At 28.9% G+C, this 41272-nt stretch carries 33 protein-coding genes and 1 riboswitch; of the genes, 5 read left to right on the top strand and 28 right to left on the bottom strand.

Annotated elements, in window-relative coordinates; all coding sequences use genetic code 11:
- Positions 1-104: 104 nt before the first annotated feature.
- On the bottom strand, positions 105-350 hold the full coding sequence (locus tag Q0649_RS14460) for a hypothetical protein (protein WP_298843474.1): 246 nt from the start codon (positions 348-350) through the stop codon (positions 105-107).
- A gap of 533 nt (positions 351-883) precedes the next feature.
- Here Q0649_RS14460 and Q0649_RS14455 point away from each other — a divergent pair.
- Complete coding sequence (locus tag Q0649_RS14455; protein WP_298843472.1) at positions 884-2917, top strand: right-handed parallel beta-helix repeat-containing protein; 2034 nt, start codon at positions 884-886, stop codon at positions 2915-2917.
- A 385-nt stretch (positions 2918-3302) separates the two neighbouring features.
- On the opposite strand, the gene Q0649_RS14450 is transcribed toward Q0649_RS14455, so the two are convergent.
- The 18 genes from Q0649_RS14450 to rfbD all read right to left on the bottom strand — a co-directional run bounded on the left by Q0649_RS14450 (position 3303) and on the right by rfbD (position 22800).
- Complete coding sequence (locus Q0649_RS14450; RefSeq protein WP_298843469.1) at positions 3303-4007, bottom strand: hypothetical protein; 705 nt, start codon at positions 4005-4007, stop codon at positions 3303-3305.
- Positions 4008-4186: 179 nt separating this feature from the next.
- Positions 4187-5260, bottom strand: a complete 1074-nt coding sequence (locus Q0649_RS14445; RefSeq protein WP_298843464.1) for a glycosyltransferase — start codon at positions 5258-5260, stop codon at positions 4187-4189.
- Positions 5247-6164, bottom strand: a complete 918-nt coding sequence (locus Q0649_RS14440) for an NAD(P)-dependent oxidoreductase (RefSeq protein ID WP_298843461.1) — start codon at positions 6162-6164, stop codon at positions 5247-5249. The genes Q0649_RS14445 and Q0649_RS14440 overlap by 14 nt, the downstream gene beginning before the upstream one ends.
- 4 nt (positions 6165-6168) lie before the next feature.
- Entirely contained in the window at positions 6169-6795 is a 627-nt protein-coding gene (locus Q0649_RS14435; protein WP_298843458.1) for a DapH/DapD/GlmU-related protein, read from the bottom strand.
- A gap of 172 nt (positions 6796-6967) precedes the next feature.
- Complete coding sequence (locus tag Q0649_RS14430; RefSeq protein WP_298843456.1) at positions 6968-7453, bottom strand: DapH/DapD/GlmU-related protein; 486 nt, start codon at positions 7451-7453, stop codon at positions 6968-6970.
- A gap of 143 nt (positions 7454-7596) precedes the next feature.
- Complete coding sequence (locus Q0649_RS14425) at positions 7597-8937, bottom strand: oligosaccharide flippase family protein (RefSeq protein WP_298843454.1); 1341 nt, start codon at positions 8935-8937, stop codon at positions 7597-7599.
- Between the two features lie 237 nt (positions 8938-9174).
- Positions 9175-10356 carry a hypothetical protein gene (locus tag Q0649_RS14420; RefSeq protein WP_298843452.1) on the bottom strand — a complete coding sequence of 394 codons (1182 nt, stop codon included), beginning with the start codon at positions 10354-10356 and terminating at the stop codon, positions 9175-9177.
- Positions 10346-11557: a hypothetical protein gene (locus tag Q0649_RS14415; RefSeq protein ID WP_298843450.1), complete on the bottom strand. Its 1212-nt coding sequence runs from the start codon at positions 11555-11557 to the stop codon at positions 10346-10348. Before Q0649_RS14415 ends, Q0649_RS14420 begins: the two co-directional genes overlap by 11 nt.
- A 30-nt stretch (positions 11558-11587) precedes the next feature.
- Entirely contained in the window at positions 11588-12799 is a 1212-nt protein-coding gene (locus tag Q0649_RS14410; protein WP_298843448.1) for a glycosyltransferase, read from the bottom strand.
- Positions 12800-12870: 71 nt separating this feature from the next.
- Positions 12871-14187: a hypothetical protein gene (locus Q0649_RS14405; protein ID WP_298843445.1), complete on the bottom strand. Its 1317-nt coding sequence runs from the start codon at positions 14185-14187 to the stop codon at positions 12871-12873.
- A 42-nt stretch (positions 14188-14229) separates the two neighbouring features.
- Entirely contained in the window at positions 14230-15537 is a 1308-nt protein-coding gene (locus Q0649_RS14400; protein WP_298843442.1) for a polysaccharide pyruvyl transferase family protein, read from the bottom strand.
- A 9-nt stretch (positions 15538-15546) separates the two neighbouring features.
- Positions 15547-16650 carry a glycosyltransferase gene (locus Q0649_RS14395; RefSeq protein WP_298843438.1) on the bottom strand — a complete coding sequence of 368 codons (1104 nt, stop codon included), beginning with the start codon at positions 16648-16650 and terminating at the stop codon, positions 15547-15549.
- Between the two features lie 134 nt (positions 16651-16784).
- Positions 16785-17714: a GDP-L-fucose synthase gene (locus Q0649_RS14390; RefSeq protein WP_298843434.1), complete on the bottom strand. Its 930-nt coding sequence runs from the start codon at positions 17712-17714 to the stop codon at positions 16785-16787.
- Between the two features lie 35 nt (positions 17715-17749).
- Positions 17750-18832 (bottom strand): GDP-mannose 4,6-dehydratase, encoded by a 1083-nt coding sequence (gene gmd, locus Q0649_RS14385; RefSeq protein WP_298843432.1) that lies wholly within the window; start codon positions 18830-18832, stop codon positions 17750-17752.
- Between the two features lie 19 nt (positions 18833-18851).
- Positions 18852-19901 (bottom strand): mannose-1-phosphate guanylyltransferase, encoded by a 1050-nt coding sequence (locus Q0649_RS14380; RefSeq protein ID WP_298843429.1) that lies wholly within the window; start codon positions 19899-19901, stop codon positions 18852-18854.
- A 36-nt stretch (positions 19902-19937) separates the two neighbouring features.
- The gene (locus tag Q0649_RS14375; protein ID WP_298843426.1) at positions 19938-20606 is read right to left on the bottom strand and encodes a sugar transferase; all 669 of its coding nucleotides are present in this window, start codon (positions 20604-20606) and stop codon (positions 19938-19940) included.
- A 556-nt stretch (positions 20607-21162) separates the two neighbouring features.
- Complete coding sequence (locus Q0649_RS14370) at positions 21163-21936, bottom strand: tyrosine-protein phosphatase (protein WP_298843424.1); 774 nt, start codon at positions 21934-21936, stop codon at positions 21163-21165.
- Positions 21937-21966: 30 nt separating this feature from the next.
- Positions 21967-22800: a dTDP-4-dehydrorhamnose reductase gene (gene rfbD, locus Q0649_RS14365; protein ID WP_298843421.1), complete on the bottom strand. Its 834-nt coding sequence runs from the start codon at positions 22798-22800 to the stop codon at positions 21967-21969.
- A gap of 124 nt (positions 22801-22924) precedes the next feature.
- A riboswitch (cyclic di-GMP riboswitch) is annotated at positions 22925-23005 on the top strand.
- Between the two features lie 61 nt (positions 23006-23066).
- Between rfbD and Q0649_RS14360 the strand changes: the two genes are divergently transcribed.
- From Q0649_RS14360 to Q0649_RS14345, 4 genes are all read left to right on the top strand, one after another.
- A complete protein-coding gene (locus Q0649_RS14360; RefSeq protein WP_298843418.1) occupies positions 23067-24383 on the top strand; it encodes a right-handed parallel beta-helix repeat-containing protein in 1317 nt (438 codons plus the stop codon).
- A gap of 60 nt (positions 24384-24443) precedes the next feature.
- Positions 24444-25793, top strand: coding sequence for a right-handed parallel beta-helix repeat-containing protein (locus Q0649_RS14355; RefSeq protein WP_298843416.1), 1350 nt, complete (start codon positions 24444-24446; stop codon positions 25791-25793).
- 222 nt (positions 25794-26015) lie between these two features.
- Complete coding sequence (locus Q0649_RS14350) at positions 26016-27209, top strand: right-handed parallel beta-helix repeat-containing protein (RefSeq protein ID WP_298843413.1); 1194 nt, start codon at positions 26016-26018, stop codon at positions 27207-27209.
- Positions 27210-27279: 70 nt separating this feature from the next.
- Positions 27280-28641, top strand: coding sequence for a right-handed parallel beta-helix repeat-containing protein (locus tag Q0649_RS14345; RefSeq protein WP_298843410.1), 1362 nt, complete (start codon positions 27280-27282; stop codon positions 28639-28641).
- 345 nt (positions 28642-28986) lie between these two features.
- Here Q0649_RS14345 and Q0649_RS14340 read toward each other — a convergent pair whose 3' ends face one another.
- The 9 genes from Q0649_RS14340 to Q0649_RS14300 form a co-directional block, all read right to left on the bottom strand.
- The gene (locus Q0649_RS14340) at positions 28987-30207 is read right to left on the bottom strand and encodes a hypothetical protein (protein WP_298843407.1); all 1221 of its coding nucleotides are present in this window, start codon (positions 30205-30207) and stop codon (positions 28987-28989) included.
- A gap of 30 nt (positions 30208-30237) precedes the next feature.
- Positions 30238-31611, bottom strand: coding sequence for a glycosyltransferase (locus Q0649_RS14335; protein ID WP_298843405.1), 1374 nt, complete (start codon positions 31609-31611; stop codon positions 30238-30240).
- A gap of 70 nt (positions 31612-31681) precedes the next feature.
- Positions 31682-32833 carry a beta 1-4 rhamnosyltransferase Cps2T gene (gene cps2T, locus Q0649_RS14330; RefSeq protein ID WP_298843402.1) on the bottom strand — a complete coding sequence of 384 codons (1152 nt, stop codon included), beginning with the start codon at positions 32831-32833 and terminating at the stop codon, positions 31682-31684.
- A 27-nt stretch (positions 32834-32860) separates the two neighbouring features.
- Positions 32861-34126 carry a polysaccharide biosynthesis tyrosine autokinase gene (locus tag Q0649_RS14325; protein WP_298843399.1) on the bottom strand — a complete coding sequence of 422 codons (1266 nt, stop codon included), beginning with the start codon at positions 34124-34126 and terminating at the stop codon, positions 32861-32863.
- 82 nt (positions 34127-34208) lie between these two features.
- Positions 34209-35252: a glycosyltransferase family A protein gene (locus tag Q0649_RS14320; RefSeq protein ID WP_298843477.1), complete on the bottom strand. Its 1044-nt coding sequence runs from the start codon at positions 35250-35252 to the stop codon at positions 34209-34211.
- A gap of 19 nt (positions 35253-35271) precedes the next feature.
- On the bottom strand, positions 35272-36294 hold the full coding sequence (locus tag Q0649_RS14315; RefSeq protein ID WP_298843396.1) for a glycosyltransferase: 1023 nt from the start codon (positions 36292-36294) through the stop codon (positions 35272-35274).
- Between the two features lie 13 nt (positions 36295-36307).
- On the bottom strand, positions 36308-37276 hold the full coding sequence (locus Q0649_RS14310) for a glycosyltransferase (protein WP_298843393.1): 969 nt from the start codon (positions 37274-37276) through the stop codon (positions 36308-36310).
- A 28-nt stretch (positions 37277-37304) separates the two neighbouring features.
- Positions 37305-38816 carry an oligosaccharide flippase family protein gene (locus tag Q0649_RS14305; protein ID WP_298843390.1) on the bottom strand — a complete coding sequence of 504 codons (1512 nt, stop codon included), beginning with the start codon at positions 38814-38816 and terminating at the stop codon, positions 37305-37307.
- Positions 38817-38839: 23 nt separating this feature from the next.
- A complete protein-coding gene (locus tag Q0649_RS14300; RefSeq protein ID WP_298843387.1) occupies positions 38840-40927 on the bottom strand; it encodes a glycosyltransferase in 2088 nt (695 codons plus the stop codon).
- Between the last annotated feature and the right edge of the window lie 345 nt (positions 40928-41272).

Here is a 41272-nt window from a genome sequence, read left to right as displayed (position 1 = left end):
TTCAACGATTTAAGTATAAATACAAATTGGTTCAACTTGTTATTGCAATTGGTCAAAATAAATTATTTTCTATGTAACACTAGTATTAAATGACAAATAAAATTTTATTTTCCCAAATTAATGTTTTCTTTTATAATTTTTGCTGGATTTCCCCCAATAATGCAATTATCTTTTCCGTATTTCCCTAATACTGTGCTATTGGCAGCTATAATGGAAACGTTACCTTTTTCAGAACCTTTAAAAACAGAAACACCTAAACAAATCCATATGTGATTACTTATATATACTTCTTTGCTTTTGTTAGTAATTTCTCCTCTGTCATTAAGAATATTATGACCATCTGAATCCATAAAAAAACAACTCCAGCCAATTAACACATTATTACCAAAATGCATTTTTAAATCACAATGTATTGTAATATTTATTCCACTTGCTGAAAAATTAGCACCTACGTATAATTCTCCACCAATTAATAGGTTTATACCATTCGAGAATGAGGCCCTATTCGAATTTGAGCGAACTTTAATGGACTTTTTATTGTGATCTTACTGCTAAATGTTATTGCCTAGTTTTATCACCCAATAATTACATCATCTTTTACTTTCCTCCCGTCTAAAATCTTAAATTACCAATATTTAAAGTTAAAGATATTATTATAATAATAAATAAAAATCTGTAAATTTATTAAATATCATTTTCACCTCATTCCTTATATCATTATAATTATTAAATAATATTTGTTGCTTTTTTGATTTTTCTAAAAGTCTTATTTCAAATACAACTAGTTTGAATTTTTTTCTTGCCAAAAATTCCAAATTAGTCTAATATAATATTGTTATTATATCAGACTAACTTAAAGTCTAAGATAGGAGCATGATTATATATGAAAATTTTCTTAATAAAAAAACCTTTTAACTTTATCATATTTATTTCAATAATTCTACTAATATGTCCTTTAATCTTTATAACTTACAAATCTAATTATGATATCAAATTTTATATATCAACTTATGGTAATGATGATAGTAAAGGTAACAAAACTCATCCTTTTAGGACTTTAGAAGGTGCAAGAAACACTATTAGAAAAATTAATAAAAATAAAAAATATCATAAAAATATAATTGTTTTCCTGCGTGGTGGTAACTATTTTATAAATAAAAGTTTTACTCTAGAAAAAAGTGATACTGCAAATAATTCATTATCCATAACATACAAATCTTACAAAGCAGAAAAAGTATATTTTATTGGAGGATACAATCTACCAAGTACTAGTTTTAAACCAGTTTATGACATGAATGTACTTAATGAATTTGTAAATAAGGTATCATCAAAAAATATTTTAGTAGCCGATTTATCGAAATATCCTATGAATTTTAATAGTACTACTCAAAATATCAGTAAAGCACCGGAGCTATTTTATAATAATAATCCAATGACCTTAGCTCAATTCCCAAATAACTCATACCTCACCATAGGTCAAGTTCTGAATAACAACAATGCTGGGTTATATTCACTTAAATATAATGGCTCACAACCTTCCTTATGGCATAAAAATCAGAACATATGGATGAGTGGCTATTGGTACTATAATTGGAATTATTCTACAGTTAAAGCATCTAACATTGATATTATTAGTCACCTTATTTACTTTACCGATAAAGTACCTTTTGGAATAAAGAAAGGCCAGCGTTTTTATTTGTATAATATATTAGAAGAACTTGATAATCCTCGAGAGTATTATATAGATTATGACAAGAAACTCCTATACTTTCTTCCTAATACCTCTATAAATAATTCAAAAATACAATTATCTCAACTTACTGAGCCTTTTATAAAAATTAAAGATACATCTAATGTATCTATTGAAGGTATTACTTTTGAGAATAGCAGAGCTAATTCTATTGTAATAGAAAATGGAACTAACGATAAAATTAAAAATTGTATAATAAGAAATACTTCACAAAATGGTATTTCTATATATGGTGGAATAAATAATGGAATAGAAAACTGTAAAATCTATAACACTGGGACAGGTGCTTTACTAATTAGCGGTGGAAATAGAAATACTCTTACACATTGCAATAACTATACCACAAACAATGAGATATATAATTATTCAAGAATAAAAAAGACATATAGTGCAGCCATCAATATTTCTGGAGTTGGTATAAGTGTTTCTCACAACAGTATTCACGATGCCTCTCATACTGCAATTTTATTTTCCGGAAATGATCATTTACTGGAATATAATGAAATATATAATGTAGCAACAGAAACAAGCGATGTTGGAGCTATCTATACTGGGAGAGATTGGACCTATAGGGGAAATATAATTAGATATAATTATTTACATAATATTGATAATAATATTGATAATTCTAATGTATCTGGAGTTTACTTAGATGATTGCATGAGTAGTGCAGAAATTTATGGAAATATTTTTTATAAAGTTAAAAATCCAATTTTCATTGGCGGAGGAAGAGATAATATTATTGAAAATAATATTATTGTTAATTGCAAGAATTCCATAAACTTTGATGCTAGAGGATTGATTTGGTCCAACTTAGGACCATTGTACACAAATCTAAAAAAAGTTCCTTATGAAAATATAATTTGGTCTAATAAATATCCTGAACTTAAAAACATATTAAAAAATGGCACTCCAGGTACTCCCAACAATAATGTTATTAAAAATAATGTACTTTATCAAACTAAAACCACATCAATTAACGAATATGTTGTTAAATATGGAACTGTTAAATCTAATATTAGTTTCAAAGTAAATCCTGGATTTATAAATTTGGGCAAAACTAACTTTGGGTTAAACAAAAGCTCTATCATATTCAAACAACTAAAAGGCTTCAAAAATATTGATTTTAATAATATTGGAAGAAAAACTATAGTCTACCCATATTAACTCATGAACAAACAGATTAGGAATTATAATGTTATATGATTAAACAAGAAAAACAATTAACTAATTTTGATTTATTAATCATCTATTAATTGTATTGTGGAACATTTAATAGACGTTAGTGAGAAATATTATTCAAAATCATTTCTGATAGAGCTGAAAATAAGTCATACTAATACTTCTCACAGTTGATAACCATGTATGAAAATGTCATAATAGTATTCATTCGGATATATATACTGACAATTAAATCACTCGTTAAATATGAATTGTAAATCTTATATTTAAAAATGTTTTTATAAGTGCAATTAAACTTTAGTTACTATGAAAATCATTCACGCTTAATATAACAAGCATGAAATATTCACCTACAGACTTGCCCAGATAACTATATTCTTTTTCTGTCCCAATTAATATTCTCTTTAACAATTTTGCCAGGGTTGCCTGCAATAATTACTCCCCTATTTTTAAATGATTTAGTTATTATGGAACCAGTCGCAATTACACAATTATCTGGTACTATATTTCCTTTTAAAATAATGCAGTGAGATGCAACCCATACATGATTACCAATTACAACATTCTTTGCACCATTAATACGTATATTGGTATCTGTGTCAATAATTGAATGAGAATCTCCAGTTCTAACATCAATATCTTGTGCAAACATACAATCATTTCCTATTGTTACACTTGAATTATTTTCTGTTACTGCGATATGAACTCCTTGAAATGTTGAATCATTTCCAATTGTTAACGTTCCATTTTTGTCTTCAAACCACAAACAGCTCTCCCCATTAAATCGTATTCTGTTTCCGATCTTTACAACATGGTTGTCCCCATTTATATTGAACTTAACGTTTTTCAAATAACATTTAGCTCCTATTATAATTGTGTTGTTATTACCATTCGTTTTAAATTCAACATTTGATAGAATAGAAGTCCTATCATATGTAATTTTATTGCCTTTACCATTATTCCGTTTTTTTATATTATTAAGGAGATTTTTTTTATAAATTCGTATTACTAAATTCTCTAAAAAGGGATTTTTTTTAATTTTAGATTTAAAATAGGATTTATTAATTGATATCATATGTAACCCCCAACATTAATAGATAAATAATAAAACTAATTTATCTTAATATATTTATTTGTGTAGGTTTTATATTTAAATTCGATTTTGAACTAAAAAATATTCTTTTCATGATATTATTACTATTAGACTTTTTAGTTGCACTTATACTCCTAAACTGTAGACTATAGGTTGATATTCTACAAATTGTAAATAATTTCCCCAAGTTCTACATAATCCAGTCTCCCAAACAAAACACATTTCTCATTTTTCTGTTCAAAATGAACATTTATATCTGACATTATAATCCTTTTATCAAGTGCTTTTGCATCTTCAACAACTGTTCCCCAACCCTCAAACAATGATGGCTGTATAACAACATTTGATGCTTTCATCAAAGCTAATTGCTCTTTTCTTGATATAAACCCTAATATTTTTATATTATTTTCTATTTTATTAACTTTTATATAATTTAACAAACTGTTAAAATAGTCTTTATTCCTATTGTCCTGTGTATTACCAGTGCATACCAAACAAATGTCTTTTCCTTTTTTATTCACTACGTAATTAATCGCTTTAAATGCTGTTATATGGTTTTTATGTTTCCAAAATTGATTTGGTAGAAATATAAATTCATTAGATAATTCATACTTTTTAATAGTATCTTTTATAAACTTACTATTAATCTTTTTTATATCGTCTTCAATACATGACTTAAATCTTATAATATTAACATTTTCAATATGATTTGGGTATAAAGATTTATAATCATTAAAAGCATCTTCACTACTCACTATAAGATTCTTATGATTTTCTGCTATATATTTAAAATTCTTATTTCTCGAATCAATTTCATTCTTAGAAAACATTTGTGGCAAATGGTTATGTTGAAAATCTGGTATCCAATACACACATTTATTTTCTAAAAATAAATATGGATAGGAAGTTACTGGATAAATAAAATCAATATAATATTTCTGAGTTTTAACACATATTTCTAGATCCAATGATTTATTCAATACATTAGTTGTTAGTTTTTTTAAAACTTTATTGAATTTATTGTCCTTGTAAACTATAATTCTAACACTTTCATATTCTAGAAACAAATTAAACATGTCCATATTTTCAGCTTTAGCCATTATGTAAATTTTTGTTGATTTACCCACTTTGTTATCTTTAAATAATGTATATATTATATTTTTAATATAATATAATCCGCCAATCCATTCTTTACCACCATTTGCTACAAATAATATATTTTTATTTTCTATCAAGTTGTTTCACCCACTCAATATAATTTTTTAACCCTTCATATAAATCTATAGACTGTTTGTATCCTATTTTTTGTAGCTTTGTAATATCAGCTCTCCAATTTAATGGGTCCCCTTTTTTAACTTCACCATTAAATGTTATTTTATTAGAATCTATATTGAGTATTTTTGCATATTGTAATGCTAAAGTTTTAATAGATGTTTCTTCACCATTTGCTATATTATAAATAAAATTAGATTTATTATCTTTAACTATTATATCTATTGCTTGTACTAAATCCTTGATATATATAAAATCTCTTGTCTCATTTCCTGTCCCAAAAAGCTCTATATATCCATTTTCTTTGTATTTACTATACATATCCCATAAAATTTGTTTTTTTAATCCTTCACCATAGGCAGAGAAAATCCTAACTACTGATACATCTTGACCTTTAACAACTCTATAATATTGACATAAATCTTCACACATCTTTTTATGCAGTCCATATGGTGAAATAGGAGCTGTAACAGTTTTCTCACTTATAGGTAGCTCTTTTGGATTTCCATATACTGCTGCGGTAGATAAAAATATAAATCTTGGATTTATATTTGCTCTAACTAATGAAGATAGAGTTTTATATAAAACTCCAACATTACTTTCAAAATCCATTTCTGGATATTCAACAGACATTCCTACACTTGCATTGCCTGCACAATGTATAAAAACATCTGGAGATATTTCCTTATAAATTTTGCTAATATCATCATTTTGTAAATTACACTTTACAAATTTACAGTTAGGTATATTTACATTATTCATATTTCTATCTATTCCATAAACCTCATACCCCTTAGAACTATAGAATTTGACTAGATGACTTCCTATAAATCCATTACATCCAGTAATTAAAACTTTTCTATTCATACTTTTATCTCCCCTCATCAAAAGTTTTCACAACTTGCGCTGGATTCCCAGCAACCACAGTATATGGCAGCACATCCTTGGTAACAACACTTCTAGCACCAATTACAGCGCCCTCACCTATAGTTACACCCTTTAATATAACACAATCAAATCCAATCCATGCTTTATCACATATTTTAATAGGTGCAGATTTCACATTGTCCCAATCTTTATTTTTAATAAAGTTTCCCGTTCGTTTATAATCTTCTAGGCTCTGTAATGTATCATTGCTTCTTTCGCTCCAATAAATAGAGTGAGAATTATGATCATATATAGTGCACCCCCACGCAATTGTTACATCATTACCTATATAAACATTATTTATTGAAATTATTATAGTCCCACCCCCTATATAAGTTCTATCTCCAATTGATATATTTCCTGTTTCTTTTTCAAAGATTAAGTTACAATCCAACAATGAATTAATTCCTACTTGTACACATTTATCGCTATGTCCTTCTGGATTTCTTATATCTATATTAAATGAATTCAATAGAATAGTAGACCTATCCAAAACAATAAACTTATCATATTTTTTTAAAATAGAATTAATCTTTTTTCTCTTATATAAATATTTAAACTTAGAAACCATCTTTATTATTCTCCAGTCTATATTAAATTTAATTATACTATTACTCTTTTACACCTTTTATTATTTCATATAAATCTTTTGTACCAATACTTTCAGAAGTTATTGATTTCATATTAATTATAACTAAAATAATTAATAAAATACTTTCTATAAATTGCATTTAAAAATTAAATTACACACGACTTGTTGTCTTTTCCAAAGTTTTTACAACTCTTGCTGGATTACCCGCAACCACCGTATATGGTGGAACATTCTTTGTCACAACACTACCAGCTGCCACTATTGAACATTTACCAATATTTACTCCCTTTAAAATAATACTGTTTAATCCTATCCAAACCCCATCACCAATTACTATTGGGCATGTCTTTCTTTGGAATATGTTATCCTTAGGCTCACCATGTTCTATCGTATATTGTAGTTCCTGTTTTCTAAATTTATATTCTACTGAATGACTGTTTGTATCTAATATATTAACATTATGAGCTATTAAAACATCATTTCCTATTGTTATACGTTCCATTGAGAATATTCTTGTATGATCTCCTATGTAACAGTTATCTCCAATAGTTATATTTCCTCCAATAGGATAAGCTAACAATGTACCTACAACATAGCACTTAAACCCTATATTAATACTTTTTTTACAATTAGTCATATTACTAATCTGAGTATCTTCAGAAATTATTAAATCATCTTTTATGTAACACTTAGATTTGATCAATTTTAATTTTAATTTTAGTTTACTTTTTAATATTAACAAGTATAGTTTTCTAAAACATTTATAAATTATAATAATAATCACATCCCTAGTTCTTGCTCTTTTTTATTTAGTACTGAATAAGTTTTCAAAGTCATAATTATACTAAATGGAACCATAGTACATATTTGTCCTATCATAACACCTGCAGATCCCATATTCAGATTCTTTGAAAAATAAATACATAAAGGTATATTAATAACAGCAATAACTAAAGAATTATACATTTGTAAATTCACTTCATTAATACCATTTAGTAAATAAACAAACACATTACTCCACACTGTTATAAATGTACTTATTGCCATTGTGATAACTAACAAATTACCAATTTTAACATTACTACTCCCCAACCATATTTTAAATATATTGTTAGAGAATATCGTCATAAAGACAAGCATTAAAGCAATCGGGATCAGTAATATAATCATTTTATTTAATGTACTTCTTATCCACTTTATATCACCTTTTGAATAAGCTTCAGTATATGCTGACCACAATGGCGTAACCAATAATGTAAATCCTATAGTAACTATGCTAAAAAGTTTGAATACAACATTATAACTTGTAACTTCACTAGGTCCACTTACTTGAGCTATAATTACATTATTAGTACTAAAATATATAACGTATGCAATTTGTATTATAAAAAATTTAACTCCTAAACCAATTATATCTTTAAACTTATTTAGCTTTACATATTTAAATGCTGGCTTTAGTTCATTATTAGTCTTAAAGAACAAATAAGTAAGGAAAATACTTGGTATTATCATAGATATTCCATAACTAAACCCTAAATAAATTATGTTTCCATTAGATATTTTTTTTAAAATCAAAACATTTACTATTGATATTATATTTATAACTAACTGCCCAATTCCTGTCATAGATGCTTGCTGTTTTGCATAATAAAGTTGATTGTATAAAGACAAAATAAAATTACCAAGAAAAAACACAAGTATAACAATTACTAAATTAATCAATCTACCATTAGAAATAGACCTTGTATTAAAAATATTTTGCCAATTAAGAAATGGAACTATACCTACTAACACTACTAGTAAAACAAAAACAATAATACTCATTGCAAAGTACGCTGTTGATATATATTCACGCGAATTTTCCAATTCATTTTTTGCTAAAGATTCTGTTAGTTTATTTCTCAATCCATTTCCTAATCCAATATCACTAAATGACACCCATGAAATAATTGAAAGTAACGTCATCCATATACCATATTGTTCATTATTTAAATATCCGATTGTAAGTGGTACAAGAAAAAAGCTTAATCCCAACCCTAAAAATTTAAAAATGAAGCTTATTATTATATTAGACTTAATATTACTATCTCTATTTTTTTTAAACCTGCTTATTTTTTGCATTGAAATCGCTCCTATTTAATTATAATTCTGAATATACCACTTTAAATCTGTTCTACTCTTTTGCTAATCAACCACCTAGCTTTCACTTAAAACACTTAATCAACTTAAATATTTTTAAATATAAAAGTTATGTTAGTTATTTAACTGTACAGAAAACTTTAGCTAATGATTCATTATTCATTTTAACATTATTTAGTATTTTAATAAGTTTATATATTATTATCTCAATATTGATTTTTATTGTACTATAATTCTTCCTAATTTCTGTTTAAACTCGTTATCCAATTGCTCTAACTTAGGAATGCTTTCATACACATCTGTTAGGTCAATACTCATAATGGCTTTCGCTACACTCTCCGGATTATATCCTTCAGCAAATCTAATAAGCTCACTTACTTGAGACTTAACTATACTGATTCCCTTAGTACTTACAACACGTAGATTATGGGATAAATAAGTTATAATCTTTGATGGGAATATATAACTACCATAATCACCATCCTTTTGAGTATTTAGTCCAATATCTGAATTCAAAAGTAATTCTTCATACTTATCATCTGCTAAGCATCCAACATACTTACAAGCTGTTCTCCCCAAAATATCATTTATTACTCTTATAGCAGCAATAATATCCTCTTTATCCTCGACTCCACTTGGTCCAGATATAATCAATGAATAATTATAAGGGAGATACTTCATAGTTTCTACCGCTAAATAGGCACCACCACGAATTTTTTCTATGCCCCCAGTAAACACAAGTTTAATATTACGACGATCAATATTTTTTTTATAATTAGTGCATATAGTATAGCTCCCATATGATACTATACCCTCTGGTTTATTTAACTGTTCTTTTAAAACTTCAGAAACCAACAAGCATTCATCACACTTACTAAAAATTATTTTTTCTGCCTTTCTAAAAATGAAATTGGTCTTCCAAACTTCTTGATAATAATCTTCTATTTCAAGAATTAGGTTATATTTTTTGAATAATCTAGACACCAATATAGGAATTGCTAACCAAGGTTCATGATAAACAATAATATTTTCGTTTTCCCTAACATTAATTAACAACCATTTAGTAAGCCATATTAAACTATAAATAATTCTTAAAAATCTGGTAATTTTGTTTTTTGATCCCCAAGTAGGACATAAAATCAACTCTTTATCTTGAGTAACTTCTACCTTTCTCGTTTTAACATATTTCAACTTGCTAGATTTGGACCAAGCCGGAGATATTATTCGAACTGATAGTCCTAATTCATTTATAGCATCACATACATAATCCATTTTTTTTGTAGCTGCCAAAGAATATTTTCTTTCCTCAGTATTATTTATTAATTGATCATAAAATCCAATATAAGTGATATGTTGCTTCATGATAATTTCACTTTTCCTTTCATTAGTTCTACATTTCAATGTTACAATTGGAATCAGGCCATTTATATAAAAATATACCAAATGCAGGCAACCAATAAAGACCTTCTGACAAAAAAACCACGATAAAAATAGTGTATAAACATAAGCGTTTTATTTTATTATCAAAAGGGAACATGCTATCAAGTCCCTGCTTATATCTATAAATATATACAATAGCAAAGATAATCCCATATGTATACATCATAGATAATAATCCAGCTGAATTATTTAAAATACCAAGATAATTTTCTCTCTCTAGTTTAGCCGTTCCATAACCATAACCCAATATAGGTTTTTCGAAAAGAATCTTCAAACTAGAAGTTACATCATTATTTCTTGTAACCATAGAAACATTATCACTCATAAATTTATTTTTAATTACACCTGAACTCATAATTAAATAAATGCAAAGAATACCACCTATCATAACAATTGGCCACAACACTTTAGGTGCTGATGGTATATCTCCCTTGTCCTTGCCTGATAAAAGCTTTAATACATCACTCCCAAAACCCAAACACATAATTCCTAAAATCATATAGCCAGTAGTAGATTGTGTTGTAAGAAAGGTCACAACTAATATTAAGAATTTTATTTTATACATTTTTATCGTATTCTTGTAAAACAACAACATAAGTAATGCAATAAAAATGAAGCCTTGAAATGCACCAGGTTCCCAAAATGGGCCTGAATTTCTCAGAAAAACAGTAGAATTCCACCCCCATGTATAATAAGGTGAAATTATAAAAATATTTTTGCCAGATAGGACTGTATCAGCGATGCGATAAACAATCTGCGTATAATTAACTGCGATCAATAAGCATACTATACTTATTATTGAAATTACAACCATAATGTTAATATAGTATTTAATATATACCTTTCTATCAATACAAGTAACAACTATAGCCATTTCAAAAAATAATAAACCCAAACCAAATACTTGCTTAATGTAATCTGTATTTATATCAGAAAAGTGTAATGCTGTTACAATCATTAAAACGTAAAATAGGGAAACAAATGAAATCCATGTGTTTCGTTCAATTTTTCTGCCACTCGAAAAAATGAGAATTATACAAAGAATTATTAATGCATATTCTGTACTATTTCTATTTATAACTCCAAAATAAACTGTTTTAGATCCAAGAATCATAAATAGAACTACTAGAAATTCTATAATTTTAGTTATTTTTTTACTCACAATATATCTCCTCATTAATCCATTTAATCCTTACATCAGTAAAGATTTATACAATTGTATGTATTTTTCTGAATTTACCTCTTTTGAAAAATGTATTTTTGCATAGCTTAAACATGAATCAGCATAATTCGCTTTTGATTTATTTTTAATAATATTCACAGCATGAATAATTCCATCAATTCCTAGATGTTCTTCAACCACACAACCACAATTCTCTCCAACCAACTCTGGTGAAGCTGTGTTATTATAAACAATAACTGGTGTTCCGCAACTTAATGCTTCCGCCGTAGTCATACCAAAAGTTTCATATTGGGAAGGATTAATAAACACATCCGCCATTGAATAATAGTTTGCCAATTCCTTAATATCATTTGTATGTTCTATATGTATAATATTTTTAGGTAATTCCATACTTGAAATGAATTTACCCACCAATATAATGGAGTAATTCTCATCTAACATAGCTGCTAAATGTAAAAAATCATTAAGTCCTTTATGTTTACTCCATGAAACACTAACTCCTAAAATAATAAACTTGTTCTCGATTCCTAAATCATACCGTAATTTATCAGTATTACTAGGTTTAAAGTTATTCATATCAATCCAATTATAAATTGGTACTATGTTTTTAGTAGATAAAAAAGATTTTTTAGCTTCATTAGATACCCATTTTGAAACACCAACAACCGTAAGTTTTTTTAAATCATATACCAACTTCTTTTTATCATTAAACATTTTTCTTGTTCTATCAAAAAGGTATGTTTTATTAATATTATCTATATATAGCAATGGGCAAGACCCACATTCCTGCTGCCATTTTTTACAGTTAGCAGGTACATAATAAGTGCATTTTCCAGTAAACATCCAGCAATCATGAAGAGTAATCACTGTCGCTATATCATTCTTCCCTAGATATGTAAACAATATCTTAAGATTAATATAATTTGAATGTAAATTGTGAATATGAACAATATCAGGTTTCACTTCTTTTAAATATGATATAAATTTTTTAGTCGAATGTTTTGAATAGTATCCTTGTTTACCTGTAATCCTAGATAGTAGAGAGTGTACTTTTTTACCAATTGTTCCACCAATCTTATAAGTTTTATTAAAACCTATACTTAAAGTTGAATATGCTATAATTGAATCATAACCTCGTTTAACAAGTTCTTGTGATAATTCTTTTGCTAATCTTCCTATACTACCCGTTCCACAAGTTTCATTAATATGTACAACCCTCATAGATTACCATCCTTCTATTTCTAAATTTATATATAATAACTAATAAATGAAAGTACAATTCAATTCATATATTATTTCTTTCGTAAAATTTCTTCAAAATCGCATTTAATTCTATTCTGGATTTCTTTAATTTGATGATTTTTCTTACCACATTTCCAAGCTTTAATCGCATATTCTTCTAAAATATCCTTAGATGATACTATCTTTTCAAGTTGGCTATAAATTTCTTCTTGATTTGTAGAAACAATTGCCGCATCATTTTTAATAAAATAATCCATAGATGCTACATCTTTAGGTCCTACTGCAAATATGCACCTTGCACTTGCCAAGTAATCAACTATTTTTGTAGAAAAAGAAAGACGCCAATACAATTTATCTTTTAAATTAAATGAATCAACGTGAACTAAAATATCCGCATTTTTTAAAGCTTCCTTTATTTCTTGATTTGATGCAGGGGGAATCAACTTAATAGCATTTTCTATATTTAAAGCTTTTAACATTTTTTTTGTTTTAGGTGTTAATGTATATAAATCTAACACCATTTTTGTTTCTTTTCCATTAATTTGACTAATCGCTTGCCCTATATTCGCTAAGGTTTTCCATCGACCCGAGCTAATATTCCCTGCATAAACTAATTTAAGTGGAATATTATATTCTTTTTTTACATCTATATTTCCTTCAAATTTTCCACCTTTAAAGAGCAATTTGCACTCACGTTTAAATATTTTCTCATATTCTTTTTTTTGAGGATTCGAAATAACATAAAACAAATCTGTTATTTTCATTATTTTCCTCACAGAACTCCTGTAAATAAAGCGATTAATCCAATAGAATGGTGACAAAGAAAATTGCTTCAGAGTATAAGTATCATCACCTGTAAATAACACAACTTTAGCATTTGTTTTACTGTGTATCCATCTAAAAATATCATGCATATAAATACAATCATATAAAGGCATATATATAATATCAGGGTTAAATTCTAATATAAATTTTTCTAACTCTTTTGTTTTCCATCCACCAAGTTTCCATAGGATTTCTCTTGCCCACAAGAATATTATCCATCTATTTTTAACGAAAAAATTATATATTTTCTTCTGACTTATAATATCCTGTGTTTCATTTTTAGAAGAATTCATCTCCTCAAAATCATCAAAAATAATTTTTTTCCCTACTGGTACTTTTTTCAATATTTTTTTCACTAAATCATTCTCTGTAATTCGAAAATATTTTTTGCAAACAGTATTCTCAATCTTTTCCAATCTGCAATACACATTTGCAACGTCATCCTTATTCCAAAAATTAAAAAAATTAGATGTCGTGTTACCAGTGTTACTACTTTCATTCCAAGCATTCCGTGTTACGACTAGCAGTTTCTCATTATGCATAGATATCCTCTCTTCCTAATTTTATATGTACCTGAATAAAAATTATTTAGTACATTCCTGAATTTTTCTAATAAGAGAATCCCTTTCTTTCAAAGCGGCCTTATTATAATCAACTATTTTTATTATGATTTCTTCTTCATTATCTAAAATATATTCAAACTTTTCTTTCAAAATATTACATTTAACATTTTCAATAGATATTGATAGATTATCAAGACCTATATCATGCATAATTCCCTGTCCCTTATTTCCTGCGTAAGTAATAGCTATGCCAGGAACACAATTCGCTAACGAAAAAATAACAGAGTGGAATCTAGTTCCAATAATATAGTTGCAGTAACCATATATGCTTTTAAGTTGATAGCAATTATAATTTTTGTTAGAAATCAATCTATACTCATTTTCATTCAACATTGAAATAACATCCTTAATACATGCTCCATCATTTTCATGGCTATTAACCGCTAAAGTATGTTCAATAACAACCGGCATAAACCCACTATTATAAAGCCATCTCATAAATAGGGCCATCTCCTCTTTAAATACCATATAATCTTCTTTAGGAGTCTTAGATTTTGGAAATCTATGAGGTCTCATTGTTATTGCAACCAATTTTTTATCGAATGGCAAGTTATATTCTTCAAATACTTCTTTTTTATTTAGAACTGCATTTTCTAAGTAAAATGCAAGATCAGGATAATTATCAATCTTTAACCCAAGTTTATTTTCTACCATCATTTGCGAATATGTTTCCCTTGATGAAACAAACGTGCATTTCTTCAAAACTAACCTAACTAAAGACTTAACAAAAGGTCCTTCAAATGGTCCAAATGAATTTGGCATAATGTAAACAGATTTTTTCAAAGAACAAGCCAACATGATATGGTATAATGAAAAATATATAGAGTACGTTGCAGTAAGCCCACCATATGAATGAATCAGACCACCACCCTTAACAAAGAAAGCTTCAGATTCTTCCATTATCTTCAATGCTTTTTTCTTTTCAGCATCACAAAATATTGATGCAATTTTTCTAGTAAATGAATTCAAATAAAAAAAACTACTAATCAGGTCAAAAAAAGCTACTATACCCCATCTAATTTTTAAGCTCATATTATAATTGATATTATTTTTCTTATTATGTGATATTCTAGATGGATGTTCTAAAATAAGTGAAATAATGTTTATCCCATGCTCTTTACTCTGATTAACTGGCTCATTTCTTTCAGTTGTTAGAAAATAATCGCCAATAAACCCACAATCTTCACCAATTCTTTTTGTTTCCCAAACTAAAGCTTGATCACCTCTGTTCAAATCTGAACACGAAGGTATAATTATGTATTTTTTCATAGCTCACCTCTACATTATAATTTTAGTTTTATAAACTTGTTCATATCTCTTTGCCATATTAGACATATTATATTCATTTAGCACATCTTCAAAGCAATTCTTTTGTATTCTATCAATATCATACTTTTCTTGCTGTAGTTTATTTATAATTTCCACATACTCATTTAATTTATTTGCCACAAATCCATTTTCACCATGTCTTATAACATCTTTATTTCCAATCACATTGCTTACAATACAAATTTTCTTTAGATACATTGCCTCTAGCAATGATATTGGAAGTCCCTCCCACAATGATGGGAGCAAAAATATATTGGACCGACTCATAATTTCTAATGCTGTCTTCTTATCTACCCAACCTGTTATCTCAATATTAGAATTTGTGAGTTTATCTTTCATTTCACCACCACCTATCCAGGTAAAAGAGATATTGGGAAAAGCCTCTGCAATTTTATTAAAAAGTTCTGGATTCTTCTGAAAACATATACGGCCAACGGTACAGATTTTCAAGCCTTCATTTTGAGAACTACCATATCTCTTTACTCCATCAAACTCATTAATATTAATACCGTTATTAATATAAGTAGCATTTTTAGTCAATCTAAGTGTAGGCTCATATTCGCCCTTACTGCAGGCAATTGTGGTACACATTCTTTTTGCAGCTGTCCATTCAAAAAACTTATAAACATTCCTTTTTAAGACTGAATCATCTTCTTTTAAAAAAGCATAACCATGAGGTGTATAAAACATTTTTACTTTTTTACCATTTATTGCAAATCTTCCCAAAATACCCGCCTTAGAGGAATGAAGATGAACTACATCTGGCTGAATTTCTTTATAAATTTTTTTAATTTCAAAAAATGCCTTTGCATCGTTCTTTAATGAAATATTCCGGGTGAAATTCTTAACTTTAATTAACTTTATTCTTTTATCAAAATATGTATCAAAATCTTTTGGGGTTTGTGATCTTAATGCATAAGCAATTGTTACTTCAAATTCATCACACATATTGTTTGTTAAACCAACAATATAACTAAACACACCTCCACCCATTGCTTCTACAATGTGAAGGACTTTGAGCTTCTTTTTAGTACTCAATACTAACACTTCCATATACACTTACCACCTTATCCAACTCATGCTAATTCAAACTAACTTATCTCAAAATCAAATTACTTATACAATATACTTTGCAAAAAAATTTACAGTACTATTAAAAATCCTAATAAAGTATACCTGGACTATCCTTATTTACACTTATTTTCAAACCACTCATATTCCATTTTAACACCATCTTCAAGTTTAACCTTATACTTCCATCCTGTCTTTTCAAGCTTGCTTACATCTAGTAGTTTTCTCATAGTTCCATCAGGTTTTTCTGTATTAAACTTTAACTCACCATTGAATCCAACTACTTTTTTGACCATCTCTGCTAGTTCTCTTATAGTAAGTTCTTTGCCAGTACCAACATTTACATGCTCTTCACCATCATAATTCTCCATTAAATAAACACAAGCATCTGCCATATCATCTACATACAAAAATTCTCTAAGTGGTTTTCCACTTCCCCATATCTCTACAAAAGGACTATTGGTAACTTTAGCTTCATGAAACTTTCTAATGAGTGCTGGCATAACATGTGAGTTATTCAAGTCAAAATTATCGTTAGGTCCATAAAGATTAGTTGGCATACAACTTATAAAATTATCACCATACTCCCTTTTAAAAAACTGGCACATTTTAAGTCCTGCAATTTTAGCTATTGCATAACCTTCATTTGTTGGTTCAAGATATCCTGATAGTAAATATTCCTCTTTAATTGGCTGAGGACAATTTTTAGGATATATACAAGAACTTCCTAGAAATAAAAGTTTTTTTACTTTGAAATCATGTGCTGCCTTTATAATATTATTTTGCATTTCCATATTTTCATATATAAAATCAGCTGGATACGAACTATTAGCTCCAATTCCGCCAACTTTTGCTGCAGCTTGAAAAACGTATTCTGGTTTTTCTGTTTCAAAGAAACTTCTAACATCCTTCTGACTCATTAAATCTAATTCATTATGTGTTTTTCCTATTATATTTGTATATCCTTTTTCTTTTAAGTTTCGAACTATAGCTGAACCTACAAGACCTCTATGTCCAGCTACATAAATTCTACTATTTTTATTCATAATAACACTTCCTCACTTAATTGTAGTCATTTCCGTTATTTTGTTATAGCTGCTTCTGCCTTAGCAATGAATTCGTCTGAACTTATTCCAGCTATTTCTCTCATATCACCATCTACCATCATTTTAACTAATTGTTTAAAACTAACTTTTCTTTCCCATTTAAGTTCTGTTTCAGCCTTTGTAGAATCTCCCCAAAGTAACTCAACTTCTGCTGGTCTAAAATATATTGGATTTATATCAACTAACAATTTCTTAGTTGCTTTATTGTATCCTTTTTCATCTGATCCTGTACCTTTCCACTCTATATCTATACCAATTTCTTTAAATGATAATTCTACAAACTCCCTAACAGTATGAGTCTCATTTGTGGCAATGACATAGTCTTGTGGTTTATCTTGTTGCAGCAATAACCACATAGCTTCTACATAATCTCCTGCAAAACCCCAATCTCTTTTTGCATCCATGTTACCGAGGGACAATTTCTCTTGTTTTCCTGCCATAATACTAGCAACTGCTCTTGTTATTTTTCTAGTAACAAAAGTCTCCCCACGCCTTGGAGATTCATGATTAAATAATATCCCGTTACATGCAAACAAATCATATGATTCTCTGTAGTTCACAGTTATCCAATAAGAGTATAATTTTGCTACTCCATAAGGGCTCTTTGGATAAAAAGGTGTTTTTTCACTTTGTGGTGCAGTACCCGGTAATCCTCCAAAAAGTTCTGAAGTCGATGCTTGATAAAATTTACATTTTAATCCACTTTCTTTTATAGCATCTAGTATTCTAAGGGTTCCCATACCATCTGTATCCGCAGTATATTCAGGCACCTCAAAAGAAACTTGAACATGACTTTGAGCACCTAGATTGTATATTTCATCTGGTCTAACTTTTTCTATTATTCTATTTAAATTACTTGAATCCGTTAAATCTCCATAATGAAGAAATAGTGTTTTATTCCCTATTTCTGGATCTTCAAATAAATAATCTATTCTCTTTGTATTAAAAGAACTTGCTCTTCTTTTTATTCCATGTACTTCATAACCCTTTGCCAATAAAAATTCTGTTAAGTAAGATCCATCTTGTCCAGTTATTCCTGTTATTAATGCCTTTTTCATATGTATACTCCCCTTTATATTAACTAATTTGATTTTTAAGTTCTCTTATATTTTCTATACCATCTTTTTTACCAACAAATATCATGTCATCCGACTCAACAACAAATATATCTTGAAGTCCTGATATTACTATAGGTTTACCGTTACTAATAATTATATTATTGCTACCATCAAAGTTTTTCACATTACCCATAGAAACATTGTTAAAGCTATCTTTTTCTCTATATCTTCCAACAGCTGCCCAGCTTCCAACATCATCCCATCCAAAATCCCCCGGAATAACATATATATCTTTTGCTTTCTCCATAATCCCAAAATCTACAGATATGCTATCCACATTATTATATTTTTCTATTAATACTTTATTATAATCTTCATCACTTGTTGCTGCTATTTCACTTAACACTTGAAATGTATTTGTAAGGTACTGTTCTGTAAGTCTTAAAATATTGGCAGCCTTCCAAATAAACATACCACCATTCCAAAGATAGTTTCCATTTTCCAGATACTCCTTAGCCTTATGTAAATCAGGTTTTTCTACAAACCCTTTAACCTCTCGCACCTCGCATCCATTTATATCGCAATTCATATCGCCATAATTTATATACCCATAACCCGTTTCAGGTCTATCTGGTTTCATACCTATTGTTACTATTGCCTCGTTATTTTTCTCAATAAATTCATTTGCAGAATCTAACACTTCCAAAAAGTTATCTTCATCTTTTATAAGATGATCTGATGGTAATACTGCTATTGTAGCATCTTCATATATTTTATTAATATGAAATGCAGACAGAGCAATGCATGGTGCTGTATTTTTTCCTACAGGCTCTACAATAATATTTTTAAAAGGTAAATTCGGTAACTGTTCCTTAATTAAACCCATATATCGCATACCTGTGACTATAAATATTCTTTCTATAGGAATAAGTTTTTCTAATCTTTTTACACTCATTTGAATCATTGTATCGTCGCCTACAAGCTTCAAAAATTGTTTTGGTTTTTCTTCTGTAGACAAAGGCCAAAATCTAGTTCCTTTACCACCTGCCATTATTAATGCACATAACATTATGTATCCCCCCAACGATTTGTAAATACTCGAATCTTACCTAGCACCTTCATCCCCAAATAGTACTCCAATAGTCTTAAGTATAAGTCCCAAATCAACCAAAGTGCTTCTATCCCCTAAGTACTCAACATCCATTTTCATCCACTCCTCAAACCCAATATTGCTTCTTCCTCTTACTTGCCAATAACAAGTTAAACCAGGCTTTGCAATTAACCTTCTTTTTTGAAATGGTGTAAACTGATCTACTTCTTTAGGAAGACTTGGTCTTGGACCTACAATCGCCATTTCACCCTTTAATATATTAAATAATTGCGGTAATTCATCTATGCTTGTTTTCCTTATAAATCTGCCAATATTAGTTATCCTTGGGTCTTCTTTTATTTTAAACATAGGTCCTGACATTTCATTTTCACACCTAAGTTTGTCCAAAAGACATTCTGCATCCATACACATGGATCTAAATTTATACATTTTAAATGATAGACCATCTTTTCCAATTCTATTTTGAGCAAAAAAAACTGGCCCCTTAGAGTCTAATTTAATCCAAATGCTAACAATTATCATCACTGGACTCAATACTAGAATTCCACATAAAGAACCTATAATATCAATTATTCTTTTTATAATAAAATATCCTATGTTTTTATCATATTCACAAGCAATATCCACTTGTGTTAATCCAGAATTTTGTTCCAACTGTTGCATTTATGTACCCCCCTTTATTCTTCAAATCCTTCCTCAATTTTACATTGTTTTGTTATTTTTACACAATTACAAAGTTTTATTAAATTTATGTACATACTATTAACCTAGTATATAACTTAGTATATAACTTAGTAATTTTTATTGCAAATGCTTAATCTTGTAATATAATTGTATATATACTTATATATACAAAAATTTTCCAATGTATTGATTGTTATACAAAATTAAAATTATTCATAATATGTCTATTGGTTTTGAATTATTATATATGCCCTTTATGATTAGACATATATCGACATAATATGTTTCCATACAATTCATTTTTATAATTTATATGGAAAAGTTTAATTATTTTTTACTAATTAATTTTATATCATTTAACACTGTGAATTTTTGTATTTTCCTCGGTTTTTATCGAAAAATAGGGGAAAATAAAAAAATAAAATTTGCTAATTCAAATAATGAATAAACAAATTTTATCTTTTTAATATAATATACATATAATTCATTGATTACAAATCATACATTTTTTCTAATTACCATAACCACAGTTCTATTACCCTTTAAAGAAATTGAATATGTTTTTCTTTTTTGCTATTTTCTGATTTTCTATTTCTACATCTTCATTTTTTAATAACAGTTCTAAATTATGAGATACCCTTCTTTCAAATCCTTTATCTAATGTTTTAGCTACATGCACTCCTTCTAGTAGTCCTGGACATCTTTTATTTAATGTATGTGCATCTGACGCTATGAAATTTGCTAGTCTCTCTTCCACTAGCATCTTGGCACAGCTTTGAACTTTTTTCCCAAATAAACCTTCCAAACTCCCAGTATTAATTTGGAAAAGACAACCCTCTTCGATGAAGTCATTTATAACTGTTGGTGTTTTATTTATATAGTCATATCTTTCTGGATGTGCAACTATAGGTTTAATACCAGCAACCCTAAGTTCATAAATTAAATCTATAGCATCCTTTGGCAATTTCTCCATAGGAAATTCAATAAGCAGATAGTTTGTCCCATTTATCCCTCTTAGCTTTTTCTCCTTGCACAACTTTAGTGAATATTTGTCTAGCATTATTTCTTGTCCTAAAAGTATTTCTATATTTACTCCCGCAGAAGCTGCTGCAAGCTTTAACTGCTGATGCACTAAAGAGACATCATCATAATAATTTTCATATACACTTTTCATGTAATGTGGAGTTGCTACTATTGTTTTAGTTCCTTTTGCCTCTGCCATCTTTAACATCTGAATGCTCATTTCCATACTTTTTGAACCATCATCTATCCCCGGCAGTATATGACTATGAATATCTATATTTATCATTCTAGCACCCCCTAATTAATTTGTTCTAAATTATTTTAAATATTCGTAAATTGCTTCTTGCCAAGTTCTAGTTATATCCCCTGTTGTAAGTTCTAACATATAATTTCTAAGCACTGAGTATTGTGGCCTTTTTGCTGGTCTTTTAAATTCCTCTGAAGTACAAGGTAAAACCTTTGTTTTTATACCTTTAATTCTAAATATTTCTTTAGTGAAATCATACCACGTACATTCACCTTTGCAAGTACAATGAAAAATTCCATAGTTTTTATCCTCTACAAGTTTTATTATAACTCTAGCTAAATCGATAGTACTTGTAGGTGTCCCCTTTTGATCATTAACTACTTTTAATGTATTATTAGTTTCACTTAATTTTATCATAGTATTTACAAAATTAGTTCCATCTCCATAAAGCCATGCAGTTCTAACTATGTAATGTTTAGGATTGAGGCTTCTAACTAACCTCTCTCCTTCAAGCTTTGTTTTTCCATAAATAGTTTGAGGATCTATTTTATCAAATTCCGTAAGTGACTTATCTATATTACCACTAAACACATAATCTGTTGAAACTTGTACGATTTCTGCGCCAATTTCATTTGCTGCTATCGCTAAGTTTTTAGGTCCTATTGCATTTATCTTATAAGCAGTGTCTATTTCACTCTCACACTTATCTACAGCTGTAAGTGCAGCGCAATTTATAATTACATCTGGTTTATTTTCATTTACAAATTTATATACTGCATTAATATCCGATATATCTAGATTTGAACTTTTTGTAAGTATTAGCTCGACACTTTTTTTATCTTTGTATTGTTTAGCTAATTCTCTACCAAGTTGACCATTAGACCCTGTGATTAATATCTTCATATTTATTTCTCCCTTTAAAGCTTATTTCTATATAAATTATACCTTACTTTAATAATTAATTAAGGAAATTCTAAAGAATAAAAGATTATTTACGATAAGTTAATATATTATATTTATAAACTTTTATAGTAAATAGCAAACTTGCTGAAAAGTAAGGACGCAAAGCCATAGGGCCTTACGAAAGTATGGTAGCCTAGCCACCAAAATAAGAGGAGTGATTTATTATCTTTAAGAACAATGTAAATAAAACTATTACAATATTAATCGTGTTAATTACCTTATCAACTGTTAATCCAATTCTAAATACTAGGTCTGCTTCAGCTCTTACGCCAACCACTAGTACATCTAAAACAAGTAGTACTACTACAATATCTGCTAAGACTTATAATCTGAATATAGCAGGAAAATCAGATACATCCCTACAGTTTCAAAAAATGATAAGTCTTTATCCAAATGGCTCTACACTAAAATTACCAAAAGGTATATATAAGTTTTCAAATTCCGTTAAATTAAAAGATGGTATGAAATTAATAGCATCCAGCGACGTTACAATTATTGGTACCGGAAATAACACTTTATTTTCCACTGGTAATTCTAATAGTTTTCAAGGCATAAATTTTCAAAATTGTGCTACAGCTATAAATGTTTTTCTAAAAAAAGGACTAAGTGTAACAAACTGCAAATTTACAAACAACATAAGTTATGCTGCAATTAACTTTTATGGAAGTACTTCTAGCTCTGTTACTACTTCATACTTCAATGATATTCGTAAATATGGGATTTTAATAGATGATAATAGTTCAAATATTAAAATAGATAAAAATAATTTTACTAATAATAAAGTTTATGGTGGTTATAAATACGAGCAAATAGGCGGTCATATTTATTGTTTAAGTGGAACTAAAATAACAGTAACCAACAATATTTTGAGAAACAGTGGTGGTCAAGGTTTAATATTTGCTTACAATTCCTCAACTGGAAAAGGTGTAACTGCTTCTACAGCAACCAATAATCAATCTATAGGCAATGGTCAGGAAGGCATAACTGTCTATGGTGGCAGTAAGAAAGTCACTAGTGGAAATTCCGTCATAGGCAATACCTGTAAAAATAATAGATTTAATCAAATAGAAATATGGCAATCCAATAATAACATTGTTAGAAATAACACTGTTGAAGAATCAGTGGCCGGTACTGGGAATTTAGGAGCAATCTGCCTTTTTGCCACAAACAATTCAAGTGTTACTGGTAACAAGGTATTATCCTCTCAAAGTAATGGTATAGCAATACTTGCAGGAACTTCAAGATGCAACGTATCAGTTAACACTATAACTAATACAAATAGAAAAAATAATGTTAAAACACCTGAAAAAGGCAATGGTATATTACTTGATTGGAATGGAGTAGCTGATCCTCAATATATAACAATGGTCAATAATAAAATCACATCAAGTAAAGGGACTATAGCTAAAAGTGCACTCTACTCAACTTCTAATAAAAATCATCATAATATAATCAGAGGCACAGTAACCAAAGGTTACAAATATGGAGTCCACTGGTATTCTCTAGCAACTTGTCAAAAATAATAATATTAATAATATTTAAACCAAATAAAAATCGAGGAGTGATTTACTACGCTTAAACCTATGATGAAAAAGAGTATTACTACTCTTATAATATTAATCTTCTTATCAACTGTTGGTCCCTTTGCACCTACTGGGTCGACTCTTGCTCTTACGCCTTCAACTAGTATATCAGAATCAACAAGTGATCCTACTATAATAGATGCTACAACTTATAAATTAGATATAACAGGGTTAACAGATACCTCGACTTCTTTTCAACAAATGATAGATTCATTGCCAAGTGGTAGTTTTATTCAATTACCAGCTGGTACGTATAAATTGTCGAACGTTGTTAAATTAAAGGATAATTTACATATCATCGCCTCTAATAATGTTATAATTAAAGGGATAGGTTCTAACACTTTATTTTCCACAGGTAATGATAATAGTTTCGAGAGTATAGAGTTTCAAAACTGTGCAACTGCTATAAGTGTTTTTCAAAAAACGGTATTTAATATAACAAATTGCCGATTTACGAATAACATTAGTTACGTCGCAATTAATTTCTTTGGAAGTCACGATTCAAAAATTACAAATTCATATTTCTACAATATACACAAATATGGAGTTTTAATTGATAGTGATAGCTCTGATATTACAATTGATAACAACAGTTTTGATAACCCATCAGTTTTTGATGGATATAACGTAGAACAGATCAGTGGACATGTTTATTGCCTAAACGGAACTAGAATAACAGTATCAAACAATATTATAAAAAATAGCGGTGGGCAAGGTATTATATTTGGTTATAATTCAACAACTGGAAAAGGTACAACAAGTTCCGTCGCAAATAACAATCAATGTTTAGGTAATGGTCAAGAAGGTATTACTACCTACGGCGGAAGTAAGAAAGTTTCTAATGGAAACTCTATTATAAACAATACATCTATAAATAACAGATTTAATCAAATAGAGATATGGCAATCTGATAATAATACAGTTCATGGCAATACAGTAGAAGAATCAATATTTGGTCGTGGAAGTTTGGGATCGATTTGCCTTTTTGGTACTACTGGCACAACTGTTACGAATAACAACATATTATCTTCTCAAAGCAATGGGATAGCAATAATTGCTGGGAGCTCAAATTGCAACGTATCAGACAATTTTATAGCTGATACAAATAGGCAAAATTTTGTTAACACCCCTGAGAAAGGCAATGGAATATTACTTGACTGGAACGGAGTAGCTGATCCGGGTTATATAACAATTGTAAATAATACTATCAGCTCAAGTAATGGAATTATTGCCAAAAGTGGTGTTTATTCAACTTCAAATACTAATCATCATAACATTATAAATAGCAACGAAATAAATGGTTATCAATATGGAGTCCACTGGTATGCCCTAGCAACTTGCGGAAAATAAATAAACTATTACACCCTCCCACCGACATAAGAGGAGTGAATTGACATAATAAACAATAACATAAGAAAAAGTATAGCTGGTACCATAATATTAACAACTTTATTAACTGGTACTTTCTTTGTAACTACTACAAAAGCAAACACTGTAACATCAAATCCTTCTACCGCAGCATCATCTAGTTTAACTAATGGAGCTGCTGCCTTAGATACTCAAAAATATAATTTGGATAAAGCGGGAACATCGGATACCTCATCTTCTTTTCAAAAGATGATAGATTCTTATCCAAAAGGCAGTGTCATTAAATTACCAAAAGGTATATATAAGATATTTAAAACTGTTACCTTAAAAGATGGTATGAGTTTAATTGCAGGCAGTGACGTTGTAATAGAGGGCACTGGCAAAAACACCTTATTCAAAGCAGGTAATAATAACCTTTTAAAGGGACTAGAATTTCAAAATTGTTCTATCGCTATAAGGGCCTTATATGTAAAAGGGGTTAATATAACAAACTGCAGATTCACAAACAACATTAATTATGCTGCAATAGATATTTATGGGTCAAGTAATTGCAGTATCACTAATTCATATTTTTATAATATAAATAAATATGGAATTAAGATAGATAACAATAGTTCTAACATTACTATAGATAAAAATTATTTTGATAACCCTAAGACCTTTGGTGGATATAAGGATTCACAGATTGCTGGACATGTTTACTGCCTAAGTGGAAGTAAAATAAACGTTACAAACAATGTTTTGAAAAATAGTGGTGGCCAAGGAATAATATTTGGTTACAGTTCAACCAAAGGTAAAGGTACAACCAACTGCATCGCCCGTAATAATACATGTATAGGCAATGGTCAAGAAGGTATAACTATTTACGGAGGTATAAAAAAACTCTCAAGTGGGAATTCTATTATTGGTAATACCTCTAAAAATAACAGATATAATCAAATAGAAGTATGGCAATCTGATAATAACACTGTGAGTGATAATACCGTAGAAGAGTCAATAACCGGTCTTGGTAATCTAGGTGCAATATGTCTGTTTACTACAACTGGAACAACCGTTACTGGAAATACAATAGTATCTGCTCAAAATAATGGTATAGATATAACTGCTGGAAGTTTATATAACACTATAGCAGATAATGATATATCAAATACAAACCTAAACAATAATATAACTTCTCCTGAAAAAGGTAATGCAATATTACTCGACTCAGCTGGAATATCGCAGCCAAAATATACAACAATTAAGAACAATAAAATTAACTCAAGTATAGGTATTATCCATAAAAGTGGTATCTATTCAACTTCTAACAGTAACAAACATAACAAAATAGATAGTAACTCTATAACAGGTTATAAATCCGGATTTCATTCTTACGCTAAAATGACTTGTGGAATGTAACCACTAGTATCAATCACAAAAGGGGATTAACATCTCCTTTTGTGCTAAACAAAAGATAAAGGGTGAATATATGAAATTTTTAAAAAATAAAACAGTCTTAATTATTATAATAGTTTTCTTTATTTTTCTCATAGGGACACTTGTCGTAATTAATAAAACTAGAGATATATCGATTCAAAATAATAAGAAAAATCTATCAATTCATAACATAAGTAAGGATGATATAAAAAAATACTCCTTAGATATAACCGGAAATACAGATACAACCTCAGCATTTCAGAAAATGGTGGATTCATATCCAAGTGGAAGTACAATAAATTTACCAGAAGGCAAATATAGTCTTCAAGGCACTGTAAAACTTCCAGATGGAATAAAATTAGCATCAGAAAACAAAGCTATATTAATAGGTTCTGGTAAAAACACATTATTTAATGTAGGAAATAACGATACTTTTCAGAGTATAGATTTTCAAAATTGCTCTACTGCAATAAACGTTGATAAAAAGAGTGGCCTAAAAGTAACAAAGTGTAAATTTACAAATAAAATTTATTATACAGCAATAAATATATCATCAAGTAGTAAATGCAATATCTCAAATTCTTATTTCTCTGGAATTAAACAATATGGAATTAAAATAGATAACGATAGTTCTAACATAACAATAAATAAGAATAATTTTGACAACGACAAAGTTTTTGGTGGTTATGACAAAGAGCAAATAAGTGGTCATATTTATTGCTTAAATGGAACTAAAATCTCCGTGACAAACAATATATTAAAAAATAATGGTGGTCAAGGAGTACTATTCGGTTTTAATTCAACAACTGGAAAAGGAACAACAAACTCCGTAGCAAGTGGTAATACCTGTATCGGTAATGGTCAAGAAGGCCTCACCATTTATGGCGGAGACAAGAAAGTTACAAGTGGAAACTCTATTATAGGAAATGTTTCTAAAAACAATAGATTTAATCAAATAGAAATATGGCAAACCGATAATAACATTGTTAAAAACAACACCGTAGAAGAATCAATAAAAGGTGTCGGCAATCTAGGAGCAATATGTCTATATGACACATCAAACACAAAGGCTACTTACAACAAAATATTATCTTCACAAAAAAATGGAATTGATATAACTGCAGGAAGCTCAAATTGCCTTGTATCAAATAACATTATAAAAAACACAAATGGTGAAAATGATAATAACGCTCCAGAGAAAGGTAACGGAATATTGCTAGACTCAAATGGTAAAGCTCAACCTCAATATATAATAATAAAAGATAACAAGATAAGCTCAAGTAATGCAGTAATAGATAAAAGTGGAATCTATTCAACCTCTAATACAAATCAGCATAACACTATAGCTAACAACATAATAAATGGTTACAAAGTTGGACTACATGAATATGCCAAGATGACTATTGAAAAATAAAGTGCTCCTCATAAAAAGTTTTTCAGCCGGACGGCTGCACATGCTGTAAATATATATTTTTTTACTTCTAATTTAGTCGTAAATAGAAAATAGACGTATTTTCTCCGGAAGTGACTTGCAATAAGAAGCGAAGAAACTATTGAAATTGCATTTAGAATTCTTCTTTTGTCAATATAAAATTCTCGTAAGACTGCCAGGACGGCAGTCTAGTGAACCCGAGACAGGAAGTCGAGTGTGAGCGTTAGAGAATTTTATATTTTCAAAAGATTAGAATTCCTTAATGCAATTTCACGTTTCAAGCTCATATTGCAAGACACATAGGAGAACTACGTAAAAAGAGCTAATCTACGCGATTAGCTCTTTTGCTTTGTCCTCTAGTTCTATTTCCTTAGGTGTCCACCTACTTATAATTAATCCATAAATGATCCAATTTAACGGATTTGTGAAATAACCTCCGTAAATCTGATATAAAAAGCTGAATAACAAAAGGTTTGTCAGTAACATATTTTTTTTGATTGCTACGTTAGTAGCGAGCAGTGTTAGTAGTAAAACCAAATATGTTATCCCAAATAATCCACCCTCTGCAATGAAATATGGATATGAAGCTGCAACTACTGCTGTCATTCCAGTAGATTTAAAAATTTTCCTTGTATTGTCTGTATTAAGATTTCCAAGGCCTACTCCAATTCCCTTTGTTTTAGTTATTGCAGTCGATGTAAACTGCTGAGTAACATTTACTCTATAACTGTTGGAAGAATCTTTTCCATTTAACGTATCTACTGTTCTCATGTATATTGACGATTTCGTTACTACGAACAATATTGTTATTATGGTAAAGACCATTATTAATCCATATCCAACTAAAATGTTCTTAAAATTAATTTTTGTTATAATTATAATAAATGATACGAATGTTATAGTCCCAATAAGCATTACTGATGACCCGTACGCTCCAGCTAATACTAATAGCGTCAAACAATCTATCATATAGATTATATATTTGACTCGAACCTTTCTGGTTTTCTCTTTAATAAGTAAATACATCAATATCATAATTATTATAGATAAATGAAACCCTAACTCACTAGGTTCTATGTAAAACAGATTAAGTCTTACAAGGTTATATTTGTTTATAGTATCATGGAGCCTCCATAAATAATCATTTTGTTTTAGAATGAAGGCTATAGGTGTAAGTATTAAATATATTCTACAAATATAATCGATAAATTTCTTAATTTTAAAATCATGAATTTTTTTAGATACCAAAATCATTAAAGAAATGCATATAGTAATTTTAGAAATATTAACCACAAGTTTTTGCATTTCTATATTTTCTATTACCATTCCTTGAACTATTCCATAAATAACGATAGGTAAAGCACATATTAATAGGAGTGAAATATCTTTTTTACTTTTAAATATAACAAAGATAATCCCAATCATTCCTAGTGCATAAAACAAATCTAGATTTCCAGTTAGTGTACTACTTACAAATGGTAAATTTGCAAACATCTGATGAAATGAGTACAATACAGCCATTAATATTTCCATTAAACTTTTCTCCATTTCTTTAATATTTTGTCTTAACTTTGAACTTTATTTTTTTATCAAACTAGAATACAATCCCATTATATCTTTAGTATGATTTTCCATTGTATAGATACCTTGCAAATTCATTATGTTTTGATTAATGTTATTTAGCTTTTCTCGGCTCTTTATTATAGTTTCTAAATTTTTATATAATTCATTCTCCTCGGCTTTTATAATAATGCCTGTAACTCCAGGATCCATCATGTCTTTAAACCCTACAAGATCTGTTAGGATTACAGGAACTCCATAAGAGAATGCCTCAAGAGCAATATATCCAAATGTCTCATACCAAATACTTGGTACTATGAGTACATCTGTATTCTTAAATATCTCCTCTAACTCTCCATAATCATAAGTACCATTAGTCTTAACTTTACCCTTGAATTTATCCGTATTTATATTTACGTTCTTACCATAAACGTTTAATTTCCATCTATTAATATTATTTTTAACTAGTTCTTCAAGTACATTTAGCAAAAAATACAAACCTTTATATTTTTCTATAGAACCAATATAAGTTATTTTTAATGGTTCGTTATTATTACTATGTTTTTGTATCCTATTATCTTTTATATCTGAATGAGTAATATTTAACACTTTACCCTTTGTATTATCTATGTATTTCTCATATATTCTTTTGGAAACTGTACTATTATAATGAATGAAATCTATGTTATTTAATATATCTATGTAATACTTCCTTAAGTTAGTGTATCCACCTGCAAGAGGGTTAACATTAATTTTATCGTTTTTTTCTTGTACTTCTTGTATCTTTTTTACTTCTTGTACCTCTTGTACATCACTTAGATCATGATTTCTTTTTATAATTATTCTCTGTTTATAAGCTCTTAATTTTTTTACAATAGAACTACCTTTTAAATAACGATAAGTTTTTGATTGCATTAAAAATACTAAAGATTTACTGTAGCCATTTGCGTTACATTCAATACAGTTTTTTCCCTCATCATAATCCTTACATATTGACCCTTTTAAATCTATAAGATTAACTTTAGGGCATATTCCAAAATAATCATGAGACGTAAATATGGTTTTTATATTTAACTTCTGCGCCGCTGTTATAAACTCTTTATTAAGTCCCATTAATGTGTGGATGTGTATAACTTCTACATTTAATTTAGTTAAAAATTCTATATAAATATTAACATCTACACTTTTTAAATAGTCCTCTGGATTTGGTATTCCGCTTAATAGTGGAATTGATATCGGATTTAATATCTCATACACAGAAATATTCTTATATGGTTTGTTGTTAATAAGGCGTAAGTTTTTATTAAGTGAAAAACTTCCAGGATATAATAATGAAACTTCATCACCATTTTTAATTTGATTTACCATAAGATCTACAGAGTATTTAGTCAATCCTCCTGTTCGAAATGGGGGTAACCCTAGAGAATAATGTAATATTTTAATAAGGTAGGACCTCCTTCATCTATAAGAAAATTGCTTCATAATCATTAACAATTTTATCCCAAGAATAAAATTCTTTTATTCTGTTTGTGGATTTTTCCGCTAATGTTTTTATTTCATTTTCATCTAACTTTTCGGCTTTCTTTATTAATGAAGCTAAATTCCCATCTTCATTATTAAAATACAATGCACCGGTTTGTCCAACTTCTTTATTAAAATTAACACCTAATAACAAATTAACATCTGTACTTGAAAGTGCTTCAAGAAGTGAAGGATTTGTTCCCCCTACTGAATGTCCATGAATATATGCAGATGATTCTTCTCTTATCTTTTTTAGAAGTTCATTATCATATACAGTTCCTACAAATTTTATTCTTTTGTCACTAGTAAAATTAGTGGTTTTAAGTAAATCATCATAAAATTTGTTCTTCTCGACATTAGTAATTATAACAAGGTCTTTATCAATATCAGTCTTCATAAATTCTCTTATCATAGTCTCATAACTATTCTCAGGTACAAACCTTCCCACTATTAAGTAATAGTTTTTTCTTTTAATCGAAAACTTATTAAGCCAGTCCTTTATTAATCCATCTTCTATATTTAACTTAGACCTTGAAGTTTCCGCTCCATAAGCCACAAAGGTAGTTTTAGGACTATAATTTGAATACTCTGTATTTATATACTCCTCTATACCTTTAGAGTCACATATTTGGAGATCGGCATGTTTAACCATAAGTTTCTCAGAGAATTTCCAATAAGCTCTTATCGGCATAATCCATTTGCTTCGCTTCCATTCATGACCATCAGGATTTACATAAAGAGATATTCCTAGTTTTTTTAGTTTCTTCATATAAAATTGTAAAAACGGTCCAATACGACAAGCAAGAATTAAAATAATACTATTTGATAATTTATTATCTTCTATATATTTTATAGACTTAGATAAAGCTTGCAGATCATATATCACAGCTTTTGCACTACCTATTTCTTTTACATTTACATTAAAACATCTTGCCTCGTTATGATAAAACTCTTTTTCATCTTTTGCGAGGCAAGCTACATGATACATAATATCCTTACTCTTTTTATAAAGTGTTAACTTATCTACAAAAGTTTCAAATCCACCATACTTTGCAGGTATTCCTTTTGATCCTATAATAAATACATCTTTCATTTGTACACACCTCTTTTAATTTAATCTTTAGTCCATTTCATTTAAAAATACGCCTATAATATTACCATCCACCTTTTGAAGAATCTCTTTGGCTTTGATAACATCTTTTCTTTCTGTTCCACCAGCTTTAACAACAAGAACACATGAATCCACGTATTTTGATAAAACTTCAACATCGACGCCTGTTGTTATTGGAGATGTATCTAAAATGATATAATCATAATCTTTCTTTAAAGTCGTTATAAATTCACTAAATCTGGATACAAAAAGTTCTGCATAATCTAATGTAAGCGTTCCTGAAGTCAGTACAGATAAATTCTCTTGTTTTGTAGCTTTAATAGCTTTCCCTGCTGCTACATCTCCTGCTAAACAATCCAGAAGCCCTTTTCCATTTATCAAATCAAACATAGTATGTATATTGGGATTTTTCAAATCACAATCAACAATTAAAGTTTTTTTGCCACCTTTTGCGAGCGATAAAGAAAGGTATGTTGCTGTAGTTGACCTACCTTCATTGTTTTCTCCACTTGCTATCATGATAACTTTTTTCTCACTATCTGCGTTTAACAGCTGAATATTTGATTTTAATTGATTGAAAGTTTTTAAGCCCATTGAATCCAGCGTTGGATATTTCTTTTGCTTTCTCTTAGGGTTGTTCCCGATTACTGATATTCCTGTGTACTTTTCTGCATCCTCTTTTGTCCAAATCTTTTCATCAAAGAAACCTCTAAAGGTTACTATAAATATTGAAAGGAAAAGTCCAAGTAAAAATGTAAGTATTACATTCATGGATTTGAATTTATTTTGTGTTAGATCACTCTGGACCGAATTTTCCATTATTTTCATGCTCTGCTTTGGATATATTCTTTGTACCTCTTTTGTTAAGGAAGTTATAACTACTTTTGCTATATCTTTGGACTGCTTTTGTGATTCTCCACTAGCTGTAATTGTTAAGATTGGAGCATCAGCTGATACTTTAATTTCATAACTTTTTTGTATTTCTGAAACTGGTATAGACCCTTTTAAAGCTAAGCTGACATTCTTTGCTATAGTACTAGAGTTTGCAATTTGCTCAAATGTAGGATTTGATGTTACAGCATTAACTATATCTGCTTTACTTCCTATTACTACACTTGTTTCCGTTTGATACATTGGCTTAGTACTTTTCATTGAATGATAGCTAAATAAAACAGCTGCCAATGTTGCAAGTATAGTTATAAGCAAAATAGTAGATTTTCCTCTTTTTAAAACATCTATAAATTCTTTATATCCTTTTGTAGATTCATTATTCATTTTAATACCTCCATGATGATCGCTCTTTTTCTAATATCATTTATTGATTTTAAATCTATATTCATTTTATATTGTTATAAATCTATATACCTTTTATATTGTTATATACCAATTTGAACTTTACTAAAAACAATATAAATTCAACATTTCTTGATTTCATAGCTTTAATAAGTACTTTATGGAATTTTCCAATGACCTTTGCATCCTCCAAATTTTTTATAACTTCTTCATTATCTAATAAGTTTATTATTGCTTGGCATTTACTTTTTAGGGTTGATTTCTGCTCTATTTTATTTCCTAAATTTAAAAAGCTCTTAGAATATGTTATCTTATAAAAATACTCAATTATACGATATGTAAAATGAGTTGCTTGATACTCCCTAGCATCCTCGCTATATTTGCCCCAATCTTTAAGTTTAGCTACTATAGTATCATTTTCGCTCTTTACTATATCCAAATAATTCTCTGAGTATTTAAGCCATACTGGATTAACATTTTCAATTCTGTAATTATACAAAGCCTGCGAAATAACGTTACATGTGTCTATCTTTTGATAATAATTAGCATTAAATATTGTGTCTTCTCCACGTTTATAATTCTCAAATTTCAAATTATATTTTTTTATAATCTCTGATTTGTAAATCTTATTCCACAGAGTATCTCCAATTTCTTCTTTTCTAAGTAATATATAATTTCCTAAGATCTCACCTTTTGACTTAAAGTTTTGCTCCTTTGGTAATACCGTAGTTCTTCTAATAACTTCTCCGTTTTCATCTACAAAAACATTAGTTTGACCTGATATAACAAGATCAACATCATTTTCTTTTATACTCTCATACATTTTTTCAAATAAATTAGGTTCATACCAATCATCACAATCTAAAAATATAATATATTTACCTATAGATTCATCTATTCCTCTATTTCTAGCGGCCCAGGTGCCTCCATTTTTTTTCGTAATTAATTTGATTCTCGAATCATTCTTCGCATGCTTCTTGCATATTTCCCTGCTGTCATCGGTAGATCCATCATCTATTATGATTAATTCAAAGTCTTTAAATGTTTGATTCATTATCATCTCTAAACACTCTTCGATATATTTTTCTCCATTATAAATTGGAACTATAACGCTTATTTCTACTATACTAACACTCCCTTTTTAATTTTTTAAGTTTGTACAATATGGGAAAAATAAGACCATAAGTTTTTGTTTTTATAAGTAATATGTTAACTTTATCTTTAAGGGTTAACTTATTATTCTTTATTATTTCTGAAATCTTTAAATTAACTACCTCTTTTGACACTACAGCTTTAAATTCCAGATAATATTTCTTCTCTCCAGTCTCACAGCTTTGTATATAGTATTTATTATGTATTGCCCATAAGGTTTTTATCAAATAAACTCTATAATAGTCGATTAACTCAACATAAATAAGCGGATTCTTTGTTATAAAATCTCTCATTATATAACATCCGTCTATCATATCCTTCATTGATTTAATTGAAAATGTTCTTGTAAGTGATGACTCTCTTTGCCTATAATAATAAAGTGGTTCTATCATAGAATAAATCTTATTTGCGTTTGCAAGTAATAGGAATCCAACCGGAGTATCCTCGCATACTACAAAATCCGGAAAAGTAATTTTGTTATCAATAAAAAGTTTTCTTTTATGTAGCTTATTCCAAACATAACCCTTGATATCATTTAATAAAAACATCTTAAGAGCATCAGCTTTATCAATGTATCCTTCTTTATCAATTCCCTCTACTTCGTTATCAATTGTTTCTTTCTCATCTTTATACAATATGTAATTACAAATAACTATGTCGGCATTTGCACGAGTAGCTGCTTTATACATTTTCTCAAACATATCAAGCTCAATGAAGTCATCACTATCAACAAATGCTATGTATTCACCACTTGCTTCTTTGATTCCCACATTTCGCGTTTCACTAATACCACTATTCTTTCGATTTATAATAACTAATTCAGGGTATTTGTTTTTATATTCTTTGAGTATTTCATAACAATTATCTGTAGAGCCATCATTTACTACAATAATCTCTTTATTATCAATAGTTTGATTAATAACACTATCTAAACATTTTGGCAAAAATTCCGCTACATTGTAAACAGGTATTATAATACTGACATCAACTCTATTCAAAAAAACATTCCCCCTAATTGACCTTCTTTATATACATTAGTTTTTTAACTTTGTGAAAAGTGATATCCTTAAGTAAAATTCGTAAATATTTTGAACTTATACAGCTTTTTAAAATTAAATAAATTCTATAAATCTTATTTTTCTTCTTATATAGTCTTGATTTATTAAGTCCTTCTAAGGCTAAACTAAATCTCTTTTGTTGATTTACATTGATTTTCATATTCGTTAACTCTTCTACTGTTTCTTTTTCATGCCCGTATTTAACCCTATCTTTATACATCTTAACAATGTGTTTTGAGTATAAAAATTGCTGAAGTGAATTACTTTGGGATATTCCACTCTTCCTAATCCTATATCTAACTAAAAACTCATTAGTGTTCCCAAGTTTAAATCCATTAGTTATAAGTCTTAGTAAAAAATCATAATCCTCTGCACAAGTAATTTCTCTATACCCTTTAATCTTATCGGTACATTTTTTTCTGAACAACCAGGTTGGATGATTAAAAAAGTCCAAATTCAATAAACAACTTTTAATTAATTTCATATCCTCTGGTATTATTTCATCTCTATATAATTCAGTACCCTCTTCATCTATATTAATACATCTAGCACCCATAAAATCTACATCTGGATGACTTCCCATATACTCCATTTGTTTATTAATTCTACTTTTTATTGAAATATCGTCTGCATCCATTCTTGCTATAAAATCACCTTTAACGTAAGTTAAAGCTTTATTTAAGCTTCTAACTAATCCAATGTTTTTTTCATTTTTAAAGAATCGTACTCTACCATCTTTCTTCTCATAAAACTTAATTATCTTCTCCAACTTCTCGTTACCCGGATTGTCTAAAATAATAATAAATTCTAAACTTCTATAACTTTGATTTAAGATTGATTCTATTGACTGCATTAACCATTTTTCTTCTTCGTTATAAACACTCATAATTACAGACACTAATTGTTGTTTTTTAAATTCCATTAGAACACCTCCTGGGTCGCTGTAATATTTATTGTTTAATCCGACCTTTGTTCAAGACTGATATAAAAATCTTCTTCTCATATTTATTAAATCCCATAATCCAAAAAACTATGAAATATATTATTGTGAATAAAACACCAAACATCAAGATTGAAATATACGATGTCAAGCTAAACAGGGATAAAGCTAAAAATCCTAAACCAAATGTTATGCTAGTTGGAATTACTAATTTTAATATGTTCATCCAAAAATATTTTATATCTAGCTTTATAATAAATTTATAATATACATTGTTTGCTATGGCGTTTATGATCATGCCTATCGCTGTACCAATTGCACATCCCATACCTTGATACTTTTTCACAAGTACTATTGATATAAGTATGTTTAAGATTGCAATGGTAAGGTATATGTACGCTTTCACTCTATGTTTATTCATTGCTTCTAGCATTGTAGCAAAAAGCGATTGAATAATTGAAAATATTTGTGGAAACATAAGTACTATTGCAATGAGGTAACAATATGAATATCCATCGCCAACCCACGCTATAATAAATTGTTTACCTACTAGAACAAAACCTAAAAAAATATAACTACATATGTAATATTGAATTCTACCTATTTTGGTTAATAATTTCATTAGGTCATTTTTATTTTCCTCGCCAGCCACCATCTTTGTTAATTTCGGCAAGAACATACTTGATAAAACATTGGATAATGATAAAAAGTATGTATTAAATTGTGATGAAACTGCATAAATAGCAATAGGCGCTGCACCAACAAACATTGCTATTATAAATTGATCAGAATTCCAATATATTTGATATGCTATGGCACCTAAAAATACGAAAAACGAGTAATTAAATATTTCCGCAAATAGTGCTTTATCAAATCCTGCAAATTTTATTTTTAAATCTAGTATCTTAAAGCAATAAAAAACATTAGTTAGACCAAGCAAGATATTAAAAACTGTTGATCCTATAACCATTCCAAACGCTTTAGATCCAAATAACAATACAGTTATCATAATCGCTGGATTAAGTATTGTTCTTATTAGATTAATTAACTTTATATACACAAATTTTTCATGTGCTGTTATTATTGAATTAAATATACTTAGTGGAAACGATAATGATATGTTAACTATAGCAACCATAAACATTTGCTTCGTTCTATTGATCTCATCAAGACTTAAACTTTTACTCATGATTTTACCTAAGTTGAAATAAATTATTACTCCGACGATCATGGATATAAGTCCTAAAACCAAATACAATGATAAAAACATTCCGTTTACTTTTTTTCGACCATCCTCATTTTTCTCTATCATATATTTAGAATTATATCTAATAACCGCATTACCAAATCCCAAATCTAGTAGATAAATATACGCTACTATTGAATTTACTAAAGAAAATAATCCATATTCAGATTTCCCAAGTTTGCTTAACATAAATGGTGTATACACCAATGAAATTACATTTCCTAGTATTATAGTTATGTATGTTATAATTACAGCTTTTTTCATACCGTTTTTCAAATCTTACCTTCACCTCTGTTTCATTACTTCTGTTTCATTACTTCTAATATTTTCTCATAATTCTTCATAGCAAATGAATTGTTATACTCTTTAATTTCGATTCCTTTAAGCTGCTTTATTAAACCAGGAATCTCCTCTATATCATTCACAAACTTGATATAATTCAAATCTTTAAGCCACTCGTATGTATCTTTAACTTTGTGATTGTAATTAGAAATAACAATACAGGGGGTTGATGTAATTGCACAAAACACCATTCCATGTAATCTATCAGTAATAACGACCTCAACTTTTTTAAATTGATCCCATTTTTTATTTAATTCTTTTTCTCTTCGATTAACATTGATCATATATTCTAAGACTTTATCTTCATTTGTAATATACTCCGCCACAGTGTCCGTGATAATTATATTGTCGAAGTTTTTCTGGGCCTCATTTTTAATTTCATCCTTTTGTATTTCAGTTAAAACGCCTTCTCTATCTTTTCTAAGGCTTAGTAGTGCACCATTTCGCTCCTGTTTTGGATTTGTTTTATTTAAATACATAACAATATCTGGTGTTAAAATCACATTATTACTAGGAAACGCTTCTTTCATAACATTATACGAGGTGTCTTCCCTTGCAATTAAAGTTAAATTTTTGTGTGCATTATAAATCAATTTTGTTTTATCAAACTCTAATTTCCCATTCTCAGTGTCTTTGAAATATATTGATTGTGGGAATAAAATGATCTTATTATCTTTAAATTCAGAAATGATTTTTCGTCTGCCTTCTTCTTCCCAGAAATACTCATTACCTAAATTTCCACCACCATGTAACATAAAAATATCATCTTTTTTAACATACTTTTTTAAATTTTTTATATGTTTAATCAGATCCACAGTAGTAATCTCTATAATAGTAAAATCCTTAAAATTATCCTCTAACATCTTATTTTCCGCATATACTATAGCTTGATCTCCCAAGTTACCATGATTTGGTGTTCCTATAAGGAAAATATTATTTTGCCCAGGGTTTGCTTCATATAAATACTTTGTTTCCTTAGATCCTTTTTCGCATAATTTAATATACTTTAATTTATTTGAAACTCTTGGCGATACAATTTTATTTAGCACCTTCAAAACTTTTGTCTTATTTATCTTATGCCTTGGGTAAATAGTAGTATAGACATTAGGGTAACTCGCTATAAACATTAAAGACAGTTTCTGTGTTAATCCCATTTGATCACTATTTCTTAGGATCGAATAGTTTTGTTTTAATTTACTTATAATTTCATTTATTTGAATAGCATAATCGTTCTTGCCATAATCAAGTAACAACATATCATTTATACAAAACTGTAATCTATTAAATAACTGCTTGTCACACATATCCCCAAGTAGTGGTTCTAGGCTTTTTATATATTCTAAACACTTTATATTAGCCAGGCAATAATCATACCTTTTACTAGTAGTGTTGCTACCACAAATACTATCTTCCCTTAACAAATAATAATATTTTGGACTTTTTATATCCACAATTTTATTTGATTTAGCAAACAATTTATAAGTAGTAAATATATCCTCATAATACTTGCCTTCTGGATATCTAACATCATCAAACAGTTCTTTCTTATAAAGCTTGTCCCATGCAAAGTTTTTCATCCCGCTATACTCATCAAGAACTAATTCAGATAATGCTTCGCTTCTTGTAAACACCTGTGCCTTTTCACTATCTGATATTGTTGTTATTCTATCGCCCTCTACAATATATCTACCGCAAACTGAAATATCAGCCTTATAATAAGTCAAAGCATTATATAATGCTTCATACATATCGCTTTCTATCCAATCATCACTATCAATAAATCCTAGATACTCTCCACTTGCAACATCTATCCCGGCATTTCTAGCAGAACTTAATCCACCATTTTTTTTATGTATTACCTTTATCCTCTTATCCTTTGATCTATACTCGTCACAAATGGCTCCACAATTATCTGGGGACCCATCATCAACAAGTATAATCTCAAGATTTTCATATGTTTGGCCTAGTATACTATCAACACAGTTTCTTATATAAACCTCGACATTATAAATTGGTACTATAATTGAAATCAAGGGGTTGTTCATAAAATCATCTCCTTCTCTTTAGTAATCAAAACCCGAGGAACCCCAAGGAACCCTTGGGGACGGTTAACAACTAATTCACCTTTAGCCTCAAGCAAAACCTGGGCAAACCTGGGGGACGGTTAACAACTAATTGGCATTTGTCCTCAAGCAAAACCTGGGTTAAAACCGGGGACGGTTAGCAATTAATTAACCTTTAGCTTCAATTGAAACCCGAGGAACCCCAGGGAAACCTGGGGGACAGTTAGCAACTAATTGACCTTTAGCTTCAATCAAACCCCCGGTCAAAACCGGGGGGACGGTTAACAACTAATTGGCATTTGTCCTCAAGCAAAACCTGGGTTAAAA

It is taken from the genome of uncultured Clostridium sp. (genome assembly GCF_937920395.1).
In the GTDB taxonomy this organism is placed as follows: domain Bacteria; phylum Bacillota; class Clostridia; order Clostridiales; family Clostridiaceae; genus Clostridium_AD.
The sequence above is the reverse complement of the archived record's forward strand: the minus strand, read 5'-3'. Positions and strand labels throughout refer to the sequence as shown.

What these genes read in the sequence shown, in the direction of transcription:
- Q0649_RS14460 (WP_298843474.1), bottom strand. Translation starts at nt 350, where the DNA reads ATGGATTCAGATGGTCATAATATTCTTAATGACAGAGGAGAAATTACT.
- Q0649_RS14455 (WP_298843472.1), top strand. Translation starts at nt 884, where the DNA reads ATGAAAATTTTCTTAATAAAAAAACCTTTTAACTTTATCATATTTATT.
- Q0649_RS14450 (WP_298843469.1), bottom strand. Translation starts at nt 4,007, where the DNA reads ATGATATCAATTAATAAATCCTATTTTAAATCTAAAATTAAAAAAAAT.
- Q0649_RS14440 (WP_298843461.1), bottom strand. Translation starts at nt 6,164, where the DNA reads ATGAATAGAAAAGTTTTAATTACTGGATGTAATGGATTTATAGGAAGT.
- Q0649_RS14435 (WP_298843458.1), bottom strand. Translation starts at nt 6,795, where the DNA reads ATGGTTTCTAAGTTTAAATATTTATATAAGAGAAAAAAGATTAATTCT.
- Q0649_RS14430 (WP_298843456.1), bottom strand. Translation starts at nt 7,453, where the DNA reads ATGACTAATTGTAAAAAAAGTATTAATATAGGGTTTAAGTGCTATGTT.
- Q0649_RS14425 (WP_298843454.1), bottom strand. Translation starts at nt 8,937, where the DNA reads ATGCAAAAAATAAGCAGGTTTAAAAAAAATAGAGATAGTAATATTAAG.
- Q0649_RS14410 (WP_298843448.1), bottom strand. Translation starts at nt 12,799, where the DNA reads ATGAGGGTTGTACATATTAATGAAACTTGTGGAACGGGTAGTATAGGA.
- Q0649_RS14405 (WP_298843445.1), bottom strand. Translation starts at nt 14,187, where the DNA reads ATGCATAATGAGAAACTGCTAGTCGTAACACGGAATGCTTGGAATGAA.
- Q0649_RS14400 (WP_298843442.1), bottom strand. Translation starts at nt 15,537, where the DNA reads ATGAAAAAATACATAATTATACCTTCGTGTTCAGATTTGAACAGAGGT.
- Q0649_RS14395 (WP_298843438.1), bottom strand. Translation starts at nt 16,650, where the DNA reads ATGGAAGTGTTAGTATTGAGTACTAAAAAGAAGCTCAAAGTCCTTCAC.
- Q0649_RS14390 (WP_298843434.1), bottom strand. Translation starts at nt 17,714, where the DNA reads ATGAATAAAAATAGTAGAATTTATGTAGCTGGACATAGAGGTCTTGTA.
- gmd (WP_298843432.1), bottom strand. Translation starts at nt 18,832, where the DNA reads ATGAAAAAGGCATTAATAACAGGAATAACTGGACAAGATGGATCTTAC.
- Q0649_RS14380 (WP_298843429.1), bottom strand. Translation starts at nt 19,901, where the DNA reads ATGTTATGTGCATTAATAATGGCAGGTGGTAAAGGAACTAGATTTTGG.
- Q0649_RS14375 (WP_298843426.1), bottom strand. Translation starts at nt 20,606, where the DNA reads ATGCAACAGTTGGAACAAAATTCTGGATTAACACAAGTGGATATTGCT.
- Q0649_RS14370 (WP_298843424.1), bottom strand. Translation starts at nt 21,936, where the DNA reads ATGATAAATATAGATATTCATAGTCATATACTGCCGGGGATAGATGAT.
- rfbD (WP_298843421.1), bottom strand. Translation starts at nt 22,800, where the DNA reads ATGAAGATATTAATCACAGGGTCTAATGGTCAACTTGGTAGAGAATTA.
- Q0649_RS14355 (WP_298843416.1), top strand. Translation starts at nt 24,444, where the DNA reads ATGATGAAAAAGAGTATTACTACTCTTATAATATTAATCTTCTTATCA.
- Q0649_RS14345 (WP_298843410.1), top strand. Translation starts at nt 27,280, where the DNA reads ATGAAATTTTTAAAAAATAAAACAGTCTTAATTATTATAATAGTTTTC.
- Q0649_RS14340 (WP_298843407.1), bottom strand. Translation starts at nt 30,207, where the DNA reads ATGGAGAAAAGTTTAATGGAAATATTAATGGCTGTATTGTACTCATTT.
- cps2T (WP_298843402.1), bottom strand. Translation starts at nt 32,833, where the DNA reads ATGAAAGATGTATTTATTATAGGATCAAAAGGAATACCTGCAAAGTAT.
- Q0649_RS14325 (WP_298843399.1), bottom strand. Translation starts at nt 34,126, where the DNA reads ATGAATAATGAATCTACAAAAGGATATAAAGAATTTATAGATGTTTTA.
- Q0649_RS14310 (WP_298843393.1), bottom strand. Translation starts at nt 37,276, where the DNA reads ATGGAATTTAAAAAACAACAATTAGTGTCTGTAATTATGAGTGTTTAT.
- Q0649_RS14300 (WP_298843387.1), bottom strand. Translation starts at nt 40,927, where the DNA reads ATGAACAACCCCTTGATTTCAATTATAGTACCAATTTATAATGTCGAG.